48 protein-coding genes (2 of these 48 cut by a window edge) are annotated in these 56,175 nt (G+C 69.3%); 15 read left to right on the top strand and 33 right to left on the bottom strand.

What is annotated here, in order from left to right:
• The 4 genes in view from ACAM57_RS16370 to ACAM57_RS16355 are tightly spaced (at most 15 nt apart) and all read right to left on the bottom strand, a layout consistent with a single transcriptional unit that may run on beyond the window.
• Positions 1-716: the 5' portion of a substrate-binding periplasmic protein gene (locus ACAM57_RS16370; RefSeq protein WP_369658181.1), read on the bottom strand. It extends 160 nt beyond the left edge of the window; 716 of the gene's 876 nt are visible here — the first part of the coding sequence; the start codon lies at positions 714-716; its stop codon lies off the left edge, out of view.
• The gene (locus ACAM57_RS16365; RefSeq protein ID WP_369658180.1) at positions 709-1,536 is read right to left on the bottom strand and encodes an ABC transporter permease; all 828 of its coding nucleotides are present in this window, start codon (positions 1,534-1,536) and stop codon (positions 709-711) included. The genes ACAM57_RS16370 and ACAM57_RS16365 overlap by 8 nt, the downstream gene beginning before the upstream one ends.
• Entirely contained in the window at positions 1,533-2,342 is an 810-nt protein-coding gene (locus ACAM57_RS16360) for an ABC transporter ATP-binding protein (RefSeq protein WP_369658179.1), read from the bottom strand. The genes ACAM57_RS16365 and ACAM57_RS16360 overlap by 4 nt, the downstream gene beginning before the upstream one ends.
• A 15-nt stretch (positions 2,343-2,357) precedes the next feature.
• Positions 2,358-3,413: an ABC transporter substrate-binding protein gene (locus tag ACAM57_RS16355; protein WP_369658178.1), complete on the bottom strand. Its 1,056-nt coding sequence runs from the start codon at positions 3,411-3,413 to the stop codon at positions 2,358-2,360.
• Positions 3,414-3,648: 235 nt separating this feature from the next.
• Here ACAM57_RS16355 and mgrA point away from each other — a divergent pair, with 235 nt between their 5' ends.
• The 10 genes from mgrA (at position 3,649) to ACAM57_RS16305 (ending at position 13,371) form a co-directional block, all read left to right on the top strand.
• On the top strand, positions 3,649-4,689 hold the full coding sequence (mgrA, locus tag ACAM57_RS16350; protein WP_369658177.1) for an L-glyceraldehyde 3-phosphate reductase: 1,041 nt from the start codon (positions 3,649-3,651) through the stop codon (positions 4,687-4,689).
• Positions 4,690-4,807: 118 nt separating this feature from the next.
• Positions 4,808-5,005 (top strand): hypothetical protein, encoded by a 198-nt coding sequence (locus ACAM57_RS16345; RefSeq protein ID WP_019652737.1) that lies wholly within the window; start codon positions 4,808-4,810, stop codon positions 5,003-5,005.
• Positions 5,006-5,043: 38 nt separating this feature from the next.
• Positions 5,044-5,556, top strand: a complete 513-nt coding sequence (locus tag ACAM57_RS16340) for an AAA family ATPase (protein ID WP_369658176.1) — start codon at positions 5,044-5,046, stop codon at positions 5,554-5,556.
• A 104-nt stretch (positions 5,557-5,660) separates the two neighbouring features.
• The gene (locus ACAM57_RS16335; protein WP_369658175.1) at positions 5,661-6,674 is read left to right on the top strand and encodes an LLM class flavin-dependent oxidoreductase; all 1,014 of its coding nucleotides are present in this window, start codon (positions 5,661-5,663) and stop codon (positions 6,672-6,674) included.
• 49 nt (positions 6,675-6,723) lie between these two features.
• Positions 6,724-8,079 carry an LLM class flavin-dependent oxidoreductase gene (locus ACAM57_RS16330; protein ID WP_369658174.1) on the top strand — a complete coding sequence of 452 codons (1,356 nt, stop codon included), beginning with the start codon at positions 6,724-6,726 and terminating at the stop codon, positions 8,077-8,079.
• Positions 8,079-8,621 (top strand): GNAT family N-acetyltransferase, encoded by a 543-nt coding sequence (locus ACAM57_RS16325; protein ID WP_369658173.1) that lies wholly within the window; start codon positions 8,079-8,081, stop codon positions 8,619-8,621. The genes ACAM57_RS16330 and ACAM57_RS16325 overlap by 1 nt, the downstream gene beginning before the upstream one ends.
• Positions 8,618-10,441: an amino acid ABC transporter permease/ATP-binding protein gene (locus ACAM57_RS16320; protein ID WP_369658172.1), complete on the top strand. Its 1,824-nt coding sequence runs from the start codon at positions 8,618-8,620 to the stop codon at positions 10,439-10,441. The genes ACAM57_RS16325 and ACAM57_RS16320 overlap by 4 nt, the downstream gene beginning before the upstream one ends.
• A 35-nt stretch (positions 10,442-10,476) precedes the next feature.
• Positions 10,477-11,397, top strand: coding sequence for an ABC transporter substrate-binding protein (locus tag ACAM57_RS16315; RefSeq protein WP_369662387.1), 921 nt, complete (start codon positions 10,477-10,479; stop codon positions 11,395-11,397).
• A gap of 4 nt (positions 11,398-11,401) precedes the next feature.
• Positions 11,402-12,364 carry an ABC transporter substrate-binding protein gene (locus ACAM57_RS16310; protein ID WP_369662386.1) on the top strand — a complete coding sequence of 321 codons (963 nt, stop codon included), beginning with the start codon at positions 11,402-11,404 and terminating at the stop codon, positions 12,362-12,364.
• Positions 12,361-13,371 (top strand): LLM class flavin-dependent oxidoreductase, encoded by a 1,011-nt coding sequence (locus ACAM57_RS16305; protein ID WP_369662385.1) that lies wholly within the window; start codon positions 12,361-12,363, stop codon positions 13,369-13,371. Before ACAM57_RS16310 ends, ACAM57_RS16305 begins: the two co-directional genes overlap by 4 nt.
• 126 nt (positions 13,372-13,497) lie before the next feature.
• Here the strand turns inward: ACAM57_RS16305 and ACAM57_RS16300 are convergent, their stop codons facing one another.
• Positions 13,498-15,150, bottom strand: coding sequence for an ankyrin repeat domain-containing protein (locus tag ACAM57_RS16300; protein ID WP_369662384.1), 1,653 nt, complete (start codon positions 15,148-15,150; stop codon positions 13,498-13,500).
• A 247-nt stretch (positions 15,151-15,397) separates the two neighbouring features.
• Here ACAM57_RS16300 and ACAM57_RS16295 point away from each other — a divergent pair, with 247 nt between their 5' ends.
• Complete coding sequence (locus ACAM57_RS16295; protein ID WP_369662383.1) at positions 15,398-16,207, top strand: tetratricopeptide repeat protein; 810 nt, start codon at positions 15,398-15,400, stop codon at positions 16,205-16,207.
• Positions 16,208-16,226: 19 nt separating this feature from the next.
• On the opposite strand, the gene ACAM57_RS16290 is transcribed toward ACAM57_RS16295, so the two are convergent.
• The 3 genes from ACAM57_RS16290 to ACAM57_RS16280 are packed head-to-tail and all read right to left on the bottom strand — an operon-like array spanning position 16,227 to position 21,965.
• The gene (locus ACAM57_RS16290; protein ID WP_369662382.1) at positions 16,227-18,176 is read right to left on the bottom strand and encodes an esterase/lipase family protein; all 1,950 of its coding nucleotides are present in this window, start codon (positions 18,174-18,176) and stop codon (positions 16,227-16,229) included.
• Positions 18,173-19,204 (bottom strand): DUF4105 domain-containing protein, encoded by a 1,032-nt coding sequence (locus ACAM57_RS16285; RefSeq protein WP_369662381.1) that lies wholly within the window; start codon positions 19,202-19,204, stop codon positions 18,173-18,175. Before ACAM57_RS16285 ends, ACAM57_RS16290 begins: the two co-directional genes overlap by 4 nt.
• A 52-nt stretch (positions 19,205-19,256) precedes the next feature.
• Positions 19,257-21,965, bottom strand: a complete 2,709-nt coding sequence (locus ACAM57_RS16280) for a GNAT family N-acetyltransferase (protein WP_369662380.1) — start codon at positions 21,963-21,965, stop codon at positions 19,257-19,259.
• Between the two features lie 102 nt (positions 21,966-22,067).
• On the opposite strand from ACAM57_RS16280, the gene ACAM57_RS16275 reads away from it, so the two are divergent.
• Positions 22,068-22,562 carry a low molecular weight phosphatase family protein gene (locus ACAM57_RS16275; RefSeq protein ID WP_369662379.1) on the top strand — a complete coding sequence of 165 codons (495 nt, stop codon included), beginning with the start codon at positions 22,068-22,070 and terminating at the stop codon, positions 22,560-22,562.
• A gap of 24 nt (positions 22,563-22,586) precedes the next feature.
• Here ACAM57_RS16275 and ACAM57_RS16270 read toward each other — a convergent pair whose 3' ends face one another.
• The 5 genes from ACAM57_RS16270 to ACAM57_RS16250 form a co-directional block, all read right to left on the bottom strand.
• Complete coding sequence (locus ACAM57_RS16270; protein ID WP_126019649.1) at positions 22,587-22,793, bottom strand: dodecin; 207 nt, start codon at positions 22,791-22,793, stop codon at positions 22,587-22,589.
• 95 nt (positions 22,794-22,888) lie between these two features.
• Entirely contained in the window at positions 22,889-24,064 is a 1,176-nt protein-coding gene (locus tag ACAM57_RS16265; protein ID WP_369662378.1) for a cytochrome c, read from the bottom strand.
• A gap of 9 nt (positions 24,065-24,073) precedes the next feature.
• Positions 24,074-24,889 carry an ABC transporter ATP-binding protein gene (locus ACAM57_RS16260; protein WP_369662377.1) on the bottom strand — a complete coding sequence of 272 codons (816 nt, stop codon included), beginning with the start codon at positions 24,887-24,889 and terminating at the stop codon, positions 24,074-24,076.
• On the bottom strand, positions 24,883-25,953 hold the full coding sequence (locus tag ACAM57_RS16255; protein ID WP_369662376.1) for an ABC transporter permease: 1,071 nt from the start codon (positions 25,951-25,953) through the stop codon (positions 24,883-24,885). Before ACAM57_RS16255 ends, ACAM57_RS16260 begins: the two co-directional genes overlap by 7 nt.
• Positions 25,954-26,047: 94 nt before the next feature.
• Entirely contained in the window at positions 26,048-26,977 is a 930-nt protein-coding gene (locus ACAM57_RS16250; RefSeq protein ID WP_369662375.1) for a LysR family transcriptional regulator, read from the bottom strand.
• 72 nt (positions 26,978-27,049) lie between these two features.
• On the opposite strand from ACAM57_RS16250, the gene ACAM57_RS16245 reads away from it, so the two are divergent.
• Both ACAM57_RS16245 and ACAM57_RS16240 read left to right on the top strand, forming a co-directional pair.
• Positions 27,050-27,697 (top strand): HAD family hydrolase, encoded by a 648-nt coding sequence (locus ACAM57_RS16245; RefSeq protein WP_369662374.1) that lies wholly within the window; start codon positions 27,050-27,052, stop codon positions 27,695-27,697.
• Positions 27,694-28,842 (top strand): DSD1 family PLP-dependent enzyme, encoded by a 1,149-nt coding sequence (locus ACAM57_RS16240; RefSeq protein WP_369662373.1) that lies wholly within the window; start codon positions 27,694-27,696, stop codon positions 28,840-28,842. Before ACAM57_RS16245 ends, ACAM57_RS16240 begins: the two co-directional genes overlap by 4 nt.
• Positions 28,843-28,933: 91 nt before the next feature.
• On the opposite strand, the gene ACAM57_RS16235 is transcribed toward ACAM57_RS16240, so the two are convergent.
• Complete coding sequence (locus ACAM57_RS16235; RefSeq protein WP_369662372.1) at positions 28,934-30,268, bottom strand: PLP-dependent aminotransferase family protein; 1,335 nt, start codon at positions 30,266-30,268, stop codon at positions 28,934-28,936.
• Positions 30,269-30,364: 96 nt separating this feature from the next.
• On the opposite strand from ACAM57_RS16235, the gene ACAM57_RS16230 reads away from it, so the two are divergent.
• Entirely contained in the window at positions 30,365-30,967 is a 603-nt protein-coding gene (locus ACAM57_RS16230) for a DJ-1/PfpI family protein (RefSeq protein ID WP_369662371.1), read from the top strand.
• Here ACAM57_RS16230 and ACAM57_RS16225 read toward each other — a convergent pair.
• From ACAM57_RS16225 to ACAM57_RS16135, 19 genes are all read right to left on the bottom strand, one after another.
• The gene (locus ACAM57_RS16225) at positions 30,945-32,405 is read right to left on the bottom strand and encodes a mannose-1-phosphate guanylyltransferase/mannose-6-phosphate isomerase (RefSeq protein ID WP_184637994.1); all 1,461 of its coding nucleotides are present in this window, start codon (positions 32,403-32,405) and stop codon (positions 30,945-30,947) included. The genes ACAM57_RS16230 and ACAM57_RS16225 overlap by 23 nt on opposite strands.
• A 60-nt stretch (positions 32,406-32,465) precedes the next feature.
• Positions 32,466-33,245 carry a response regulator transcription factor gene (locus tag ACAM57_RS16220; RefSeq protein WP_184637992.1) on the bottom strand — a complete coding sequence of 260 codons (780 nt, stop codon included), beginning with the start codon at positions 33,243-33,245 and terminating at the stop codon, positions 32,466-32,468.
• Positions 33,238-34,350, bottom strand: coding sequence for a UDP-glucose 4-epimerase GalE (galE, locus tag ACAM57_RS16215; protein ID WP_126019672.1), 1,113 nt, complete (start codon positions 34,348-34,350; stop codon positions 33,238-33,240). Before galE ends, ACAM57_RS16220 begins: the two co-directional genes overlap by 8 nt.
• 33 nt (positions 34,351-34,383) lie before the next feature.
• A complete protein-coding gene (locus tag ACAM57_RS16210) occupies positions 34,384-35,631 on the bottom strand; it encodes a glycosyltransferase WbuB (RefSeq protein ID WP_369662370.1) in 1,248 nt (415 codons plus the stop codon).
• Positions 35,628-36,887: a polysaccharide biosynthesis protein gene (locus tag ACAM57_RS16205; RefSeq protein ID WP_369662369.1), complete on the bottom strand. Its 1,260-nt coding sequence runs from the start codon at positions 36,885-36,887 to the stop codon at positions 35,628-35,630. Before ACAM57_RS16205 ends, ACAM57_RS16210 begins: the two co-directional genes overlap by 4 nt.
• A gap of 19 nt (positions 36,888-36,906) precedes the next feature.
• Entirely contained in the window at positions 36,907-37,839 is a 933-nt protein-coding gene (locus ACAM57_RS16200; RefSeq protein ID WP_369662368.1) for a hypothetical protein, read from the bottom strand.
• A 45-nt stretch (positions 37,840-37,884) separates the two neighbouring features.
• On the bottom strand, positions 37,885-38,841 hold the full coding sequence (locus tag ACAM57_RS16195; RefSeq protein WP_369662367.1) for a hypothetical protein: 957 nt from the start codon (positions 38,839-38,841) through the stop codon (positions 37,885-37,887).
• A complete protein-coding gene (locus ACAM57_RS16190) occupies positions 38,838-39,914 on the bottom strand; it encodes a glycosyltransferase (protein ID WP_369662366.1) in 1,077 nt (358 codons plus the stop codon). The genes ACAM57_RS16195 and ACAM57_RS16190 overlap by 4 nt, the downstream gene beginning before the upstream one ends.
• Before the next feature lie 30 nt (positions 39,915-39,944).
• Complete coding sequence (locus ACAM57_RS16185) at positions 39,945-41,270, bottom strand: hypothetical protein (RefSeq protein WP_126019686.1); 1,326 nt, start codon at positions 41,268-41,270, stop codon at positions 39,945-39,947.
• Positions 41,271-41,312: 42 nt separating this feature from the next.
• On the bottom strand, positions 41,313-42,437 hold the full coding sequence (gmd, locus tag ACAM57_RS16180) for a GDP-mannose 4,6-dehydratase (RefSeq protein WP_369662365.1): 1,125 nt from the start codon (positions 42,435-42,437) through the stop codon (positions 41,313-41,315).
• A complete protein-coding gene (locus tag ACAM57_RS16175) occupies positions 42,430-43,407 on the bottom strand; it encodes a GDP-L-fucose synthase (RefSeq protein WP_184638770.1) in 978 nt (325 codons plus the stop codon). The genes gmd and ACAM57_RS16175 overlap by 8 nt, the downstream gene beginning before the upstream one ends.
• A 29-nt stretch (positions 43,408-43,436) precedes the next feature.
• Positions 43,437-44,156 (bottom strand): sugar transferase, encoded by a 720-nt coding sequence (locus tag ACAM57_RS16170; protein ID WP_184637977.1) that lies wholly within the window; start codon positions 44,154-44,156, stop codon positions 43,437-43,439.
• A complete protein-coding gene (locus tag ACAM57_RS16165) occupies positions 44,153-46,501 on the bottom strand; it encodes a polysaccharide biosynthesis tyrosine autokinase (RefSeq protein ID WP_184637975.1) in 2,349 nt (782 codons plus the stop codon). Before ACAM57_RS16165 ends, ACAM57_RS16170 begins: the two co-directional genes overlap by 4 nt.
• Positions 46,502-46,551: 50 nt before the next feature.
• Entirely contained in the window at positions 46,552-47,763 is a 1,212-nt protein-coding gene (locus tag ACAM57_RS16160; RefSeq protein WP_369662364.1) for a polysaccharide biosynthesis/export family protein, read from the bottom strand.
• Between the two features lie 71 nt (positions 47,764-47,834).
• Positions 47,835-48,788: a hypothetical protein gene (locus ACAM57_RS16155; RefSeq protein ID WP_369662363.1), complete on the bottom strand. Its 954-nt coding sequence runs from the start codon at positions 48,786-48,788 to the stop codon at positions 47,835-47,837.
• Positions 48,781-49,605: an alpha/beta hydrolase gene (locus tag ACAM57_RS16150; protein WP_369662362.1), complete on the bottom strand. Its 825-nt coding sequence runs from the start codon at positions 49,603-49,605 to the stop codon at positions 48,781-48,783. Before ACAM57_RS16150 ends, ACAM57_RS16155 begins: the two co-directional genes overlap by 8 nt.
• On the bottom strand, positions 49,602-50,327 hold the full coding sequence (locus ACAM57_RS16145; RefSeq protein ID WP_369662361.1) for a 4'-phosphopantetheinyl transferase superfamily protein: 726 nt from the start codon (positions 50,325-50,327) through the stop codon (positions 49,602-49,604). Before ACAM57_RS16145 ends, ACAM57_RS16150 begins: the two co-directional genes overlap by 4 nt.
• Before the next feature lie 5 nt (positions 50,328-50,332).
• Positions 50,333-55,363: an amino acid adenylation domain-containing protein gene (locus ACAM57_RS16140; protein WP_369662360.1), complete on the bottom strand. Its 5,031-nt coding sequence runs from the start codon at positions 55,361-55,363 to the stop codon at positions 50,333-50,335.
• Positions 55,360-56,175 carry the final stretch of an amino acid adenylation domain-containing protein gene (locus ACAM57_RS16135; RefSeq protein WP_369662359.1) on the bottom strand. Its footprint extends 6,450 nt past the window's final position, so 816 of the gene's 7,266 nt are visible here — the last part of the coding sequence; its start codon lies beyond the right edge, outside the window; it ends in the stop codon at positions 55,360-55,362. Before ACAM57_RS16135 ends, ACAM57_RS16140 begins: the two co-directional genes overlap by 4 nt.

Here is a 56,175-nt window from a genome sequence, read left to right as displayed (position 1 = left end):
ATGGCGGCGTCGGAAGGCGGGCGCAGGCCGCTCGCCAGCGGTTTGTAGAAGCGCCATTCCTCGTTCTTCAGCAGCCGCTGCAGCACTTCCTCGTCTTCGGCCAGCGCCGTGCATTCGCCCGCCATGAAGGCCGACACCGCATGCACGGAGGAGGGGTAGCTGCGCGGCTGCGCGCCGTAGCGCAGCGATACCGCGCCGGCATAGCCCGAGCCTTCGCCCACGCAGACCGAAGCGCCGCGCAGCGCCTCGGCGTCCTGCATACGGCCCTTGCGCAGCGCTACCACGAGGCCGCTGCCGGTGTCGTAGCTGCCGGGTGCCGCGTCGATGCCCTTGGGTGCAGCCGTGGCCGGCACGCCGGCGACCAGCAGGTCGACGCGGCCTTCGCGCAAGGCCGCCTCCTGGGTGGCGGTGTCCAGCCCGACCAGTTCGAGTTTCACGTCGAGCGAGCGTGCGAGCTCGCGCGCCAGCGTCGCGTCGAATCCGTCGGGCTCGGGCGGCGTGGGTGCTTCGGGAGGGGCCGGGCGGGGATAGCGCCGCACGCCCACGACGAGCGTGCCGCGCTCGATGGCCTTGGCGAGCACCGGTCCCTTGGGCAGTTCGTTCAGCCGACTGCCCGAGGCCCATGAAGCGCCCAGGCCCGCCAGCGCGGCAGCCGCGGCGAGCGAGGCGCCGGCCAATGCGAACCTGCGAGGGCGCGAAGAAGCGGATTCACTCATCGAGGCTCAGCCCCCGCCGCCAGCGCAGCAGACGCCGCTCCAACAGCGCAAGAAGGTAGTTGAGCAGCAGCCCCAGCGTCGCCAGCAGCAGTATGCCCGCGTACATGGTCGGTATCTGGAAGGTCTCCTGCGAGTTCAGCGTGAGAAAGCCCAGCCCGGAGTGCGCACCGATCATCTCGGCCGCCACCAGCGCCGTGATGCTGTAGGCACCTGCCAGCCGCACGCCGGTGAAGATCGAAGGCAGCGAGGCCGGCAGCACGACCTTGAAGAAGACGAAGCGGCGCGAGGCCCCCATCGACAGCGCCGAGTTCACCAGCAGCCGGTCGACCTGCTTCACGCCGCCCACCGTGCTCAGCAGCACCGGCCAGAACGAAGCCCAGAAGATGATCGCCACCTTCGACAGCTCCCCGATGCCCAGGAACAGGATGAACACCGGAAAGAGCGCGAAGGCCGATGTCTGGCGGAACAGCTGCAGCACCGGATCGACGATGGCCGCGAGCCTCCTGAAGCCGCCCACGAGCAGGCCCAGCACCACGCCCGCGACGCTGGCGAGCACCAGTCCCCAGAGCGAGCGCTGCAGGCTGGCCGCGACGTGCTTCCAGAGCTGGCCGTTCTCCAGCAGTTGCACGATGCTCGCGAGCACGGCCGAAGGTGGGCTCAGGTAGGCGTCGCTCACGATGCCCAGGCGTGGCAGCGCCTCCCACAGCGCGAGGAACAGCACGATGCCGATGCCGCGCTCGGCCACCCGGCCGAGGCTGCGTGCGAGCCTGAAGAGCCGGCTGGGCGACCGCACCACCGGCGCGTCGAGCACCGCGCTCACGACACCACTCCTTCGAGCGACCGTGGTCGCAGGCCCAGCTGCACCTCGTCCTTCAGCACCTCCCAGGCGCGCTGGCGCAGCGCGGCGAACTCGCCCGAGTGGCGCAGCTCCGCCGAGCGCGGGCGCGCGAGCGGGATGTCGATGATGTCCTTGATGCGGCCGGGCCGCTGCGTCATCACCGCCACGCGGTCGGAGAGGTACACAGCCTCCTCCAGGCTGTGCGTGATGAACACGATGGTCTTGCGATGCTGCTCCCAGATGCGCAGCAACTCGCCCTGCAGCACCTCGCGCGTCTGCGCATCGAGCGCGGCGAAGGGCTCGTCCATCAGCAGTACGTCGGGCTCGTAGGCCAGCGAGCGCGCGATGGCCACGCGCTGCTTCATGCCGCCGGAGATCTCGTGCGGATAGCGCTCGCCGAAGCCGTGCAGGCCGACGAGCTCCAGGTACTCCTGCGCCGTGCGCCGGCGCGCTGCCTTCGCCACGCCGCGGATGTCCAGGCCCACCGCGATGTTGTCGAGCACCGTGAGCCACGGAAAGAGCGCATAGCCCTGGAACACCACACCCTGGTTGCGGTTGATGCCCGCAAGCGGCTGGCCATCGATGGCGATGCGCCCGCCGGTGCGCTCGGTGAGCCCGGCCAGGATGCCGAGGAAGGTCGACTTGCCGCAGCCCGAGGGGCCGAGCACCGAGAGGAACTCGCCCTCGCGCACGTCGAGGTCGAAGCCTTCGAGCACGCGCACCCGGTCGCTGGCGCCACGTGCGGCGTAGTCCATCTGCACGTCGCGGGCGGAGATCTTGATGCTCATCGCTTGCGTGCCCGCTCAGGTCTTCGTGGCGAAGGGGTTGAAATCGTTCGTGTACACGTCCTTCACCGACACCTTGCCGGCGGCGAGCTTGCCCTCGGACTGCAGGATGTCGATGTAGTACTGGATCGGCGGCTCGGTCACCACCAGGTCGTCGACATAGGCGTAGCGGTCGACGTTCTTCAGCTCCATGTTGATGCGCTTGGCCACCAGCTTGCGGGCTTCCTCGGTGTTGGCGTTGACCCAGTTGCCGGCCTTGGCCAGCGCGGTCACCACGTCGCGCACCGCCTCGGGGTGCTGGCGAATGAACTGGCCGTGGGCGCTGTAGGGCGCCATGCCGCCCAAGCCGCCGTCGAGGTCGAAGTCGCTCCACAGCCGCACCAGCGAGTCGGCGTTGTCGGCGCGGCCCGAGAAGGGCGCGTGGATGATCGCCAGGTCGGTGTTGCCCGTCACCAGCGTCTGCTCGGCCTGCTCGTCGGGGATGACGACGAAGTTGATCTTGTTGACGTCCACGCCGTGCTGGCGCAGGTACTTCTTGGTGACGAACTCGGCGCAGGCGCCGAAGCTGTTGAAGCCGATGGTCTTGCCTTCGAGGTCCTTCGGCGCGCGGATGCCCGAGTCCTTGCGGACGAAGTACTTCATGTGCGGCGCTTCCTGCAGCGTCTTGCCGCCCGCGGCCACCACCTTGAGGTCGGCGCCCGAGGCGATGGCCGAGATCACCAGCGGCACCATGCGGCTGCCGAAGTCGATCTCGCCCGTGCCCACCAGCGGAATGATCTGCGGTGCGGCGATCTTGCCGACGTAGTCGGGGCGGGTGTTGGTGCCCTCGAAGTAGCCGAGCTCGTCGGCCAGGTAGATCAGGTCGAAGGAGGGATTGTTCGGGTACTTGAATGCGACCTTGTCGCCGGTCTTCTTGACCACGGCCGGGGCGCTGCCGGCGGATGCGGTCTTGCCGTCGTCGCGCGAGCAGCCCGCGAGCAGCAATCCGCCCAGGCTGCCGGCGGCGCCGAGCGAGGCGAAGGTCTTGAGCGCGCGGCGGCGCGAGGGGAGGGCGGGTGTGGACGGGTTGGACATGGCGGCGCGCCCCGGGGCCGGGGCCGGTCTGGGAAGTTGGCTAGGCGCCGATGCTAGGAAGTGGCGCGCGCACGTCCAACGAAGAAATCCGCGCATGCATATGCGGCGACGGATAAGTGCGACAGCCGCGTGGAAATGCTTGCCCCGCGCGGCACGCGGCGGCATCCTCGAAAGTTTCCCGCGATCTGCATTCCTTCGATCGCCTTTTCATTTCCACCGCCAGGACCAGACACCCATGACCTACCGCGCCGATCCCAAGCGCTACGACGCCATTCCCTACCGCCGCGTCGGCCGCAGCGGGCTGGTGCTGCCCGCCATCTCTCTCGGGCTGTGGCACAACTTCGGGGATACCACCTCCATCGCCACGCAGCGCCAGCTGCTGCGCACCGCCTTCGACCTGGGCATCAGCCACTTCGACCTGGCCAACAACTACGGCCCGCCCTACGGCAGCGCCGAGACCAATTTCGGCCGCCTGCTGCGAGAAGACTTCAAGCCCTACCGCGACGAGCTCATCATCTCCAGCAAGGCAGGCTGGGACATGTGGCCCGGCCCCTACGGCAAGGGCGGCGGCTCGCGCAAATATGTGCTCGCCAGCCTCGACCAGAGCCTGCAGCGCCTGGGCCTGGACTACGTCGACATCTTCTACTCGCACCGCTTCGACCCCGAGACGCCGCTGGAAGAAACGGCCTCCGCGCTGGCCCAGGCCGTGCAGCAGGGCAAGGCGCTGTACATCGGCATTTCGTCTTACTCCGCCGGCAAGACGCGCGAGATCGCCGCGCTGCTGCGCGAGTGGAAAGTGCCGCTGCTGATCCACCAGCCGGCCTACAACCTGTTCAACCGCTGGATCGAGAAGGATCTGCTGAATGCAACAGACGAGCTCGGCGCGGGCGTCATCGCCTTCACGCCGCTGGCGCAGGGGCTGCTGACCGACAAGTACCTCAACGGCATCCCGGCCGATGCACGCATCAACCGGCCCGGCGGCGGTTCGCTCAAGCAGGAGCACCTGTCCGAGGCCAACGTCGAGCGTGCCCGAGCCCTCAACGAGATCGCGAGGCGCCGCGGCCAGTCGCTGGCCCAGCTCGCGCTCACGTGGACGCTGCGCGACCCGCGCGTGAGCTCGGCGCTGATCGGCGCGAGCCGGCCGGAGCAGATCGTCGACAACGTGGCGGCGCTCGCACATGCGCCGCTGAGCGCGGAGGAACTGGCCGAGATCGACAAGTACGCGGTGGAGGGCGGTGTGAACCTCTGGGAGAAGCCCTCGACGGACTTCGCCTGAGGCGCTTCTCTTCTTTGTCTTCTCAGGGATCGCATCAGGTAACTCGGAATCCGTCTTTGGCAAAGGCGGGTGCGCTTTGCAGAATCGGCGCAAGCATTCGTTCGATTCATTGACTGCCATGCAACTGCGCACCCATTACGTCTCCCCGGCCGCCCAGGCGCGCCATGTCCTGGCCCTCACTGCCAAAGCCTGGCATGTTCCGCCGGCTTCGCCGCACGCGCTGGCACGCCGCGCACCGCATGGCTACGTGCCTGTTCGCGCGCTTCGGCGCCTGCATGCGGCCGCCATGTTGAGCCTGCTGCCCCATTCGTGGTGAACTCGGCGCCAGGACGTCGAACCTGGAGATGACCGAGCATGCTGATCGTTCTGGGTGGACTGCCCGGCAGCGGCAAGACCACCATCGCACGCGAGATCGCCGCGCTGCTGCCTTGCGCGTACCTGCGCATCGACGCCATCGAGCAGGCGCTGCGCTCGGCCGGTGCAACCGGCGGTACATCCACCGGTGACATCGGCCCGGCCGGCTACATCGTGGCCTACGCGCTGGCCGAATCCAATCTTTCCCTGGGCCAGTCGGTGCTGGCCGACTGCGTGAACCCCTTGCCCGTCACTCGCGAGGCCTGGCGGGCCGTCGCGGCGCAGGCCTCTTCACGCATCGTCGAAGTCGAGATCGTGTGTTCCGATGCTGCCGAGCACAGGCGCCGTGTCGAGCAGCGGCGCATCGACATACCCGGCTTGGTGCCGCCCACGTGGGAGTCCGTGCAGCGGCACGACTACGAGCCATGGCGCACGCCGCGCCTCGTCATCGACGCCGCGGCAATGAGCGCGCGAGAGGCTGCACAAGCCATTCTTTCCCGCACGGGCCACTGAGCATCCAGCAGATATCGATATAGGAATTCAGCGCAAGCGGTGCGCGCAATGCCCCAGAGAATTCGCAGCAATTCTTCATCTAGGGGCGTCAGCCACTGCACACCGTGTCCTATTCGCTGTCCCTGCTCGACAAGAGCCTGATCCCGGAAGGCGCCGACGCCGCGCAGGCGTTCCAGCACACCATCGCGCTCGCGCAGGCGGCCGAGCGGCTGGGCTACCGGCGCTACTGGCTCGCCGAACACCACGGCAACAGGAACTACGCTGGCTCCGCGCCCGAGGTGCTGGCAGCGCACCTGCTCGCGAAGACTTCGCGCATCCGCGTGGGCACCGGCGGCGTCATGCTCCAGCACTACAGCCCGTTCAAGGTGGCCGAGGTGTTCCGCGTGCTGGCCTCGCTGGCGCCGGGCCGCGTGGACATCGGCATCGGCAAGGCACCCGGCGGCCTGCCGCTGACGAGCAAGGCACTGCAGTGGCTGCACGATCCCGCCAGGAGCAGGAGCGAGGACTTCGGCGTGCGTCTGTCCGAGCTCGATGCCTTCCTGCAGGAGGGCGTCGCCTCCGGCCATGCGCTCGCCGGCGCAGTGGCCACACCCAACCCACCGCAACTGCCGCAGCGCGTGCTGCTGGGCGGCAGCCCCGAGAGCGCGGTGCTCGCCGCGCGCCTCGGCTGGCAGTTCACCTATGCGGGGCATTTCAACGGCGACCCTGTGAACCTTGCGCGATCGGTCGAGGCCTACCGTGCAGAAACCGGACGCGCGCCGCTGCTCGCGCTCTTCGCCTTCGCCGCGGAGACGGGCGAGAAGGCCGCCGAACTCGTGGGCGCGCTGCGCAGCTTCCGCGTGCACCTGCCCACCGGCCAGAGCGTGAACCTGCCGAGCCTCGAAGCCGCGGCCGAGTTCGCACGGCAGGCCGGCGCGAGCGACTACCGGACCGAGGAACGCCGCCCGCACGTGATCGCCGGCACAGGCGAGGAAGTGCGCGATGCGCTCGACGCCTTGAGCGAGCAGTACGGCATCGAGGAGTTCGTCATCGACATCCCGGTGGCCGGCTTCGCCGAACGCCGTGCGTCGGTCGAGCTGCTCGCCGCGGCGCGAGAGGCCGTGCCCCTCGAGGCCTGAGCCCTTCCTTCCTTCTTCCTTTGCGAACCCCTCGAAGCGAGCCATCGTCATGAGCAACGACAACAGCAACAAGAGCATCCGGTTCGGCGTCATGCTGCAGGGCGCCGGCAGCCACATGAACTCCTGGAAGCATCCGGGCGGGCCGGCAGACGCCAGCGTCAACCTCGGCTTCTACGTGCGTACCGCGCAGAAGGCCGAGGCGGCGGGCATCGCCTTCGCATTCGTGGCCGATGGGCTCTACATCAACGAGAAGTCGATCCCGCACTTCCTCAACCGCTTCGAGCCGATCTCGATCCTGTCGGCGCTCGCCACGGTGACCTCGAAGATCGGCCTTGCCGGCACCGTCTCCAGCTCGTACAGCGACCCGTTCACGGTGGCGCGCCAGTTCGCCTCGCTCGACCTCATCAGCGGCGGGCGCGCGGGCTGGAACGTGGTGACCACGCCGCTGGAAGGCAGTGCCAAGAACTACAGCCGCGCCCACCCCGAGCACGCGCTGCGCTACGAGATCGCCGACGAGTACCTGGCCGTGACGCAGGGCCTGTGGGACAGCTGGGACGACGACGCCTTCGTGCGCGACCGCGAGAGCGGCCGCTTCTTCGAACCCGGCAAGCTGCACACGCTGAACCACAAGGGGCGCTTCTTCGAGGTGTCGGGTCCGCTGAACATCCAGCGCTCGCCGCAGGGCCAGCCGGTGATCTTCCAGGCCGGCTCGTCCGACGCGGGCATCGGGCTGGCCGGCAAGTACGCCGATGCGGTGTTCACGCATTCGCCTTCGCTGGAGGACACGCGCAGCTTCCTGCGGCAGGTGAAGGCCAGCGCCGTCGCGCAGGGCAGGCAGGCGGGCGACGTGAAGATCTTCCCGGGCATCGGCCCCGTGGTCGCCGCCACCGAGGAAGAAGCCGAAGCCAAGTACCGCGCCATCCGCGAACTGCTGACGGTGGAGGAGGCGCTGGCCTACCTGGGACGCTTCTTCGACCACCACGACTTCAGCCAGTACCCGCTGGACGCACCGTTCCCCGAACTGGGCGAACTGGGTCGCAACAGCTTCCGCTCGACCACCGACCGCATCAAGGCCAACGCCAGGGCCAAGGGTCAAACGCTGCGCGAAGTGGCGCTGGAAGTGGCCACGCCCCGCACGCAGTTCGTGGGCACCGGCGAGCGCATCGCCGACGAGATCATCCGCTGGGTGGACGAGGGCGCGGCCGACGGCTTCATCCTCGGCTTCCCGGTGCTGGGGCAGGGGCTGGACGACTTCATCGAGTTCGTGATCCCGGCGCTGGAGGCGCGCGGGCGTTACCAGCGCGAGCTGCCCGGGCAGACGCTGCGCGACCACCTGGGCCTGCCGCGCAAGGCAAGCCGCTATACGGCGCAGGAAGCCGCGCCCGCAGTGCGGAAGGCTGCGTGATGAGCGAACAGTTTGTCTACACCACGCCGCTCGATCCACGCGCGACGCCGCTGATCGAAGGGCTGACCTTCGAGTACGACAGCCGCTACGGCGACGTGATGCGCGAGCCGGGCCAGCCGCGCGAGATGGAGCGCTATCCCGCCGAGGTGTTCACGCCCGCGCAGGGCGGCAACTTCGTGCTGTTGCTGCGCGACGGCGTGGCCATCGGCGGCGGCGCCTTCATGCGCCATGACGAGCGCACCGCGGAACTCAAGCGCGTGTGGACGCATGCCGATCTGCGCCGCCAAGGGCTGGCCAGCAAGGTGCTCGCCGAACTGGAGGCGGAGGTGCTTCGGCAGGGCTACGAGCGCATCTACCTGACGACCGGCTTCCGCCAGCCCGAGGCCGTGGGCCTGTACCTGGGCCATGGCTACACGGCGCTGTTCGATCCGCCCATCGACCCGGAGACGCCGCGCAAGCTGCCTTTCGAGAAATACCTGGACACCGGGAGGCACCGCGCCCGCGCTGCGTCCGGACAATTGGTCGGAGCGGCGCAGCGATGAACACCACCGTTCTCGACGCAGGCGCCGAGCCGATCAACCCCGCACCGGCGCGCGCACCGCAGCCGCAGCGTCCGCCGGTTCCCGCCGCGGCGCCGGCCAACGGCGACTACTCGCACTTCCGAATCGTGCCGGCGCGATATCCGGCGCGCACGGCGGGCACCATCTTCGCGGTACTTGTCATCGGCATCGTGCTGCATTCGACGCTCACCAACCCGCGCTGGGGCTGGGGCGTGTTCGCGCAATGGTTCTTCGCCGAGCCGGTGCTGCAGGGCCTTGGCCGCACGCTGCTGCTGACGGCGCTGGGCGCGCTGCTGGGCTTCTTCTTCGGCACCGCGCTGGCGCTGGCGCGGGTGTCGCGCTCGCCGCTGCTGGCAAGGCTCGCATGGGTGTTCACCTGGCTCTTCCGCTCGGTGCCGGTGATCGTGCTGCTGCTGATCATCAACAACCTGGGCTACCTCTACGAGACGGTGACGCTGGGCATCCCGGGCACCGACGTCACCTTCTTCTCGTACCCGACCACGCAGCTCATCAGCCCCTTCGTGGCGGCGCTGCTGGGCCTGACGCTGAACCAGGCTGCCTTCGCCTCGGAGATCGTGCGAGGCGGCATTCTTTCGGTGGAGCAGGGTCAGCTGGAGGCGGCCGCGGCGCTGGGGCTCTCGCGCGGGCGGCAGTCGTTCCGCATCGTGCTGCCGCAGGCGATGCGCACCATATTGCCCACGGCCTTCAACGACATCATCGGGCTGGCCAAGGGCACCTCGAACCTCTACATCCTGGCGCTGCCCGAGCTGTTCTACACGATCCAGATCATCTACCGGCGCAACCTGGAAGTGATTCCGCTGCTGATGGTTGCGACCGTGTGGTACCTCATCATCCTCACGGTGCTGTCGGTGGTGCAGCACTACGTTGAGCGGCATTTCTCGCGCGGTGCGCTGCGCAACCCGCCGAGTTCGCGGCTCGGCCGGGTGGCCGGCAGGCTGTGGCGCACGAAGTCCGCGCCCGTGGCAGAGCCCGCCGCTGTCGTGCCCGCGCAGGTGCCGCGCTGGACCGACCCGCTCACGCAGGGCGGCGTGGTCAGGATCCACGGCGTGTCGAAGAGCTTCGGCGCGCTCAAGGTGCTCGACGACGTGACGCTGACGGTGGCGCGGGGCAGCGTGACGGTGATCCTCGGCCAGTCGGGCTCGGGCAAGTCGACGCTGCTGCGCGCCATCAACCACCTGGAGCGCGTGGACGACGGCTTCATCTCCATCGACGGCGAACTCATCGGCTACCGGCGCGACGAGGACACGCTCTACGAACTGCGCGAGCGCGACATCCTGAAGCGCCGCGTCGACGTGGGCATGGTGTTCCAGAACTTCAACCTGTTCCCGCATCTCACGGTGCTGGAGAACATCGTCGAGGCGCCGATCTCCGTGCGCGGCCTCTCGCGGCCCGAAGCCGAGGCGCTCGCTTCCGAGCTGCTGGTGCGCGTGGGCCTGGGCGACAAGACGCATGCCTATCCGCGACAGCTCTCCGGCGGCCAGCAGCAGCGCGTGGCCATCGCCCGCGCACTGGCGCTCAAGCCCAAGGTGCTGCTGTTCGACGAGCCCACCTCGGCGCTCGACCCGGAGCTGGTGGGCGAGGTGCTCGCCGTCATCAAGGAGCTGGCGCGCTCGGGCACCACGCTGCTCATCGTCACGCACGAGATCGGCTTCGCACGCGAGGTGGCAGACAACATCGTCTTCATGGAGCGCGGCCGCATCCTGGAGACCGGCTCGCCCGACAAGGTGTTCAACGCGCCGGAGCATCCGCGCACGGCCGAGTTCCTGGCCAAGGTTCTCTGACTTTCTTCCTTTTCGACTTCCTTTCATCGACCTTCATGATCCATCGACGAAACATCCTGTCCGCCTTCCTGGTCGCATTGCTGATGCCGCTTGCCGCATCGGCCCAGCCCGCCCCGGACCTGAGCCCCGAGCAGCCCGGCCGCCCGCGCGCGCAGAAGATCGACGAGGCCGTCCGGCTCGCGAAGGATTTCAAGTTCCAGAAGGAGGGCGTGCTCGTCGTCGGCACCACCACCGGCCGCCTGCCGTTCGCCGCCTACGCCACCGACACCAAGACGCCCGTGGGCAACGCGCCCGACATCGCACAGCTGGTGGCCGACAGCCTCGGGCGCAAGCTGGAGTTGGTCTCTACCGCTTGGGCCGACTGGCCGCTGGGTCTGCAGTCGGGCAAGTTCGACCTGATCGTCTCGAACGTGACCGTGACCGAGGAGCGCAAGGAGAAGTTCGACTTCTCGACCTACCGCAACGACCAGCTCGGCATCTACGTGAAGTCCGACAGCAAGCTCGGCGCCATCAAGGAGCCGAAGGACATCGCGGGGCTGAAGGTGATCGTGTCCGCGAGCACCAACCAGGAGCAGATCCTGCTGCGCTGGAACAAGCAGAACGTGGCCGCCGGCCTGAAGCCGGTCGAGATCCAGTACTACGACGACGATGTGGTGCAGCGCCTGGCGCTGCAGTCGGGTCGTGCCGACGCCTACCTGGGGCCGAACGCCATCGCCGCCTACGAGGCGCGCGACGGCAAGACCAGGCTCGCGGGCCTGTTCTCGGGCGGCTGGCCGCTGAACGCCGAGATCGCCGTCACCTCGCGCAAGGGCTCGGGCATCGCTGAAGCCGTGACGCTGGCTCTGAACACGCAGATCAAGAACGGCAACTACGCCAAGGCGCTGTCGCGCTGGAACCTGGAGTCGGAGGCCATCGCGGTCTCGCGCACCAATCCGCCGGGCCTGCCGAAGAACTGAGGAGATGGGCATGAATCTCTTCAAGAACACATGGATCGCCCGCGGCCTCGTCGCGCTCACGCTCGTGGCTGCTGCAGCCGGTGCGGCCTGCGTCGCCCATGCCGCCGACAAGTTCGACTTCAGCCCCGAGCAGAAGGGCCGCCTGCGCGGCCAGAAGGACGCAGAGGCGGTCAACGCGATTCCGCCGAGCTTCAAGTTCGTGAAGGAGGGCGTGCTGACCATCGGCATCGCGCCCTTCGCGCCGCCGATCTCGACCTACGCATCGGATGCGAAGACGGTCGTCGGCTTCGACCCCGACTTCGCGCTGCTCGTCGCCGATGCGCTGGGCCTCAAGCTCGAGCTGCAGCCCATCGCCTGGGCCGACTGGCCGCTGGGCCTGAGCTCGGGCAAATACGACGCCGTGATCTCCAACGTGGGCGTGACCGAGCAGCGCAAGGAGAAGTTCGACTTCTCGACCTACCGCCTCGGCCTGCACGGCTTCTACGTGAAGACCGACAGCGCCATCAAGTCGATCAGGGAGCCGAAGGACGTCGCGGGCCTCAAGCTGACGACCGGCGCCGGCACCAACCAGGAGCGCATCCTGCTGGAGTGGAACCGGCAGAACGTGGCGGCGGGCCTGAAGCCGGTCGAGATCCAGTATTACGACGACGATGTGACGCGCACGCTGGCGGTGGTCACCAAGCGGGTGGACGCCAATTTCAACCCCAACGCGCCGCAGGCCTACGAGGCCGCGAAGAACGGGCAGATCAGGCTAGTGGGCACCGTCAACGCGGGCTGGCCGCTGAAGTCGGACGTGGCCATCGCCACGCGCAAGGGCAGCGGGCTCGCGGTGGCACTGACCACCGCGACCAGCAACCTGATCCGCAACGGCACCTACGGCAAGGCGCTCGCGCGCTGGAGCCTGGCCGAAGAAGCCTTGCCGAAGTCGGAAACCAATCCGCCCGGCCTGCCGAAGTTCGCGCCGTGAGCAGCATTCGCCATCTTGCTTTCCTGACGCCGGGCAACTACGCCGAGGCCGATCCGCTCGCCGGCCTCGAAGCCGCGCTGAAGCTCTTCGAGTTCGGCGAGAAGCACGGCTTCGACAGTGCCTGGGTGCGCCAGCGCCACCTGGAGCGCGGCGTGTCGTCGGCCGCGACCTTCCTGGCCGCCGCCACGCAGCGCACCCGCCGCATCGAACTGGGCGCGGCGGTGATCCAGATGGGCTACGAGAACCCGTTCCGCCTCGCCGAAGACCTGGCCACGGTCGACGTGCTCTCGCGCGGCAGGCTGCAGGTGGGCCTGAGTGCCGGCGCGCCGCTGCACGGAGCCTTGCTGGGCAATCGCTTTCACGACGCGGCGCCGAACACGGTCGACTACAGCCACAAGCGCGTGGGGAGGCTCAAGGCCAACCTCGAAGACACGCTGCTGGGCGACGAGGAAACCTTCGTGGAGTCGGCCGGCGGACGCGTGCGCCCGCGCGTGCAGCCCTATGCGCCGGGCCTGACGGGACGCCTCTGGTACGGCGGCGGCTCGCTGCGATCGGTCGAATGGGCGGGGCGCAACGGCTTCAACCTGCTGCTGGGCAACGTGCTCACGGGCGAGAACACCGACGACTTCCTGCAGGCGCAGCTCGGCCTCGTCGAACGCTACAAGACCAGCGAAGCGGATGCCGGCAAGGGCCGGGTGGCGCTGGGCCGCGTGATCGTGCCGCTGGACGGCGCCGATGCCGCAACCCGCATGCGCTACCGCGAGTTCGCGGCAGGACGCGCCGAGCGCACGCTGGCCCCGCAGGGCGAGCGGCGCACGCTGTTCGCGAGCGATCTTGTCGGGACTTCCGACGAGATCCTGGAGCGCCTGCGCCGCGACCCGGTGCTGCCGCTGGTGAGCGAGCTGCGGGTGGAGCTGCCCTACAACTTCGGCAGCGAGGACTACGAGCAGATATTGACCGACCTGTCCCGCCGCATCGCGCCGGAACTCGGTTGGCGCGCGCTCTGAGTTCGAGGAGGAAAACGGGGAAGCAAGAGTAGGTAGGAGTTGAGTTCGAGGTGAGTCGGAGTCGGGTTGCGTTCCGCGCGATTCGACGGACGGCTTTGGGCGGGCCTTCGGGCCCGCTTTTTTTCGTCAGCTTCTGGTCGCGGATGCACTGAGCAGGAAATCGGTGACCTCATCCGAGAACACATAGCGCCGCCCGCCGATGAGCACGCTGTCCGGGCTCTCGGGGTCCGGCTGTGCGGTTGGCATGCCGTGCGCGACCAGGGCTTCGGCGCAGCCGAGCCAGTCGCCTTCGCCTTCCGGCCCGTTGCACGAGGCCCATGAAAGGCCGCCGCAGGCGTTGTCGCCGAAACCGTGCCGCTCTTCCCAGCTGGCGCCGTGCTCCAGCAGGAAGCGCACGAGGCCGGCGTCGCCTCGGAACACGGCTTTGTTCAGCGCGGAGGCGTCCCAGTCGCCGCCACGGGTGGCGATAGGCCAGCCTAGCTTGACCATCAGCTTCACCGCGTCGGCGCAGCCCTGTGCAGCAAGTTCGGGCAGCAGGCGCAGCTGTGCTTCGGAGAGCGAGCCGACGATGCTGGGGTGTGCCGACTGGATACCTCGGGCCGTGGCTTCGTCGCCCTGTGCGCAGGCGGCGATGAAGGCTTCGTCCACCGGAATCGGGGTGCCGCCGCCGGCCTTCTGCAGGAGGCTGGCGACCTCGGGCAATCCGAAGCGCAGGGCGGCTGTGTAGGCACTCGTGCCGTCGGATGTGGTGGCCGAGGGATCGGCGCCTGCCGCCAGCAGTGCCTCGATGTGCGCGGGTGACCTGCGCCGGCGGATGGCCCACAGCAGCAGCGAGCCCCAGTCGCTGGTGGGCGGGCCCATGGGTGGCTCGTTCGCATCGCCGCCGTGCGCGAGCAGCAGGCGCAGGGTCTGCACGTCGTCGAGGTCGAGCACGCGGTAGAGCGCGTTCGTGCCCGCGACGCGTGCTCCGGCTTCGAGGAGCAGCTTTGTGCAGGCCGGGGTTTCGAGCGAGTGGTAAAGCGATTCGCCGTCGTTGGGATCGGCGCCCGCGTCCAGCAGCAGCCTGGTGAGCACGGCATCGCGGTTCTGGCCGGCTGCGCCGTAGAGCGCGGACAGGCGCTCGGATTCGTCGGGCGCGGCAAGCGATGCCGGCGGCCAGCGGTTGCCTGCCGACTGATTCGGGTCTGCGCCTGCGTCGAGCAGCCGCTTCGCGCAATTGCGCAGGCGCTCCTGGTAGTCGGGCAGCTGGAGCAGCCCGGAATGGGCGACCGCGACGAGGGGAGGAAGCGAGAGCGAGCCTCCGGCACGATTCACCCAGCCTGCGTCGCGCTCGATGGCCTGGCGGATCGTTGCCTCGTTGCCTATCGCACAGGCGAGGATGGGGTCGTCGCCCAACAGGCCGGGGCTTTCCTCGAGCAGACGCAGGGCCAGGGCAGGCCGTGCGCGATTCACGCCTCCGGCGATGTCGCCCGCGTAGACGAGGCGCAGCCATTGCAGCACGGCCTTCGCCGGATCGTCCGCCTGCGAGCGGCGCGCAAGAACGAAGCCTTGCAGGTCAGTCCACGAAACGAATCCGTACTCGCGCGCGATGCACGACTGCGCGTCGTGCAGCCGCAGGCCGAGGGCCGCAATGGCGGCATCGCTCTTGCCCGCTGCGGCCGGAAGGGCTTCGCGGAAACGCGTGGTGGCAGTGGGATCGTTGCTTCGGTAGAGAGCAAGCAGCTCCTTGGCTTGCTTCTTCAGATGGCCCAGGTCGGGCCGGGCGGGCATGCGCTTCATTCGAACCTCCGTGCATCAGACGCCGTCGGCCCGCAAATCCGGCTGCACAAAAGGCGTGTGGATCGGCAAATGAAGGCAAGTGGGTTCAACCCTTCCCGCGGGCCCGGGCGCGGCTTGCACCGCGGCGGCGATGTTAGGGCACGGGGTGTGCGAAGGTCAACGAGCGGAACGGCCAAAGCACTGCGGCTAAAGTGGCACGCTGTTGCCTGCCATCGCACATCCAATCTCCGCACGGACACCCGACACCATGCTGCCCAGATTCCTCCAGCGTCTCGCCGCACGCCTCACGGGCTCGGCGCCTCCACCCGAACCGCCGGCGAAGGGCGCCGCAGCGACATCGACATCGACATTGAAGAAGGGCGACGTACTCGCCTACAGGAACGCAAACGCCTGGCGGGCCGTCTGGGTTCTCGAAGTCGATCCGTGGCCCGACGGAACATCGGTGGCCCACTGCCTGAGCTACCAGCAGCTGGACGAGAAGCCCACCCTGGAATCGCTGAAGCACGCCGAGGTGCTGATATGGCATTCGCCCATCGACGCCGACGGCGTGAGCCAGGGCAGCGAGCTCATCGGCAACCGGCAGCCCGCCGAGGACGATCTGGTCGGCTTCGCCGAGTACCTGAAGCTCACCGACTTCCCGAGGTATCTGGAGCTGATGGGCCAGGACGGCCAGGAGATCGTGCGCCAGGCCAACGCGCACTACCTGCGCGGGAACGAGCTCTGCGAGCGGGGTCGCAAGGAGGAGGGCATTGCAGAGTACGACGCGGCCGTGGAACTCTTTCCGCTCTTCTTCGAGGCCATCGACAACCGGGCCTTCACGCGCATGGAGCTCGGCAATTTCCAGGAGGCGCTCGACGACTTCGAGCAGTCGCTGCAGGTGAACCCCGATGGAGAGGCCGCCTTCTTCTCGAAGGGCGAATGCCTCATGCGGCTTGGCGAGCTGGCGGCGGCGGAGGCCATCTTCGCCGAGGGCATGGAGCGCTTTCCGGGTAAGAAGGCGCTCTTCGGCGAGTTCCTCGGGCGCGTGCGGGCGCAGCAGCGCTCGGGAAACAAGTAGCTGGCAAGAAGGCAGTCGCCTAGCGCGCAGCCTCGGGCCGCAGCTGCTCCCTGAGGATGCGCCGTATCTCCAGGATCGCCAGCGGGTTCTCCTGCACGCTGTGCGCCGACGGAATCACCAGCTCGGAGGCCGCGCCGTCGAGGTGCGCGCTGGCGTAGGGCACGATGCCGTCGCTGGAGAGCGCCTGCGCCACGCCGGGCGTGTCGTTGCCGATGATCGAGTGGAAGCGCACGCGCGGGTTCATCGGCAGGCCCGACGACAGCCGCACGAAGGGATCGCGATCGCTGAGGTTGTCGATGCTGTTGGGTATGCGCAGCGTGCCCTGGTCCTGCCGCGCGGGCGCGATGCGGATCAGCTCGCGCGAGATGTCGCCCAGCTGCCCGAGCATGGCCACCGGCAGGGTGATGAGGTTGGCCACCCAACGCGAGATGCGGTTGTTGGCGAAGTCGGTGCCGCGGTGCGGCGAGGCGATGAAGATCGCGTCGCTCACCTGCGGCAGCGGCTCGAAGCGCAGGTAGGGCGCGAGCTTTTCCTCCATGCGTTGCTGCTGCGCGCCCTGCATCGGATAGCTCGCGAGCAGCGCCTCCCAGAGCTTGTCTTCCGACGACGACACCATGAGGCGCGACAGCACGCCGCCCATGCTGTGGCCGATCAGCGTGATGTTGTTGGAGGCCACGGCCTTGCCCGTCGGGTCGAAGTGCGCGAGCGTCTGCGTGACGGCTTCGCGGATCGCGAAGTTGTTGATCGGCAGCGGCGCGTTGGTGGGGTAGTAGACCTGCCAGATCTGGTAGCGGCGGCGCAATGTCTCGTCGCCCAGCACCTCGTTGGCCACGTTGATCCACGCCTCGGGGCTGCTGGCCAGCCCGTGCAGCATGATGACCGTACGGCGGTTCGGGTCGTAGGGTTGCATCAGGTAGATGCGCGGCTGCGTGAGGCCTTCGCGGCCGCCGAAGAGGCTGCGCAGCGCCTGCAGCGCGAAGTCGGAGCGCGCGAGCCACAGGCCGTAGCCCGAGGTGAAGTTGGCGGCCAGCGGCACTTCCTGGCCGGCGAGCTGCACGTTGGCGGTGCGGTATGGGTCGTAGGCGGCGATGCGCAGCGTGCGCGTGCCCAGAACCTCGCCGAGGCTGGCGCCGTCGAAGAGCAGCAGCGCGGTGACGGCGGGGAAGGGCATCTCGCGGTAGGGCGGACGCGGCTTCTGCTTCTCCGCGGGATCGATCTGAACTTGTCGCGGTCTTTCGTCGTCCGTGCGCTTGTTGGTCGCGGCTACCAGCTCCGCCCCGAAGCCGTCGCGCCGGTAGGTATTGCGCAGGCCCGAGAAGGTCAGCGAGGCGGCGGGAATCAGCTCGTCGGGCAGTGGCGGGTCGGAGGGCAGGCGCAGGCCCGAGACGTCTGTCTCGATGCGCCAGTCGCCCACCTTCGGCATCTCGGGCTCCGCGCCGCTGCGCGAGCCCGTGCGCTGGATGTCCCGGTACAGGCCGGTGATGGCCTGCTGCACCGCGTAGTTGTAGTAGTCGCGCACCTGCGTCTGCCGGTCCTCGAAGGCGCGGTCGCGCGGCTTGCGGGGGGTGAAGAACAGGTAGGCGTAGGCGTGGCGCGCGGTTTCGAACCAGGCCTCGATGGCAGTGGCATCGGCGGCGCCGCCGCCTTTCTCCGCCGCGAGCGCTACCTGCAGCCAGACTTCGGACAGCGCGGAAAGGCGCTGTTCATCGCTCAGCCCCGAGGAGTCGGCCAGTGCATTGCGGCATGCCTGGCCGTCCTTGCGGCAGATGTCGGCGTCGGAGCCGATCACCCGAAGCACTTCCTGCGCGGAGGTGCTGAGCCTGCCGGTGGTGAGCACGTCGCCCCTGCGCTGGGCGAGGTATTCGGCCGGGGAGATCGAGCCGACCGTCACGCCCGCGCAGCCGGCCAGCAGCGCGGCGGCGCACGCGAGCGCGGGCAGGGAGGCGACAAGGCGGAATGCGCCTTTCATTGCGCCGCTCCCGCATTGGCCGTCGTGCCCGGCAGGCCTTGCCGGATCGCCTGCGAGAAATTCGCGGCCGGCGTCTTGTCCGCGGCGAGGGCGCGGTCGGTGATGCGGCCCGCCGCGCGCAGCGCTTCCATGCTGTAGCCGGGCGCGAGGCCGCCCACGTCGAAGAGGTAGTCGGGTAGGTGGCCCGAGGCCAGCAGCCGCCAGTCCATCGGCAGGCCGGGCACGATGCGCCTGGCCAGCGCGTAAACGATGGTCGTGCAGTTCGCGGTGAGCGTGTTGTAGAAGCTGGGCTCGCGCGCCAGCGCGGCGCCTTCGCCGAGGTAGGCGAGGAAGAGCGAGCGCATCTCGGCCCGGGGCAGGCTCACGCGGTACATGTAGACGTCCTCGCCGCGCACGTTGGTGCGCACGCGCAGGATGTCGTGCTCGTCGGCCGCGATCAGGCTGTTCTCGAACTGCCTGAAGAAGCCGCCGACGGACGAGAAGGCCTCGCCGCGCTCCTTGCGTATCTCGATGGAGAAGGTGAGGAACCGGCCATCGTCGAAGCCGAAGGACACCAGCGTGTGCGCGATGGCGGGGCCGGTCCAATAGGAGAGCGACACGTCGACCGTGCGCAGCCGGTCGAGGTCGTACTCGCGCGTTTCCCAGCGCTGGGTGTAGTCGGTGTCGCTGCGCCATTCGAAGTTGCGCACGTTGTCCAGCGTGACCACGCTGCCGTCGATGTGCGAGTGCAGCTGGCGCGAAACATCGTCGGCCCACACACGGTTCTGCGACGGCAGGATGGTGCTCCACCAGCCCAGCAGCAGCGCGAAGCCGATCACATAGGAGAGCAGGGCGCGCGCAGCCCGCCTGCGCCACGTCAGCGCGATGGCCGCGAGGCCGAAGGCGGCCCAGAGCACGCCCGCGCCGATCTTCACCGCGGCCGGCCCGGGGAACTGGTACCAGAGCGCGAGGCAGGCCCAGAGGCAGGTCGAAAGCACGATGAGCGACAGCAGAATGCGGCCGACGTGACGCAGGAGCGTTCGGATCATGAAAGGCAAAACCAGGAATGCGACCCGCCGAGCTTACGACGGGCGTCCATGGCTACAGCATGTAGGTCACGAGCTTGAAGTCCGGGTCTTCCGGAAAGGGCTTCACCGTGAAGCCCAGCCGGCGCACCAGCTTCAGCATGTCGGGGTTGTTGGCCAGCACCAGCCCGTCCATCTCGGCGAGGCCCTTGTCGCGGGCCACGTCGATGATGCTTTCCATCAGCCGCGAGCCGATGCCCTTGCCGCTGAACTCGTCGGCCACCACCAGCGAGAACTCGCAGCTGGTCTGGTCGGGGTTGGTCACGTAGCGCGACACGCCCACGATGCGCTCGCTCTCGAGCACCGTGCCTTCGGGCGACACGCTGCGTTCCATGATCACCGCCACCAGCGCCATCTCGCGGTCGTAGTCGATCAGCGTGAAGCGAGAGAGCATGGTCGGCGGCAACTCGTGGAAGCGCGAGACGAAGCGGAACCAGCGGCTCTCGGGCGACAGGCCCTGCACCAGCGCCTGCAGCATCTGCGCGTCGTTGGGATGCACCGGCCGCACGATGTAGGTGCCGCCGCCCGTGCCCGCCAGCGGCCATTCGCGCCGGTAGCGCGCGGGGTACGGCATGATGGCCAGGTGCTGGTAGCCGTTGACCGCGTTGCCCACGTGGGCAGCCACCGCCTGCGAGCTGCTGCCCACCACGATGCGCGCGTCGACCGAGATGGCGCCGTTCTCGTCCACGATGATCGGGTTGATGTCCATCTCGCGCAGCTCGGGCAGCTCGCACACCATTTCCGACACGCGCAGCAGCAGGTCTTCGAGCGCTTCCATGTCCACCGAATGGGCGCCGCGCCATTCGCCCAGCGTCTCGGCCACGCGCGAGCGCTCGATGAGGCGGCGCGCTAGAAACTGGTTGAGCGGCGGCAGCTCCATCGCGCGGTCGTTCAGCAGCTCGATCATGGTGCCGCCCGCGCCGAACACGATGACGGGGCCGAAGGGCTCGTCGGTGACCATGCCCACGTAGATCTCGCGCCCGCGCCGCGCGCGCACCATCTTCTGCACCGTCACGCCGTTGATGCGCGCCTCGGGCGCGAGGCGGGCCACGCGCTCCATCATCTCGACGTAGGTGTCGCGCGCGCCGGTGCCGTTGAGCACGTTGAGCGCCACGCCTTCCACGTCGGACTTGTGCGGGATGTCGGGCGAATCGATCTTCAGCGCCACCGGAAAGCCCAGTTGCGTCGCGATCATCATCGCCTCGCTGGGGCTGCGCGCGAGCAGCGTGCGCGTGATCGGAATGTGGAAGGACGACAGCAGCGACTTCGACTCCATCTCCGTGAGCACATGGCGCCGCTCGGCCAGCACGCTCTCGATGAGCAGCCGCGCGCCCTCGATGTCGGGCTTGGCCAGTGCCGACAGCGGCGGCGGCGTCTGCTGCAGCAGCTGCTGGTTCTGGTAGAAGGCCGCGATGTTGCCGAAGGCGCCCACGGCAGCCTCGGGCGTGCGAAAGCTCGGGATGGTCGCCTCGGCCAGCACCGAGCGCGCCTTGCCCACGGAGGAGTCGCCCATCCAGCAGGCCAGCAGCGGCTTGTTCATCGGCCGCGGAATGTCGGCCAGCGCCTTTGCCGTTGCAGCCGCGTCGATGCCGGCCTTGGGCGAGAAGATGGCGAGCACGCCGTCGACCTGGCTGTCGGACGAGGCCGCGTCGATGGCGGCGCGATAGTGCGCCGGCTGAGCTTCTTCCGAGAGGTCGATCAGGTCGGCCAGCGAGGCGAGCGGGGGCAGGGTTGGCTGCAGCACCTTCTGCGCGTGGGCGGAGAGCTTGCCGAGGTCGAGCCCGATCTCGTTGATCCAGTCGGCCGCCAGCACGCCGGGGCCTCCGCCATTGGTGACCACGGCCAGCCGCTTGCCGACGGGCCGGTAGCGCGAGGCCAGGCACTTGGCGGCGGAGAACAGTTCGACGAAGGAGCGCACGCGCACCGCGCCGGCGCGGCGCAGTGCGGCGTCGAACACGTCGTCGCTGCCCACGATGGCGGCGCTGTGCGTCTGCGCGGCCTCGTTGCCGGCAGGCTTGCGCCCGGCCTTGAGCACCACCACCGGCTTGGCGTGCGAGGCCGAGCGCAGCGCGCTCATGAAGCGGCGCGCGTCGGCGATGCCTTCGAGGTAGATGATGATGCTGTGCGTGGCCTGGTCGTTGGCCAGGAAGTCGAGCACCTGCGGAATGTCGACCGAGGTGTGCGGACCCAGCGACACCACGCTGGAGAAACCCACGCCGTTCTGCCGAGCCCAGTCGAGCATCGAGGCCGTGAGCGCCCCCGACTGCGCCACCAGCGCGAGCGGCCCGCTGCCGGCCAGCGGACCGGCCACGCTGGCATTCAGGTGCAGCAGCGGACGCTGGAAGCCCAGCGAGTTGGGCCCCAGCAGGTGCACGCCCTCGCGGCGCGCGATCTTGCGCCACTGCGACGCCTGCTCGGCGCCGATGCCGCTCGAGAGAACCACCGCCGCCTTGCAGCCGATGCGCCCCGCGATCTCGAGCGCGGCCGCCACGTCGCCAGGTGCCAGGGCGATGAGCGCGAGGTCGGCATGGGTCTGCGCCAGTTCTTCGAGCGTGCCCTTGGTGCGCACGTCCAGGAAGCGCAGCGTTCCGTCGAAGCGCTGCGCGCGGAAGGCCTCGCGCAGCGTGTGGCCTGCCGGCGTCTGTCCGCCGGGACCGTCGGCATTGCCGACGAAGGCGACGATGGAAGCGGGCGCGAAAAGCGGTGTCAGGAAATGCTTGTCCATGCCCCCGAGTCTGCACCGTTCGGACGCTGCTGTGCAGCATGGCGGCACTGCTCGGCGAATGGTCAGGACGGGTTAAGAACGCAGGGCTATAGTCAGGGTTCCATGCAAAAACGTATCGGCGTGATCTTCGTCTCGCGACGAAATTCATTGCGCAGCATCCTGGCAGAAGCGTGCCTCACGCACCTGGACCCGAAGCGGTTCTCGGTATCTTCCTGCGGTCAGCCCGGGCAGGTCGCCCGCGAATTCCATCCCGCCGCCATCGCCGCGCTCAAGAGCGCGAGCATTCCCTTGCCGAACCGGCAACCGCGCGGCTGGGACGAGCTCGCGCGCGCCAATGCCCACGCCGCGGACTTCGTCATCACGCTCGACGAATCCACCGAGCCGCGCCAGCCCTCATGGCCCGGCCAGCCCGATGCGGCGCTGTGGGCCTACCCCGACGTGCTCGACGGCCGCGACCCCGACAGGGTCGCGCACGACGCGGTGCAGATGCTGTTCTCGCTGCGCCGCAGGCTCGAACTGCTGGTGAGCCTGCCGATGCAGGGGGCGGACCGGTCGGCCGTGCGGTCCGACGTGCGCGACCTGGGGTACATGCGCTAGCCGCTCCCGCCGGCCGGAGCGGGCTCACTCCAGCGTAAACCCGATCTTCAACGTCACCTGCCAGTGCGCCACCTTTCCGTCGACCACATGACCGCGCGTCTCGGTGACGTTGAACCACTGGATGTTGCGCACCGTCTCGTGCGCCTTCGCGATGGCGGTCCGCACCGCATCTTCGATGCCGGTGGGCGAGGAACCGGTGAGTTCTAGCGTTTTGTAGACGTGGCTGGACATGGGCTGTCTCCTTCGGGGTTGAGGGGATGGACTGATCGATCGATTGATAGCAAGGGGCCCGGAAGAACATCGTAGTCCCGTTGCGGACACAGGTGTCAGTGGACGTACCCGCCCTTGACGAAGCGCACGGGCTCGGCGTCCATGCGCGCGATGAGGGCACCGAGGCCGTCGGGCGGCAGCGGGCGTTCGCCGGGTGTCGCGTAAGGCTGCTGCTCGGTGCGGCAAAGAAGATCGTCGTCGCTCCACGCGCTCTTGCCGGGTTCGCCGCGTGCGCGCAGCCAGCCGTCGCGGTCCACGATGAACTGCGTGCCCGCCAGTTGCGTTGTCGCGGCGACGAGCGAGAAGGCCGCCCACGCGGCGGGCGAGGTGGCGATGCAGTTGGCCGACTGCGGCGCCACCTCCGTGGACTGAGGCGCGAGCAGCACGGTCACGAGGCGCGGATCGTCGGGTAGCGGCGATGCCTCGCGGCCAGGCTCCGACGCGATGATGCGCAGGCGCTGGCCGCGCCAGCTCGAAAGGCTGCGCGGTGGCTTGTCGCCGCATTGCACCGTCACATCCGGCGGCGCTATGGGCTGGGCCCAGAGACCGGCCGCGCGCAGGCTCTCGCCGGCGCCCTGGGCTTTCATGAAATCGATCAGCGCCCATGCGTCCGCGTCGCTCAGCGCGGTGCCGAAGCCGGGCATGGTCTGCGCACCACGGCGGTCGCGCATGCCGTTCATCACATGCCACAGCACGTCGCCATCGGCGCGCCGCCACAGCAGCGGACCGCCCAGGTCCGGAGGCCACACAGCCTGCGCCGAGGCCAGCGGCCCGTGGCCCCGGCCATTGGTTCCGTGGCAGGCGGCGCACTGTGCCGCGTACAGCGTTCGGCCGCGCTCGATGCTGTCGGCGGTGAAGCCGGAGGGCGATGCGTGGAAGCTGGTTGGGTACGCAGGTACAAGCACCACGCTGGCCTCCGGCCATGGTGCCAATGCCGCCAGCAGCGCGGCTCCGGTGGCAAGCCATATGCGGCGCCGGCGCCAGAGCAGCGCGACCAGCAGGACAAGCAGCGCCACGGCAAGCACCACCAGCGTGAGGCCGAGCCGCCGGGCCTGTCCGAGGTCGATCAGCAGGTTTTCGCCGGATAGCCGTTGCGCCCACGGCCATGCCGGCTGCCCGTGCGATTGCCCGGACAGCCCCAGTGCGTCGAGCAGGCGAAGAAGCCAGAGCTGCGCGCCCTGCAGCAGGCCGATCAGCAGGTTGAGCCAGCCGGCCTCGGGCGGACCGCTCATCTCTTCAGTTCACCACGTCGCATCGAGCCCCAGGTGCCTGAGCGCCTCGTGCCGCAACTCGGCCAGCTTCGGATCGCCGCGATGGCGCGGGTAGGGCAGCTCGACCACCAGCTCCGCCGCGATGCGCGCGGGCCGGTCGCTCAGCACGATCACGCGGTTGGCGAGGAACAGCGCCTCTTCCACGTCGTGCGTCACCAGCAGCGCCGAGAAGCCGGCCCGCTGCCAGAGATTGACCAGCTCGCTCTGCATCGCGATGCGCGTGAGCGAGTCGAGCTTGCCCAGCGGTTCGTCGAGCACAAGCAGCTGCGGATCGTTGACGAGCGCTCGCGCCAGCGCCACGCGCTGCGCCATGCCGCCGGAAAGATGGTGCGGAAAGGCTTTCGCGAACTCGGTCAGGCCCACGAGCTTGAGCGCTTCGTCGACGCGGGCGCGCCGCTCCTTCAGCACGCCGCGTGCCTGCAGGCCCAGTGCTACGTTGTCCCACACGCTGCGCCAGGGGTAGAGCGTCGGGTCCTGGAAGACGACGATGCGCGACGGATCGGGCCGCGAGATCGGCTCGCCGTTCTGCGTGATGGCGCCGGTGGTCGCGGGCTCCAGCCCGGCCACCAGCCGCAGAAGCGTCGACTTGCCGCAGCCGCTGGGCCCCAGCAGCGCGACGAACTCGCCGGGGCGCACCTGCAGGTCGATGCCGTCGAGCACCTGCAGCACGCCGCCGGACACTTCGAACCAGTGGCTGACGCCGCGTATGCCGATATGGGCCCCGGCGCCCGTGGTTGGTGCAGGGGCGGGCGGAAGCACCGCGTTCGGGGGCGTCTCGGTCACCATTTCACGGTTCCCTTCTGCCACGACAGCACGCGGTCGCGAACCTTGAACAGCAGCGTGATGAGGCCCGAGCACAGTGCCGCCATCACCAGCAGCGCCGCGTACATGTTGGCGTAGGCGGCCCAGCCCTGGGCCCATTGCAGATACCAGCCAAGCCCGGCCTTCACGCCCATCATCTCGGCGGTGATGAGCACGGAGAACGACGCTCCCAGACCCATGAAGAGGCCCACGAACACCTGCGGCAGCGCCGCCGGGATCGCCACGCGCAGCACCAGGAAACGTTCAGAAGCACCCAGCGTGCGCGCCACGTCGTAATAGCTCTTGTGCACCGAGGCCACGCCCGACCAGGTGAGCACCGCCACCGGGAAGAAGGTGGCCAGGCCCACGAGGAACACCGCCGCCGAATAGCTCGAAGGCGCGAAGAAGAAGGCCAGCGGCAGCAGCGCCGACGCGGGCACCGGCCCGAGGAAGCGCAGCAGCGGATGCACCCAGTACCCCGCGATGCGCGACCAGCCCACGGCCACGCCGGTGCCGAAGCCCACCAGCGCGCCCAGCACGAAACCGTTGGCCAGCAACCGCAGCGAATGCACGGTCGACAGGCCCAGGCGCTGCCAGTCCTCGTGCACCACGTCGATCAGGCTCTGCGGCGGCGCGAAGAAAGGCGAGGGCAGCACGCCGAGCTTGGCGGTGGACACCTCCCACAGCGCGAGGCCCACGGCCAGCGCGACAAGCCATTGCCCGGCGGGCCGCAGCGTGCGGATCAGCCGCCCGGTGCGGCCGCCCAGCAGCGCGATCGCCAGCAAAAGCACGGCGACCACCAGCGTCGCGATGCCGAACTCCTGCGTGAAGGCCCAGTTGCTGAAGCCGGCTTCCTTGTTCGGCCAAAGCAGCGTGAGCAGGCCCAGCGCGACCCATGCGGCAGAGGCGAGCAGGCCTGTGCTCCAGATGCCTGCGGGGGCGGCCGGACGCCGCGGCTGTGCCTGCGATTGCTCTTTGGCGGGCGGTGCGGCGCCTCCTTGCAGCACGCTGTGGCGCGAGGGCGGCAAATGATCGAGAGCAAGGGTCATCGCAGGCTTCTTATCCGGAAATACGAAGCTGCGAGTGTTGGCGGACCATGGCGGCGCGGCCAACGAAGGAATGCGGCTATGGATATGCGCGCAGCTACTTTCCCTTGGCGGCGCTGCTGCCGAAGCTCTCGGCGAGGAACTCGACGACGGCCTGCACCCGGGCCGTGCGCCCCTTGCGCGTCGGCACCAGCAGCGTGACCGGCGCGCTGTCGAACTGCCAATCGTCCAGCACGCGCACCAACGTGCCGCGCGCCACGGCATCGGCCGCGTCCCATTCGGAGCGCAGCACCAGGCCCAGCCCCTGTTCGGCCCACTGGCGCGCCACGCCGCCGTCGTTGGTGAGGTAGGCGGGGGAAATGCGCAGGGTCTCGCGCCTGCCCTTGGCGGCCGCCGCCCGGCCCGCGGGGCGCAGGTGCCACAGTGTCACGTCCTCGTCGTTCTCGCGGATGCAGATGCAGTCATGTGCAGGAATGTCGCGCGGCACGCGGGGCACGCCGCGCTGGCGCAGGTAGGCGGGGCTGGCGCACAGCCAGCGCTCGTTGGCGCTCAGCGTGCGCGCTACCCACGACGAATCGCGCACCGTGCCGATGTGGATCACCGCGTCGGCGTCGTGCCGGTCGGGCCACGGGGTCTCGCGCAGGTCGAGCTGCACGCCCAGCCCCGGGTGCAGCCTGGCGAAGCGCGCGAGCATGGGCGCGATGTATTGGCGGCCGTAGCCGAAGGGCGCGGCGATGCGCAGCGTGCCGGTGAGGCGTCGGTCGTCGCGCTGCATCGATTCGCGCAGCCCCTCGATCTGCCCGAGCAGCGCGGCCGCCTCGCGCGCGAAGCGCTCGCCCTCGGGCGTGAGGCTCAGCTTGCGCGCGGTGCGGGTCGCCAGCGACAGTCCCAGCGCGGCCTCCAGCTTGCGCAGCCGCATCGACAGCGCCGGCGGCGTAACGTCCAGCGCCCGCGCCGCCGCGCTCAGAGACGGCTCGCGCAGCAGGGCGGCAGCGAGCTGCAGGTCCTCGATCTGGATCGTCGTCATTAACTTGTGCTTAACGATTGATGACTCCGCATTGAAGCACAGGCATGGCCTCGAAACGTACAGTCGCAGGCCATGCAATCTCCCAACGCCTATCCGCGCGCAGTGCTCTTCGACCTGCTCACCGCGCTGCTCGACTCCTGGACCGTCTGGAACGCCGCCGCCGGCTCCGAGGAGAAAGGCCGCACCTGGCGCGCCGAGTACCTGCGGCTCACCTACGGCTGCGGCGCCTACGTGCCCTACGAACGGCTCGTGAAGGAGGCTGCCCGCAACACCGGCATGCCCGGCTCCGCCACCGACGCGCTCGAAGCGCAATGGGACACGCTGCCCGTGTGGAGCGGCGCGCGCGAGTTGCTGCTGGCGCTCAAGCCGCACTGCCGCCTCGCCGTGGTCACCAACTGCTCCAGGCGCCTGGGCCACCGCGCGGCGGCGCGGCTGGGCATCGATTGGGACGCGGTCGTCACCTCGGAGGAAGCCGGGTTCTACAAGCCCGATCCGCGCCCGTACCGCGTGGCGCTCGAACGGCTTGGGGTGGAGGCGCATGACGCGGCCTTCGTCGCCGGCTCGGGCTACGACATGTTCGGCACTTCGGTAGTGGGCCTGCGCACTTACTGGCACAACCGGGTCGGCCTTGCACTGCCGCAAGGAGCGCCGTCGCCCGAGCTTCAGGCGCCGACGCTCGCACCGGCGCTGCCCTGGCTGCAATCCTTCGAAAAGAAATGACGAGTTCCAGAATGAACACCCTCGCCACCATCGACACGCCCGCGGCCCTCATCGAACGCACGCGCATGCGGCGCAACATCGAACGCATGCAAGGGCACATGAACGAACTTGGCGTGCGCTTCCGACCGCATGTGAAGACCAGCAAGTGCATCGAGGTCGCCAAAGCCCAGCGCGAGGCGGGAGCGCAGGGCATCACCGTCTCCACGCTGAAGGAGGCCGAACAGTTCTTCGCCGCAGGCTTCACCGACATCCTTTATGCCGTCGGCATGGCGCCGCACCGGCTGCCGCATGCGCTGGAACTGCGCCGGCGCGGCTGCGCGCTGGGCATCCTCACCGACAGCGTGGCCTCGGCCAGGGCTATTGCCGAGTTCGGCCGCGCGAACGGCGAGGCCTTCGATGTGCTGGTCGAAATTGATACCGACGGCCACCGAAGCGGCATCAAGCCGGAGGAAGACGCGCTGCTCGAAGTCGGCCGCGTGCTGCACGAAGGTGGCATGCGCCTCGGCGGTGTGCTGACCCACGCGGGCTCCAGCTACGAGTTGGATACGCCCGAGGCCCTGAAGGCGATGGCCGAGCAGGAACGCTCAGGCTGCGTGCGCGCCGCGCAGCGGCTGCGCGCCGCGGGCCTGCCGTGCCCGGTGGTCAGCGTGGGTTCCACGCCTACCGCCCTGGCTGCGGATGCGCTGGACGGCGTGACCGAAGTACGGGCCGGCGTGTACGTTTTCTTCGACCTAGTGATGCGCAACATCGGCGTGTGCACCGAGGACGACATCGCCCTGAGCGTGCTCACCACCGTGATCGGCCACCAGGCCGACAAGGGCTGGGCCATCGTCGACGCAGGCTGGATGGCGATGAGCCGCGACCGGGGGACACAGAAGCAGAAGCGGGACTTCGGGTACGGGCAGGTGTGCGATGCGCAGGGACGGGTGCTCGATGGCTATGTGCTCATTGGTGCGAACCAGGAGCACGGCATTCTTTCGCGGGAGGGCGAGGCGGATGCGGACATTGCGGTGCGCTTTCCCGTGGGCACGCGGCTGCGCATCCTGCCGAACCATGCCTGTGCGACGGGGGCGCAGTTTCCGGAATATCAGGCGTTGTCGGAAGACGGATCGCTGCGGGCATGGGGGCGCTTTCACGGCTGGTGAGGCGCGCAAAGCCGACCGCCTGGCCCGCACGCCTCCGTGCGCTGCAGTGAGCGAAGGCGCGTGAGCACGCCGGGAGCCTTCATTCAGATTCTCAGAAAGACTGCTCCCCCACCACCCGCCGCACCGTTCCCAGCGCACTGCGCAAACCGTCCAATCCAACCGATCCCAACGCCAGCCGCAGTGCATGCGGCACATGCTTCGACGTAGCGAATGGCTCGGCCGTGGACACCGAAACGCCTTCACGCATCAGCGCCGCGGCAACGAGGTCGGCCCGCGTCTCCTCCGGCAGCGGCAGCCACGCGAAGTACGACGACGGATGCCGCATGCATCCCATCCCGGCAAGCACTTCGCCGACGATGGCTTGCCGCGCAGACGCGTCCTGCCGCTTCTGCGATTCGAGCCGCTCGACCGTGCCGTCTTCCAGCCATGAGCACGCGATGGCGGTGGTCACGCCCGGTGTACACCACGTCGTGGCCCGGATCGCACGTTCGAGCTTCGGCACCCACGCATCGGGCGCGGCGACGAAACCCACGCGCAGCCCGGTCGCGACGTTCTTGGAGAGACCCGAGACATACACCGTCGTCTCGGGCGCCAGCGCAGCCAGTGGCGCAGGCGGGTCGTCGGCCAGGAAGGCATAGGCCGCGTCCTCGATGACGAGCAGCCCGTGCCGCCGCGCGATGGCAACGAGGCGCTTGCGGCGGCTCGTGCCCATCACCCAGCCCAGCGGGTTGTGCATGGTCGGCATGGCGTAGATGGCCCGCACACGCCGCCGCGCGCACAGGCGCTCCAGCACGTCGAGGTCGGGCCCCTGGCCGGCAGCGGGCAGGGGCGCCAGTTCCAGTTTGTGCGCCTCGGCCAATACCTTGAAGCCGGGGTAGGTGAGGGCGTCCACCGCGACCACGTCGCCGGGTTGCAGCAGGGCCATTGCGGTCACGGCCAGGCCATGCTGCGCGCCGTCGACGATCAGCACGTTAGATGGCTCCACTGTCAGCCCTCGCGAGGCGAGGTGCCGGGCGAAGCAGGCGCGCTCGTGCATCCGTCCGCCGTGGGGTGCGTAGCGCAACATGGCGTCGAGTTCGCCGCCGGCCGCGAGCTGGCGCAGTGCGCCGCGCAGCAGCTCGGCCTGTCCGGGCAAGGCAGGGTAGTTGAAGTTCAGGTCGACCAGGTCCGCCGGCAGGGCGCGCTGCTCGGCGCCGGGGCCCACGCGCAGCGATGCTTCGCGCACGAAGGTGCCTCGGCCGACCTCGCCGCTGACCAGGCCCATGGCCTCCAGCTCGGCGTAGACGCGCGACGCGGTGACCAGCGCCAGCCCGTGGCGTTCGGCCAGCTTGCGGTGCGTGGGCAGGCGGGTGCCGGGTGGCAGGCGGCCGTCGCGGATTTCGGCGGCAAGTTCGTCAACCAGTTGCTTGTAGCGCGCTTCGGCCATCGTGAGCTCGATGTATCCATGACAATTCTTTGATTGTATTGATCGCCTCTCCTACGATGGCTCCATCCGCCCACGATCACACCAAGACAGGACGCCATGCACATCGCCATCCTCACCTTCGACGGCTTCAACGAACTCGACTCGCTCATCGCACTGGGCGTGCTCAACCGCATCAAGAAACCGGACTGGCGCGTGAGCATCTGCTGCCCGACGCCGGAGGTCACGTCGATGAACGGCGTGACCGTCCGCGCGCAGTCGCTGCTGGAAGATGCGCGCTCCGCCGACGCGGTGGTCGTCGGCAGCGGTGTGAAGACGCGCGAGGTGGTCGCCAGCCCGGAGCTGATGGGGCGCCTGTCGCTCGATCCGCAGCGGCAACTGATCGCGGCGCAATGCTCGGGCACGCTCGTCCTGGCCAAGCTCGGCCTTGTCGAAGGCGTTCCGGCCTGCACCGACCTGACGACCAAGCCCTGGGTGCAGGAAGCCGGCGTGGAAGTGCTGAACCAGCCCTTCTTCGCGCGCGGCAACGTCGCCACCGCGGGCGGCTGCTTCGCTTCGCCTTACCTGGCCGGCTGGGTCATCGCGCGCACCGAGGGCATCGAGGCCGCCGAGGCGGCGCTGCACTACGTGGCGCCAGTGGGCGAGAAGGAGGCCTACGTGGCCAACGCTCTGAGGAACATCACGCCGTATCTGCCGCGATGAGGTCCGTTGTCGCCGTGGTCGCCTGCGCCGCGCAGCGCCCGTAGGTGTCGTCGAAACGCACGATGTCGTCTTCGCCCAGGTAGCCGCCGGTCTGCACCTCGATCACTTCGAGCACCGTCTTGCCGGGGTTCTCCAGCCGGTGGACCGCCCCGGAGGGCAGGTAGATCGACTCGTTCTCGTGCACCAGGCTGACCTTGCCGTCGCAGGTGGCGCGCGCCGTGCCCTTCACCACCACCCAGTGCTCGGAGCGGTGGTGGTGCATCTGCAGCGAGAGCCTGGCGCCGGGCTTGACAGTGAGGCGCTTGACCTGGAAGCGCTCGCCCAGGTCGATGCTGTCGTAGGCGCCCCATGGCCGCACCACGCGGCGGTGCTCGGTGGCTTCGGCGCAGCCTTCCAGCGAGAGCTTGCGCACCACCTCCGCCACCTGCTCGGCGCAGCCCGCGCCGGCCACGAGCACGGCGTCGGGCGTGTCCACGATGATCAGGTCCTGCGTGCCCAGCGCCACCACCGGCCGGTGCGGCGCATGCACGAAGGTGTTGCGCGAGTTCAGCGCGCTGGCCTTGCCGCTGAGCCGGTTGCCGGCATCGTCGGCCGGGTGCAGGCTGGCGACCGCGTTCCAGCTGCCCACGTCGCTCCACAGCCCCTCGAACTTCACGACCGCGATCTGGCGATGCTTCTCGAGCACCGCGTAGTCGATGCTGTCGGCGCGGCATTGCTCGAAGGCCGCGCGGTCCAGCCGCACGAAGCTGCCGTCGCGGGTCGCGTTGGCCGCGGCGCTCTCGCAGGCCTGCAGGATGTCCCCTGCGTGCTCGCGCAGCGCGGCGATCAGCGTGCGCGCCTGCACGAGGAAGATGCCCGCGTTCCAGCTGTAGCCGCCGTTCAGGATCAGCATTTCGGCCACCGCTGCCGTCGGTTTCTCGACGAAGCGCGCCACCGCCTGGCTGTGCCCGCCGGCCAGCGCCTCGCCGGCCTCGATGTAGCCGTAGGCGGTGCTCGGGAAACTGGGCACCACGCCGAAGGTGACGATCCGGCCCGCCAGTGCCGCATCGACGCCGGCATGCACGGTGCGGGCGAAGAGGGCGGCGTCGGGGATATGGTGGTCCGAAGGCGCGAACAGCAGCAGGTCGTCAGGCTCGGCCATCAGCGCGGCCGATGCCATCGCTGCAGCGGTGTTGCGCGCAACCGGCTCCAGGATCTGCCGGCCCGTGACACCGGCGTTCTCCACCGTTTCCTTCACCAGGAAGCGGTGGTCTTCCGAGGTCACGCAGGTGATGTCGGCGTTCAGCAGAGCCAGCCGCTCCAGCGTGAGCTGCAGCAGGCTCTTGCCGCCGACCAGCGGCGCGAACTGCTTGGGCAGGGCCTTGCGCGACAGCGGCCACAGCCGCGTGCCGCTGCCGCCGCACAGGACCACGGGATGGATGGAGGGAGCGGTTTTCATGATCGGTCGCCAGCGTTGGGGTTGCGTGCAGGTTGATGAAGAAGAGAGGAAAGGGCCGTTTCAGATCAGCCCGGAATACGCGGCATAGCTCACGGCCTGCGCGCGCGAATGGACGTGCAATTTCTTGTAGATGTTCTTGATGTGGGCGTTGACGGTCTGCCCCGAGATGCCCAGTCTGTTTCCGATCTCCTCCGTGACGTGCCCGCGCGCGACGAAGCGCAAAACCTCGCACTCGCGCGCCGTCAGCGTCGTCTCGCGCGGCAGGGGTTGCGCAGCCGGTGGCAGCGCGCCCATCGGCCGGTGGCTCAGCCGCGAGAGCAACCGGCGTGCCAGCCGCGGCGTGATGGCCGCGCCGCCGTTGACCACCTGCAGCACCGCCTGGGCGAAGCTCTGCAGCCAGGCGTCCTTCAAGAGGTAGCCGGTGGCGCCCAGTTCCAGTGCGTGCAGCACGTGCGCCTCGTCCTCCAGCACGGTGATGACGATGATCTCGGCCGAGCGGCGGTGCTCGCGCGCTTCCTGGATCAGGTCGAAGCCGGAGCCGTCACCCAGACGCAGGTCGACCATCAGCACGTCGAACTCGTGCGTGGCCACCAGCCGCCGGCCGTCGCGCAGGCTGCCGGCCTGGCCTTCGAGCTGTATGCGCAGGTCCGACAGCAGCTCCTGCGCGATCACGCGGCGCATGAACTCGTCGTCGTCCACGAGCAGCACGCGCACCGGCGCGTCTTCCTGCCCGGTCAGGAAACCGGGCCACAGCGGCGTGGCCGGCGCGCAGACCCCTGGCGGATAGCCCGATTGGCCGGCGCCCAGCTCGACGGCTGGGGGTGTAGCTTGTTCAGACATGGGTGTGCCCCCGGTTGGAGTGGATGTTGATGGCTCTGTCTTTGTTCTGGAACAGCACGGCGCCGGGCACCAGGGTGGGCACCGGGTCGTCGAATCCGTGCGGGCTGGCGCACTGCCAGCGCCAGCTGTCGGCGCACATCTGGTCGAGGTCGCGGCGCGCCCGCCAGCCGAGCGTGCGCCACGCGCTGCGCACATCGGCCCAGTAGGCGGGTGCGTCGCCCGGGCGGCGCGGCCCGATGCGCAGCGCGATGCGCCGGCCGCTCGCGCGCTCGAAGGCCGAGACCACCTCCAGCACCGATGCGCCGTGGCCGGTGCCCAGGTTGGCCATGAGGATGCCGGGCCGTCGCGCCGCACGGTGCAGCGCCGCCACGTGGCCCTCGGCCACGTCCATCACGTGCACGTAGTCGCGCACGCCGGTGCCGTCGGCGGTGTCGTAGTCGGCGCCGTGCACCACCAGGCACTCGCGCTCGCCGGCCGCGACCTGCGAGATGTAGGGCATCAGGTTGTTGGGCGGGCCGTTGGGCAGTTCGCCGAGCAGGCCGCTCTCGTGCGCGCCCACCGGGTTGAAATAGCGCAGGCAGGCGATGCCCCAGCGCGCATCGGCGTGCGAGAGGTCGGCCAGCATGCTCTCCACCATCGACTTGGTGCGGCCGTAGGGGTTGACCGGCCCATGCGGCGCGGCCTCGGCGATGGGCGAGGGCTGCGAGTCGCCATACACCGTGGCCGACGACGAGAACACCAGCGTGCGCACGCCCGCACGATCCATGGCCCGCGCCAGCACCAGGCTGCCGGCCAGGTTGACGTCGTAGTAGCCCAGCGGATCGGCCACCGATTCGCCGACCGCCTTCAGTCCCGCAAGGTGCACCACCGCCTGCACGCCGTGCGCGGCGAAGGTGCGGTCGAGCGCGGCACCGTCGCGCACGTCGGCGCGCACCAGCACGGGCTCGACGCCGGTGATGCACGCCACCCGCTTCAGCGAGCGCGCGTCGCTGTTGACCAGCGTGTCGAGCACCACCGGCTGGTAGCCCGCCGCGATCAGCGCCACGCAGGTGTGGCTGCCGATGAAGCCTGCGCCGCCTGTCACGAGGATCCTGGGTGCGGGCATGGCGGTGTTCCTTGGGGCGGGCCGGTCGTCGCGTCAGGCGGTGACGCAGCGCTGCAGCTGCTCTTCGAGGCGCTGCAGGATCACGTTGCGGTCGAGCTCGGCCTCGGCGAAGCGCCGGCCGATCGATCCCATCAGCTCGCGCGTGGCGGGCGACATGGAAAGCTGCTCGATAGCGTCGGCCAGCGCGGCGGCGTCGCCGGGCTCGACCACCACGCCGCGGCCCCACACCGCCTCGCTGAGCGCGGTGCCGGCATGCGCGGTCACGATCACCGCGCGGCCGCTCGCCAGCATGCCGCCCAGCTTCGAAGGCATGACCAGGTCGGCGGCATCGGCGCGCTGGGGCAGCACATGGATGTCGGCCATGCCCAGCAGCTCGTTGAAGCGCTCGGTGGGCTGCAGGTCGAGGAAGTGCACGTTGACCAGCCGCACGCAGGCGTTCATCAGCGACGGGCGGCTCGGCCCGTTGCCGCAGAACACGAAGTGGATGTTGTGCGAGCACACCAGCAGCCGCGCCGCCTCGGCCAGCAGCTCGATGCCCTGCTTGCTGCCGAGGCTGCCGGCATAGAGCACCACCACCGCGTCGGCCGGAATGCCCAGTTCGGCCCGGTAGCCCTGCGCGGAAGCACCCGAGACCAGCGCCGGCCGCTCGAGCGGCCGGATGGCCTCCACGTCGACCCAGTTCGGGAACAGCACCAGCCGCGATTCGTCCACGCCCTTTTCCAGCGCCTTGGCGCGCATCGTGGTCGAAATGGTCGAGACCCGGTCGAACCTGCGCATAAGCCAGCGCTCGGCGGCGAGTGCAAAGCGCCGCACCCGTTCGCCGCGCAGCCAGCCCAGGCCGAAGGCGGCGTCCACCTCGTAGTCCTGGATGTGCAGCCACGACCTCACGCGCAGCAGCTTGGCCAGGCACAGGGCAGCCGGCGCGCAGGACACGGGCGGCTCGACCACGAACACCACGTCAGGACGCCAGAACAGCTGCGCCAGCAGCAGCGGAACGCTCGACAGCGTGAACGACAGCAGGTGCCCGATGCGCCCCAGCGCGCGCGGCTGCGAGGGCACCCAGGTGGGCGCGCGCCATACCTTCACGCCGTTCCAGTCGGACCTGCGGTACATCCAGGCCGAGTACCCCTCGAACACCGACCACTGCGGAAAGAAGGGCGGCGAGGCGATCACCCGCACCTCGTGCCCGCGCGCCTGCAGCCACTCGGCCATCTCGCCCGAGTACTTGCCGATGCCGGCCAACTCGGGCGCGAAGTTCATCGAGTAGAGGAGGACCTTCACGATGCCTGCCTCCGCGCCAGCAGGCGCGCGATGGGAAAGAAGCCGAAGTGCAGGCGCATGCGCGTCTCGTACAGCGCGAAGTCGCTCAGGCAGGCGATGAAGAAAACGTAGTGCGGCTTGCCGGGAAAGAGCGAGGCCACCACCACGTATGACGCCAGCCGCAGCGCCACCTCCAGCAGCGCCCACTGGCCGAGCGAGCCCATCGAGGTTTTCAGCGACAGCACCATCTCGTGGTGGATCGTGTAGGTGCGCAGAAGGAAGTAGGGCGCGATGCAGAGGAAGATGGTGCGCGCCTCGTTGCCCAGCTTGAGCAGCGGCGCGGCCACCGAGATGAGCGCGGCCAGCCCGACGAAGAGCCCGCAGCCCAGCAGGAAGGAGTGCCGCGCGAGCCGCAGCTTCGCGGCCGTGAAGTTGCCGGCCTCGGTCTCCAGCATCGCGGGCGTTTTTGTGACCAGGAAGGCCTGCACGAACTGCGAGGGCGCCTCGGCCAGCAGGAAGGCGAGCTTGAAGGCCCCCACGTAGCTCAGCGGCATGAAAGAGGCCACGATCAGCAGGTCCGACTTGCGCAGAAGGAACATGAGCAGCGAATACACCGTCGCCCCGGCCTGCGAGGCCAGCCCGAGCGCCGCGCGCCCCACCGGCGGCGCCTCGCCGTTGGCCGGCAGGCCCACGGCCAGGCACACCACGACCACCGCGATCAGGTTGATGAGCAGCAGGTGCGCCACGCCCAGGTCGAAATGCACCGCAGCGCAGACGCCCACCCCCGCGACCAGGACGGTCGAGCGGATTCCGGCCTCCAGGTTCAGCAGCCCCGAGTGCCCGAGGCCGCGGCTGAAGGAAAGCCGCAGGCTGTTGAATGCGAACACCGCCAGCGTGACCACCAGGATGGCGAAGGGCGCGTCGCCCACCGGCAGGCGCTGCACCGTGAGGATCACCGTCGCGAGCACGGTAGCCAGCGGCAGGCCGATGGACAGCGTGCGCACCACGTCGCCGCGCGTCACGCCCGGCGGCGCCGAGGCCGCGTTGCGCGAGAACAGCAGCGAGCTGCCCAGCGTGGCCACCACCAGCGCCACCTCCAGCACCGATTGGTAGACCGAGTACTCGCCGAAGCGCGCGGGCGGAACGCTCGCCGCCATCAGGAAGATGGCCAGGAAGCCCGACAGGTACACGTAGAGCCGCGAAGCGAGCGCGCCCAGGCCCGACAGCCATGCCATGCGCGCCCCGGGCAGCGGTAGTGGCAGGCTGAAGTGCTTCATGGCGTCGGCTCGCTGGTGCTCATTTGCCGGCCGGCACGCGGTGCACGCGGCGCGTGTCGAACAGCCGGCGCGCGAAGGCGCCCGCGCGAAAGGCGTTGTTCTTCGCGCGACGGGCGATCTGCAGCCCATAGGTCACGGCCGCCACGGTGAGCATGTGGCCGCGCAGGGCGTAGGGCATGGCCATCTTGGCGCTGCCCTGGAAGTGCAGCGCCACCACGCGCGTGAGCTCGCCCGAGGCGCTGGTCAGCCAGGCCTTGCCCTCGCGGTAGGCGATGCGCTTGGCGCCGCCCAGCACCTTGAACTCCCCGCGATGCAGGTTGTGCATGCCGTTGATGTTGTGGTCGACCACCGTGCCCTCGAGCACCCGGTTGATGGGCTCGTCGTTGCCGGTGGCGTGCGCCCAGAGGTAGAGCAGCGTCATGTCCGACACGCCGCCGCGCACGCCCCGCGCGGCGAAGCGCGCCGAGATCTCGCGCAGCTTCCGGCGCCCCGAGGGCGTGGCATAGGTGTCGAGCACGCAGGCCACGAAGCGGCGCAGTCCGCTCGATGTCCAGTAGCTCACGTGCGGCGAGATCTGGCAGGGGTTCCAGCCGTCGGCCGACTGCATGCTGGAACCCGAGAAATCGGCCCTGCCCACCAGCCGCCTGATGTGCTGCCCCGCGCCCTGGAAAAGCAGCACGTCGCTGTCGATCAGCACGAAATCGCGCACTTCGGGGTTGGATTCCAGAAAGCGCGCAAGCAGGAAGTAGCGCCGGAAGCAGATCTTCTCGAACTCCGGCGTGTTGCTCGACAGGTGCACGTAGGAGCGGCAGAAGCGCTCGTAGGCCGGACCCGCGTCGGTGTCCGAGAGCACGAGCAGCGGCTCGCCGGCCAGCTCCGCCGATTCGCGGCACAGCGCGAGGGTCTTGTTCTGGCGGTCTTCCACGACGATGAAGGGCAGGGGCGGGTTCATGGTGATCGGGTTGGGTTGAGGCAGGTGTGACAGCGTTTCTCTGATTCAGGGCTTGCTCGCCGCCATGACGCTCTTGATGAGCGCGACGTGCGCGGGAACGAAGCGGCCGGCTGCGTCGATGGGCATGTCCAGCGTGAAGAGGCCGCGCGCGGCTGATGCGTCGGCGATCCAGGCACGAAGCTGCGCGGCCGTGAATCGCGCCGGCGCGTCGCGGCCCCACGAGGCGGTCAGCGGCGTCAGCACGTGCAGGACCAGTTCCGAGGGCGGGCCGGTCAGGTGCGGCGGCGGCTGCATGTATTCGCCGGCCATCAGGTTCTGGCAGGGGGCTGACTTCGCGCTGAAGCGCTCCGCGCCTTCGCCCGCGTTGAAGGCCAGCCAGCGGTTGGTGGCGCCCGCGCGCACGGCGCTGCACAGCATGTCCCAGCCGGCGGGCGTGATGCCCTTGGTGTTGTAGGTGCCGTCGAACCACCAGCCGCTGGCCAGTGCGCCATAGCGCTGCGACCAGTCGCGGATCACGCTGGACCACGCCGCGATGAAACGGGCCGGCGGCGGCTCCTGCTCCGACACGTCGCCCAGGCAATCCATGAGCGCGCGGTCGGCCTGCGGCGCACGGAACGGCAGGTACAGGATCAGCGCGATGCCCCGGCTGCGCAGGGCCCGGCCGATCTCCAGCGGCAGGTCGCGCGGCGGGCGGTTTGCGGCGCTGGCCGGGCAGAGCACCTCCAGCGCCGCATTGGGCGCGATGTACTGGCCGCTGTTCTGCCCCAGCGTCAGGATCAGGTGCGAGACGCGCATCTCCGCCAGCGTGGCCGCGAAGGCTTCCACGTCGAAGCGCCTGATCTCGCCGATCGATTGCTTGTCGGGCAGGTAATGAACCATCACGCCGAAGCCCGGCATCGGCGCCGATGCGGGCTGGGCATGGGCCGCCAGCGGCAGCGCCACCGCCACCGCCAGCAGCAGCTTCGCGATCAATCGCACGACGGGCGGCAGGCATGCGGTCATGGCACGGCTCCCGCGAGCGACAGCGTGCCGCGCTTGAGCATCAGGTAGCGCCTCGCGACGTTGGCGGGTGCGCAGGTGCCGGCGTGCACCCACTCCGGGCGGGCGTGCTCGTGGTGAGCCAGGTACTGCGCGATCTGCTCCGGATCGTCGCCGTCGCTGCCCGCGAAGAAGGCGTAGTCCGCGAACAGCTCGCGGTGCACCGGAATGTCCGACAGCAGCAGCGGCACACCCAGCGTCGCCGCCTCCGCCGCCGAGAGGTTGAAACCCTCGAAGGTCGAGAGCGAGATGAAGGCGGTGGCGCCCTGGTACAGCCGCAGCAGCTCGTCGCGCGGCACCAGGCCGCGGTGCCGAACGCACTCGCGCACCTCGGGCGGCATCGCCGACACCATGCGCTGCACTTCCGCCGCACCGTTGCCGGTGATGTCGAGGTAGTCGACCAGCCCGGCCGCCTTCATGCGCTCGAAGAGCGCGAGGATGCCGGCGAAGTTCTTGTGCGGGTAGTAGTGGTAGGCCGCGATCAGATAGCGCGCGCCGGGCGCCGCGACGGCGGCCGGGGCGACTCGCGGCGCGTCCACCGGGTTGAAGATGACGCTGGAACGCGCGCCGCGGCCGAAGTGGCGCTCGAAGTCGCGCTGGCTGCTGCGGCTGATGAAGACCACGTCGGCCGCGCTGCGCGCCGCGCGCCAGAGATTCCAGTCGAGGAAGAGCCGCTTGACGCGCCCGAAATACTGCGGATAGGCCTTGTACTGCAGGTCGTGCACGATCACCACCGAGTCGCGATGCCGTCCCAGCAGCGTGAGCGGCAGGTAGTAGTTGGGGAACATCGAGAACAGCTGCTCGCCGGTGATCAGCGCGCGCAGCCGGTGGCAGTTGTAGAGCAGTGTGTCGAGCACGAAGCGGCTGATCTTCAGACGCTGCGCCAGAGCGAAGAGGCGCGGATGCCGTTCGCTCACCGGCACAACGCGGTCCTCGGGCGAAAGCCGCATGTGGCGCAGCAGCACCTGCGACACGTTGAGCACGCCGCCGGCCGCCTTGTTGAGGCGCACGGTGTCGTAGTAGAGGTAGGCGGCCATGGGTGCTTCTTTCTTTTCTTTCTTCTTCCTTCATGCGCTCGGCAGGCGGCGCCGCACCACGCGCGTCATCGCGCGGCGGGTGCGGGAGCTCAGAGAGCCCGCGATGAATGCGGCGATCACTCCCGAGGCCGCGAACGGCCCCCAGCCGAGGATCGGGCCGCGCATGAACGGCACGTAGGCGGCCAGCAGCACCAGCGCCGCCAGGTAGGAGCCCGACACCGGCCGCCCGGCCTGGACGGCGCGGTCCACCGCCCGGAAGGCGGCCGATACCGCGAAGCCGAATAGCGCCGGCCCTGCCAGGCCGAAGTCGAAATACGCCGTCGTGAAGGGCGGCAGCGAGAGATTGGCCTGCGAGAAGTTGCCGAGGATGGCCGACCAGCCCAGCGGGTCGAAGTCGGGAAACATCTTCAGGCTGCGCGGCAGGAAGAACGAGAAGGCCGACAGCAGGTAGCGGCCCCAGCCCAGGTCCGGAATGGGCGCGCGCTCCAGGATGCCCGCGACGACGAACATCGCGTCGAAGTCCTGGCTGAAGGGAAAGGTCCGCAGCTCCTCGCCCCAGATGCTGCCGCGCGAGATCAGGTTCAGCACCGGTCCCAGCCCCGCGATGGAGCCGAAGATCAGGCCCGCGAGCAGCCAGCGCCGGCTGCGCGCCAGCGCATGGACGAGCAGCGGCAGCAGCCCGATCAGCAGGACTTGCCGGGCCGTGTTCACCGGGTTGGCCGCGATCGCCGCCAGCCCGAAGGCGATGCCCGCCACGCCCCACGACCACAGCGTGCGGCGGCGCAACGCCTGGATGGCCAGCGCCACGAAGCACATCAGCACCACCAGCTTGGGCAGCGTGGAATAGAAGATGAAGTCGATGGCGAGGTTGTTGTCCTCGCTGCCCAGGCCCGCGACCCCACGCGCCACGAAGTTGAGCTCCGGCTTCACCAGCAGCGCGGCGAAGGCGAACACCGCGCAGCCCAGCAGCAGCAACTGGGCGTTGGCGAGCTCGGCCATGCGGCCGTCGCGCCGCGCCATCGCGTCGGCGGGCGCATCGCGTTCCCCCAGCCGCGCGGCCTCCACGCCCGCCATGTAGAGCAGCAAGAGCATCAGCGCCTGCGTGTGCGAATCGGCGCGCATCACGCCCGCGTCCCAGAAGTCGATGTCGTGCGATATCTGCATCGCCGGCGCGATAGAGAAGTAGGTCAGGATGGCCGCGTAGTGGATCAGCAGGAACACGCTGCCGCCGGCCGATCCCAGCATCGCGATCTGCACCAGCGACAGCACGAACACCGCCGCGTAGCCCCAGACCGGATCGACCAGGCCGCACAGCGCGGCGCAGACGATGCCGGACCAGAAGGCGAGGGGGCGCATGGCGGGCCTGCTGTGTGGGGATGGAAGCCGCTCGTGCCGCTTTCAGGCCTCGATGCTCTGCGGCGTGTGATAGCCGTGACGCTGCAGCAGCGCCTGGCGCTTGGCCAGTTCGAGATCGCTGGCCACCATCTCGGCGATCATCTGATCGAGGGATATCTCCGGTACCCAGCCGAGTTCATCCGCTGCCTTCGAGGGATTGCCGCACAGTGTCTCGACTTCCGAGGGGCGGAAGTAGCGCGGATCGACGCGGACCAGCACATCGCCCGGGCAGACCGCAGGTGCGTCTTCGCCGGTGACATCGGCGGCGATCGCCACCTCGTCGATGCCTTCGCCCTCGAAGACCAGGGAGATGCCGAGTTGCCGCGCGGCGCGGGTCACGAAGTCGCGGATGCTGTATTGCGCTCCGGTCGCGATCACGTAGTCGACGGCCGTGGGCTGCTGCAGCATCAGCCACTGCATCCGTACGTAGTCCTTGGCGTGGCCCCAGTCGCGCAATGCGTTCATGTTGCCGAGGAAGAGGCACTGTTCGAGGCCCTGCGCCACGTTCGCCAGGCCCCGCGTGACCTTGCGGGTCACGAAAGTCTCTCCTCGGCGGGGACTCTCGTGGTTGAACAGGATTCCGTTGCAGGCGTAGAAGCCGTAGGCCTCGCGGTAGTTCTTGGTGATCCAGTAGGCGAAGAGCTTCGCCGCACCGTAGGGGCTGCGCGGGTAGAAGGGAGTCGCTTCGCTCTGGCGGGACTCCTGCACCTGTCCGTAGAGTTCGCTCGTGCTGGCCTGGTAGAAACGTGTCTTCGATTGAAGGCCCAGGAGCCGGATGGCCTCGAGCAGGCGCAACGCGCCCAGGCCATTGATGTCGGCCGTGTACTCGGGACTTTCGAAGCTGACGGCCACATGGCTCTGCGCCCCCAGGTTGTAGACCTCGTCGGGCTGCACCTCCTGCATGATCCGGGTGAGGTTGCTGCCGTCGGACAGGTCGCCGTGGTGCAGGTGCAGATGTCGCTGCGCCTTCGAATGGACGTCCGAGTAGAGATGGTCGATGCGTCCCGTGTTGAACTGGGAGGACCGCCGCTTGATGCCGTGCACCTCGTAGCCTTTTTCGATCAGCAACTCGGCAAGATAGGAGCCGTCCTGGCCGGTGATGCCGGTGATCAGAGCGCGCTTAGACATGTTCGATCTCCTCGGTGAGGCGGGTGGATGCCTGATAGGCGGAATAGGTACGGCGCAAACCCTCGGCGAGCGGCACGCGGGCCTTCCAGCCGATGGCTGCCGCGCGGGACACGTCCAGCAACTTGCGCGGCGTGCCCTCGGGCTTCGCCGGGTCGTAGCGGATGTCTCCGCGGTAGCCGACGACGTCGCGGATCAGTTCCGCAAGCTCCGAGATCGACACGTCCTCGCCGGTGCCGAGGTTGATGTGGCTGCGCATCGGGTCCGTCTGCAGCTCGTAGGCCGCGCGGGGCAGGTTCATCACGGCGATGCACCCTTGCGCCATGTCGTCGACGTAGAGGAACTCGCGGCGTACCCGGCCGCTGCCCCAGATCTGCACGCTCGGCGCATCGTCCAGCTTCGCCTGATGAAAGCGGCGGATCAGCGCCGGCACGACGTGGCTGTTCTCGGGGTGATAGTTGTCGCCCGGCCCGTACAGGTTGGTCGGCATCACGCTGCGGTAGTCGACGCCGTGGCTTTCCCCGTACTGCCGGTTGTAGCTCTCGCACAGCTTGAGCCCGGCGATCTTGGCGATCGCGTAGGGCTCGTTGGTCGGCTCCAGCCTGCCGTCGAGCAGGTATTCCTCGTGTATGGGTTGTCCGGCCAGGCGCGGGTAGATGCAGCTCGAACCGAGAAAGAGAATCCGCCTGATGCCTGCAAGAAACGCCTGATGCGTCACGTTCGCCGCGATCATGAGGTTCTCGTAGATGAATTGCGCCGGATAGCTCGTGTTGGCATGGATGCCGCCAACCTTGGCAGCCGCCAGGTAGACCTGGTCGATCTGCTCGTCCGAGAAGAAGCGGCCTACGGCTCGCTGGTCCAGAAGATCGAGCTCGGAGCGCTGGCGGCAAACCACCTCGTGGCCGAGCCCGCGCAGCTGGCCCGCCAGGGCCTGGCCGACCATTCCACGGTGTCCCGCAACAAATATCCGCATATGTTCTTTCGGTAGGGAATCGAAGCCGGTCAGCGCGACCCGCGCGCCCCCGTCACCACCCCGAAGGTCTTCAGCAGGATCACGAAGTCCCGCCACAGCGACAGGTGCGCGACGTACTCCGCGTCCATCGCGGCGCGGCGGCGGTAGCTGATCTCGTTGCGCCCGCTGATCTGCCACAGGCCGGTGATGCCAGGGCGCACGGCGCAGTAGTGGTCCCAGTAGTCGCCGTACAGGTCCTTCTGCGCGAACATGCAGGGGCGGGGGCCGACCATGCTCATGTCGCCCTTGAGCACGTTCCAGAACTGCGGGAACTCGTCGATGCTGTACTTGCGCAGGAAGGCGCCGAAGCGGGTGATGCGCGGGTCGTTCTGCAGCTTCTGGTAGACGGCCCATTCGCGCCGCGCGGCCTCGTTCTGGCGCAGGTGGCGCGCCAGCACCGCGTCGGCGTCGGCCACCATCGAGCGGAACTTGTAGAACTTGAAGACGCGCCCTCCCTTGCCGTAGCGCGGCTGCATGTAGATGGCCGGGCCTCCGGAGGTGTAGAGCACGCCGAGCCAGACGAGCGCATAGGCCCAGCCGAAGAAGAGGAAGAAGGAGCCGGCCATCAGGACGTCGGCCATGCGCTTGGCGCGGCGCAGCCAGGGCGCGCCGCCCAGCGGCATGTAGGGCGCCGTGTTGGCGGCCGCGGTGCCGACGCCCGGATTGCCGGGCCCGTGCCCGGTGGAGGAGGTGGATCTGAGCGTGTTCATGATTCGGCGTGCTCCGGTTCGATGCGCCTGGGCATCACGGTGTCGGCCGTGTCCAGCTGGTAGGCGGGATCGCGCCGGGGCGCGGGAGCGGCGGCGGTGGTCGTCGGGGCATAGCCGTAGTAGCCGTAGCTGTAGCTGCGGTTGCGGCGCTGCGTGGTGTCGACCGCGTTGAACACCACCCCGTGGAAGGCCGCGCCAACGTGGGCCAGCCGCTTGCTGCTTTCGAGCAGCTCGCCCATCTCGCTGTTGTCCGCGCGCGCCACCAGCAGCACGGTGCCCATGCTCGGCGCCATGGCGGCGGTCTCGGAGGCCAGCAGGGCCGGGGGCGCGTCGATCACCACCACGTCGTAGCGTGCCGACAGCAGCGCCAGCGCATGCGCGAAGGTGTCGCTGGTCATCAGGCCGGCCGGGTCCGGGTGCGGCGTGCCGGCGGACATCACATCCAGGTAGGGCAGCACCTGGTGGTGGATGGCCTGCTCCAGAGGCACCTCGCCGTTGATGACGTCGGCCAGGCCGTCGCGGCGCTGCAGGCCGAAGTCTTCGGTCAGGGTGCCGCGGCGCAGGTCGCCGTCGATCAGCAGCACCCGCTTGCCCGACACCGCCAGCAGCGTGGCGAAGTTCGACGACACGAAGGTCTTGCCCGCGCCGGCCGTGGCGCTGGAAATCAGGATGCGGTTGTTGGGCGCGCCCACCATCACGAACTTGAGCGCCGTGCGCAGCCTGCGCAGGCCTTCGAGCGCCGGGTCTTCCACGTGCAGCGCCGCCAGCACCTTGACGCCGGGCTTGCCCTTGCGCACCGCGCGGTCGAGCACGCGCTGCTGCGTGCTCAGCGGGATGCTGCTGTACACGTTCAACCCGGTGATCGCCTCGATGTGGTCCGGACTCTCGATGGAGCGCTTCAGGTTCTTGCGCGCCAGCGCCGCCGCGCCACCGGCGAAGAGGCCAGCGGCCAGCGCCAGCGCGACCACGATGACCGGCTTGGGCCGCACCGGCTTCTCGGCCACCAGCGCCTGGTCGAGCACGCGCACGTTGGCCACCTTGCCTTCCTTGGCCAGCCGCATCTGCAGCGAGCTGTTGAGCAGCGTCGCGTAGAGCTCGGTGTTGACCTTGATGTCGCGCTGCATGCGCACCGCGTTCTGCTGCAGCATGGGCATGCGGCGGATGCGGCCGTCCACCGAACCCAGCTCCTTCTTGAGCGAGGCGATCTGCGCGTCGAGCGTCTGCACCATCGGGTGCTGGGCGGTGAAGCGGCCCACCAGGTCCAGGCGCTTCTGCTTGGCGTCGAAGAGCTTGGCCTGCAGGTCGACGTTCTGCGTCAGCGCGTTGCGGGCCTCGTCGTCCAGGCTGATGGTGCCGTTCTGGTTGCGGTACTGGTTGTAGGCGTCCTCGGACTGCTCCAGCTGCTGCTTGAACTTGGGCAGCTCGGTGCCCAGGAAGGCCAGGGCGCGCTCGGCCTGCACCGTCTTCTGCTCGATGTTCTGGCGCACGTACAGGCCCGCGATCTCGTTGAGCACGCCGGCGAGCTGGTTGCGGTTCTCGGCCTGCAGGCTGATGTCCATCACGCCCGACTGCTTGCCTTTCTCGACCACGCGCAGGTCGCGCTGCAGGCCCAGGAGCGTGAGCTGCTTCGAGTAGCGCACCAGCTCGAAGGCCCCGCCGGGGCGGGCCTCGAAGGAGCCCACCAGCAGGTGCAGGTTGCCGCCGGGCACGGTGGCGTCCAGCGGCGTGCCGGCGGTGCCGTGCAGCGGCGACTCGAGCTCGGGGCTGGTCAGGGTGTAGTTGCCCTCGGTGCCCGCGACCAGCGTGAACTTCTTGCCCTCCAGGGCGGGCGGCACGTCCATCTGCGCGACGGCGATCTGCTCGGTGCCCGAGACATAGTTGCCCCAGCCGAACACGCCCGGCGTGGAAAGCCGGCTCGAATGCCGCGCCAGGAACTCACCCACCACGGGTATGTAGAGCGGCTTCGCGCCGATGTAGAGGCGGGTGTTCTCCATCGCCTGGCCCAGCACCATGCGCGAGCGCAGGATCTCGGTCTCGCCCGCGGTCGGCGTCTTCACGCTGATGCCGCCGCCTCCGTTGGCATCGCCCGGAAAGTTGCCGCCCGAGCGGTCGGGGTCTTCCACCTGGATCAGGATGTTGGCCTCGTACACGCGGGTGCCGAAGAGCGCGTAGCCCACGCCCGCCAGCAGCGCCAGCGCCGTGATGCCGGCGATCAGCCAGCGGTTGTCCACGAGGATGTCGAAGTACTCGTGGAAGCGGGACTCGCGGGGCCAGGCCGTGGTTTCGAGCACCGTCACTGGGGTGCCCGCGGGCGCGGGAAGCGACGGTTGCCAGTGCGCGTTCATGGGGTTCACCTTTTGCGTTGGCGTTGTTGCTGTCCGGACGGGCGAGGCGCCTAGCGGCGGGCCGTGTCGCGGGCGAGGTTGACGACCTGGGCGGCCGGCAGGATCAGGCTGAACACGCGGCTCCAGCTCACCAGCGGCACGCGGTCGACGTACACCACGTCGCGCGGCTGCAGCTCGAAGCGGTCGGCCAGCGCGAGCGCCACCGGGTTCTTCGCGTTGAGGTTGAAGACCTGCTGCACGTCCAGGTTGTCGGGCGAGTTGCGCACCACGTAGATCTGGCCGGGGTCGGAGGTCGCGAGGTCGGGCCCGCCTGCATCGCCGAGCGCCTCGTTCAGGCTCAGCCGGCCGTTGTTGCGCATCTGCAGCGCCGACGGCGCGCGCACCTCGCCCATCACGTAGACGCGGCTGTCCTCGCGGGTGCCGACGTTCACGATGTCGCCGTTGCGCAGCGGAATGCTGTTGGGGTCGGCGCCCATCGCCTGGAGCATCGGCAGGTTGATGACCGTCGAGACTCCGCCGCGCGTGAGCGTGACGTTCGCGCGATCGCCGGCCTGGGTGAAGCTGCCGGCGCGGCTGATGGCCTCCGACAGCGTCATCGGCACGTCGGTGAAGATCTGCAGCCCTGGCGTGCGCACCTCGCCCTGCACGTAGGCGCGCTGGCTGCGGAAGGACTGGATGCGCACCGTCACCTGCGGGTCCTTGATGAAGGACTTGATGCGCTGCGCGATCAGCTCCGACGCGCCGCTCTCGGTCAGGCCCTGCACCTTGGTGCGCCCGATGTACGGAAAGAAGATCTCGCCCTTGGCGTCGACGATGAAGCCGGGCGCCACGGTCACGCCCGTCGGGTCCGACTGCTGCGCGATCACCGCGCCGGCGTTCGGCAGCAGCTCGGGGTGGTCGTACACGATGATGCCCACCACGTCGCCCGGCCCGATGGTGTAGACCGGTGCCGCGGTGAACAGGCGCTTGATGTTCTCGGGCACGCCCTTGGGCCGCTGCGCGATCTGCGTGCGGATCAGGTCGGGCGTGATCGGGATGATCTGTCCGGTGCTGCCCGAGGCCGTGCTGTCGCCGTTGGCGCGGGTGAAGCCCAGCGGTGCCACCGAGCCGAATCCCGGAGCGCAGCCTGCGAGCATCACCAGCCAGATCGAGGCCAGCATGGCCAGCCCGAACCATCGCAGCCGTGCCTGCGCTGGCGTCCGGGCCAGGACCGCGGACGGTTGCGTTCCGCGTGCTTGTGTCGCTGGATCGTGGCGTTGCATGGTGATCTCCTTGACGGCTGGTTGTGGCGGGTGGTGCAAGGCGTGAATGAATGGTTCGGCGTGGAGCTCTGTCAGAGCGCGGCCCAGGTGGTCATGGCCGGTTCGGGGCTGGCGGGTGCCCGGCTGCTGCCCTGGCTGCGGCGCTCGGTGCCGCCGGCCAGGCAGCGCTCGGCGACCCAGTCGCCCACGCTGCGCAGGAAGAGCTGCTGGCCTCTCGCGGTGCACACGGTGTGATCGACCTCGCCGAGGAACTCGTATTGCAGCCCCTGCGCGAAGGGCTTGCGGGCGAAGGCGCCGAGCTGGTCGCGGCCGCGGTCGCACACGTGCAGCGAGCCCGAATACAGCAGCTGCATCGCCACGTTGCGCTCGGCAAGGCGCTGCAGCGCAGCGCCGAACCAGATCGCGTTGGCCTCGGGCGCGCGCCTTTCAGCGAAGAAGCCCGGCAGGGGCGTGGTCGAGTGGCTGCGCAGAAAGTGCCGCTGCAGCCAGCGCCTGGCCTTGCCCGGAAAGGACGGGTGCGCGGGCGCGGCCAGCGCGCGGCGCAGGTTGCGCTCCAGCCGCGCGCGCAGCTCGGGAAAGGCGAATCCGTCGAACAGCGACAGCCCCACCACGCGCCGGTCGGCCAGAGCGGCCGACATGGCGTGCTCCACGCCCGAGCACATGCCCACGATCACGAACTGGTTCACGCCCAGCGTGCGCTGCGCGGCGTCCATGGCCGCCTTCAGGCTGTGCACCGCGCGCGCATGCAGGTCGGGCGAGGTGGCCAGCGCGTCGCTGTCGCCGATGCCGCCCAGGTCGAAGCGCAGGCTGCCCACGCCGCGCGCGGCCAGCAGGTGCGCCAGCTTCACGTTGATGCGGCGCGGCCCCACCCGGTGGTTGGCGCCCATGTTGAACATGAGGCAGGCGGTGCCGCCGCGCGCCGGCCGCGCAGGCAGCGTGAGCATGCCCATCAGCGCGTCGCCGGGCCCGAACTGCAGCGGGGCCTGGGCGATGGCGCCCGGAAGCGTCGTGGTCGGGTCATTCATGAAGAGCACCCTGCAGGCGGTTGAGCGCATCGGCCGGGACCATCGCGCTGTTGGGATAGGGGTCGGAGGTCCAGTCGAGCTGGTGGCTGAAGTACGCGAGGCGCACCGGCATGTGGCGCGACTGCTGGTCGGCCGCCCACTGGGCGGTGCGCTCGTCGTCGGGGCCGGCGAGCACCAGCGTGTCGTGCAGCGCGGTGAGCGGCAGCGACTCGGGCACCAGCGCCGCCAGCTGCGCGCGCAGCGCGGGCGAGAGCAGGGTGCCCAGCGCCTCCTCGGGCATCGCCTCGGGCTCCTGCAGCAGGCTTCGGCGCCACGCCAGGTCGGGAATGCAGAAGGTGGTGTCGATGGCGGCCACGTGTTGCTCGCGCAGCAGCCGCGCATAGCTGCGCCCGTCGATCACCGGCTCCCACAGCACCAGCCGCACGGGGTCGCAGCGCCCGCCGCGCGCCGCCAGCACCGCCACGGTGGCACCGAGCCGCGCGCCGATCCACACGATGGAAGCGCCGGGCGCGCGCCGCCGCAGCTCTTCGTGCGCCGAGCAGAGGTCGCGGCGCCAGCCGTCGAGCTCACCCTCGACTTCCTCGCCCGGAGAATCGCCAGAGCCGTAGAAGTCGAAGCGCAGCGTGGCAATGCCCGAGCGCGAGAGCCGCTCGGCCAGCACCTTGAAGAAGCGGTGGGTGCGCAGGCCCTCCTGCCCGAAGGGCGGGCACAGCAGCACGGCGGTGTTGCCGCCGGCGCTGTCTTCCTCGGCGGGATGGAACACGCCGAAGAGCTGCCGCGAGGCCGGCCCGAACATGATCGGCTTCAGGTGGCTCATGCGTGCGCCTCCAGCAGGCGGCCCGAGTGGCTGGCGTTGCCGGCGCGCGCCTCCGTCTGCCGCCATTCGGCGATGGAACCCACGCAGTCCATCCGCTCGGGCGCCGGGCCCAGCAGCAGCCAGAGGATGCGGCCCGCCACCGCAAGCTCCACGCTGCGGCAGTCGGGCTCCAGGCCCACTTCGAAACTCTGCGACGACACCAGCAGCCCCACGCCGATGGCCTTCAGGCAGGCCTCCTTGCGGGTCCAGCAGGTCAGGAAGGCGCGGTCGCGTTCCTGCGCGGGCAGGGCGGCCAGCGCTTCCTGCTCGCGGCGGGTGAAATGCTCGGCCGCGAGCACCGCCGCGTCGGGCACCGGGCGCAGCAGCTCGATGTCGGCGCCCAGCGGGCCGCGCCCGCCGATGGCGATCAGCGCCAGCCCCTGGCTGTGGCTCAGCGAGAACTGCGTGCGCGCATGGCCGGTGAGCGACGGCTTGCCGAAGGAGCCCTTCGACAGATGCAGCTCGGCGTGCTGCAGGCCGGTGTACTCGCTCAGCGCCTGGCGCAGCGCGAGGTGCGAGGCCACGTAGCGCTGGCGGTCCACCGGCGAGCGGAAGCTCTCGGCGCGCTCGCGTTCCTCGTCGGAGAGAACCTGCTGCGACGGAAGGCCCGCGAACCTGTCCAGGTCGACGTACAGGCACAGCGGCACGTCGATGGAAAGCGGCTGGGGGGAATGGCCGGCCATGCTCATCACCCCTTGCGCAGCCAGCCGCCGAGGGCGCCGAGCAGTCCGCCGCGCTGCTGCTGATGCTGCTGGGCGTGCGCGGCCGTGCCGGCGGCGAGCTCGGCGAGGTCCGAGGGCACGCCCCCGGCCGCGACGCGCGGCGACGAGGCGATCTGCCCGAGGTTCTCGAACAGGTAGCGGCGCGGCTCCACGCGGTGGCCCAGCGTCAGGGCCGCCTGCTGCACGGCGCGCAGCACCAGAAGCGAGTCGCCGCCGAGGTCGAAGAAGTTGTCGCCGGCGCGGATGTCGGCCACGTCGATGCCGATCACCTCGGCCCAGATGCGGGCGAGCTGCGCCTGCTCGGGCTCGAGCTGGCTCTGCTTCGCCCTGGCCGCGCCGCCGTTGCCGTCGACGGCGCCGTCGACGGTACCGTTAGCGGCGGCGGCCTTGCCCGGATCGGCGGCCGCCATCTTGCGCAGGTAGGCGGCGCTGGTCGACATCTCGGGGTCGGTGATCCGCTCCAGCGTGGCGCCCGGCTCCTCGGCCACGCGGCGCAGCACTTCGAGGTAGCGCTCGCGCAGCTGGGCGCCGGTCTCGCGCAGGTAGACGTCGGCGTTGTAGATCAGCGCGCCTTCCAGGCCGTGCGGCTTGTCCATCAGCCACACGCCGATGTCGTCGGTGGCGCCGTGCTGCATCACGTGCACCTGGCGGGTCTGCAGGCTGCCGACCGAGCGGGCGCGCTCGCGGGCGTCCTGGAACGAGAACATCGACTGGTAGGGCCCGGAGGTCTTGATCTGCCCCGCGTAGCCCGGCTCGGCCATCAGGCGCTCGAAGGGCACCTGCTGGTTGTTCATCATCGACAGCAGCTCCTGCTTCACGTAGCGCATGAAGGCCGGCAGCGCGAGCGAGCGGTCGATGGTGAGCGACACCGGCAGCACGTTGTTGAAGAAGCCCATCACGTCTTCGGTCTCGGCCTGCTGGCGCCCACGCACCGGGTTGGCGATGACGATGGCGTCGTTGCCGGTCACCTGGGCCATGGTCAGCGCGTACACGCCGAAGGTCAGCATGCTCAGCGTCACGTCCATGTCGCGCGCGATCTCGCGCAGGCGCTGCGTGCTCTGCAGGTCGATGTGGATCCAGTGCGCGCCGCCCTGGCCGCTCTTGCCGGCGCGCCGGGGCATGTCGGTCACCGGCGGGCGCACGGCCTTCGCGCCTTCGAGGCGGCCGCGCCAGAAGGCGAGCTGCTCCTCGCAGGCAGGCCCGGCCAGCCACTTCTCCAGCCACTGGGCGTAGTCCCCCTGGGTGGTGGAGAGCGCGGGCAGGTTGTGCGGTCGGCCGCGCTCGGCCGCGTCGTACAGGGCCGAAAGCTCGCGCTGCATCAGGTCGAAGGACCAACCGTCCCAGATCAGATGGTGCGGAACGAAAAGGAAGACGTGCTCGTTGTCGTCGAGCTGGAACAGCGTCGCATGCATCATCGGCGCGCTGTGGATGTCGATGGGCCGGTCCGCCAGCTCCTGCATGCGCTCGGCCAGTTCGGCCTCGCGCTGGTCGGCGGGCAGGCCGCGCAGGTCCACCAGCGGCAGCGTGAATTCCGCTGACTCCGAAATCACCTGCACCGGCCTGCCGCTTCCCGCGTCGATGCCGATGTGGGTGCGCAGCGAGGGCTGGCGGCGGATGATCTCGCGCCACACGTTCTCGAATCGTGCCGCGTCGAGCTGCCCGGTGAGCCGCTGCGCAGAGGGCGCGTTGTAGACCGAACGGCCGGGGTGCAGCTGCTCCATGAAGCGGATGCGCTCCTGCGCCATGGTCAGCGGCGCGGTGGTGCGCCCGATGCTGCGGCCGATGGGCGCCTGCAGCCCCACGCCCGCGCCCTGCAGCGCCTGGATGGACGCCGCCAGCTTCCCGGCCGTGGGGGACTCGAACAGGGTGCGCAACGGCACCGTCACCTGGAACTCGCGGCTCAGCAGCGTGGTGAGCCGCGCGGCCAGCAGCGAATGGCCGCCCATGGTGAAGAAGTCGTCGTGCATGTCCAGCCCGGGCAGGCTCAGCACCTTCTCCATCAGCGCGAGCACCTTGCGCTCATGCTCGTTGCAGGGGCCGGCGCCGCGGCGCACCTCGTCTCGTGGCACCGCCTGCGGAGCCGGCAGCGAGACGCGGTCGATCTTCCCGTTGGCCAGCTTGGGCAGTACATCCATCGTCACCACGTGCTGCGGCAGCATGAAGGCCGGCAGGTGCTTGCGCAGGTGCACCATCAGCGTCTCGAGGTCGAAGCCCGCGCCCTGCTTTAGCGCGAGGTAGGCCACCAGGCGCACGTCACCGGGGTTGTCCTCGCGGGCGATCACCACCGCGCGCGAGACGCCCTCGACCTCGCAGCAGCGCACCTCGATCTCGCCGGGCTCGATGCGGTAGCCGCGCACCTTCACCTGGAAGTCGAGCCGGCCGAGGTGGTCGAGCAGGCCGTCGTTGCGCCAGCGGCCGCGGTCGCCGGAGCGGTACACCTTCTTGGGCGTGCCGAAGATGCGCACCGTGACGAAGCGCTCGGCGGTCAGCTCGGGGCGGTCGAGGTAGCCCAGCGACACGCCTTCGCCCGCGATGCAGATCTCGCCCGGCACGCCGATGGGGCAGGGCTGCAGGTCGGCGTCAAGGATCCAGATCTCGGTGTTGTCCACCGGCCTGCCGATGGAGACGCCGCGCGAGGCGATCTCCTCGGGGCGCACATGCCAGGCGGTGGAATACACGGTGGTCTCGGTCGGCCCGTAGCCGTTCCACAGTCCTTCCATGCGTTCGCACAGCGCCAGCGCCATGCTCGGGCGCAGTGCCTCGCCGCCAGTCCAGCCACGAAAGCCCGGCGCACCGCCGGCCCACTGGGCATCGAGCAGCAGCTGCCACATGCCGGGCGTGGCCTGCAGCAGGGTGATCTGCTCCTCGTCGAGCGTGCGCGACAGGCGCGTGCCGTCCATCGCGACCTCGCGCTTGACCATCACCAGCTCGGCGCCCGCCGCCAGCGGCAGCAGCAGATCGGGCACGGCCATGTCGAAGGACAGGGTGGTGACCGCCGCGATGCGGTCGTGCGGCCCGACGCTGGATTCGCGCTGCATCCACTGCAGCAGGTGCGCCACGCCGCGGTGATGGGCGATGACGCCCTTGGGCAGCCCGGTCGAGCCCGAGGTGTAGATGATGTACGAGGCGTCTTCGGGGCCGGGGTCGTCCGCGCTCGGCGGCAGCGGCTCGCCGGAGAGCTGGCGCCAGTTGTCGCGGTCGATCTCGAAGATGCGCGCGCCCGCGTCGGCACGCCAGTCGCGCGGCGCGACCGCGATGTCCGACGAGGTCAGCATCAGGCTGAGGCTGGCGTCGGTGGCGTAGTGGTCGAGCCGGGCCTGGGGGAAGGCGGTGTCCAGCGGCACGTAGGAGGCGCCCGCCTTGAGCACGCCCAGCATCGCGACCACCATTTCCAGGCTGCGCTCCAGGCACAGGCCCACGCGCTGGCCGCGGCCCACGCCACGTGCGCGCAGGGCGCGTGCGAGGCGGTTGGACAGCGCGTCGAGCTCGCCGTAGCTGCAGCTCCTGGCGCCGTCGCGCACCGCGGGGCTGTCGGGCTGCATCGGCACGCGTGCGAGGAAGCCCGCATGCGCCAGCGGCGCGCCGACCAGCGGAACGCGCGCCGGCTGCAGCGCGATGAGCTCGCGCGCGGCTTCGGCCGACAGCACCTCCAGCCGGCCGACGGTCTCGTCGGGCCTGTGTGAGGCCGACTGCAGCACGCACTCGAACATGTCGAGCCAGCGCTGCACGCTCACCTCGTCGAAGAGGTCGGTGTTGTATTGGGCCTCGACCATCAGGCCACCTTCGTGCGGGCGCAGGTTGGCGAAGAGCTCGAAGTTCTCGTAGCGGCGGGCGATGGTGTCCTGCACCACGTCCAGCGTGGTGAAGGCCTGGGCGCTGCTGGCCACGTCGGGGTCGACGTTGAAGGCCACGCTCACCAGCGGCAGCCGGCTCGGATCGCGCTCCAGCGAGAGCTGTCCCAGCAGCGCGCCATAGGTGAGCGCCTGGTGGTCGAAGGCGTCGAGCACGGCGGTGCTGCACTCGTCCATCAGCGCGTCGAAGCGCATGCCGGCGTGCGCGGCGATGCGCAGCGGCAGCAGGTTCACGCAATGGCCAACCAGGCCCGGCATGTCGTGCGCGAGCTGGCCCGAAGCCGGGATGCCCACCACGATGTCGTCCTGCCCCGTGAGGCGGTGCAGCGTCGCCACGAAGCCGCTGAGCAGGCCGGTGAAGAGGCTGATGCCGGCCTTGGTGCTGGCCGAGCGCACGGCGGCGACCAGCCGCCTGTCGAGCAGCCGCTCGGCGCGGCGCGAGTTGAAGGTGCGCGCGGCCGGACGCGGGCGGTCCATCGGAAGGTCGAGCACCGGCAGCGGGCTGCCGGGGAAGCGGCCGAGCCAGTAGTCGATGTGCGCCTGCATGTCGGGGTGCGCGGCGGCGGCGGCTTCCTCGGCGGCGAAGTCGGAGAAGAGCGGCGCGGCCTTCAGCTTCAGCCCGGTACCGGTTTCCTCGGCGTAGAGATGGCCCAACTGCTCGGTGATGACGGCCCACGACCAGCCGTCGCACACCACGTGGTGCGCCGACATCACCAGCTCGTGATCGGTCTCGCCGAGCCGGTAGAGCGCGGCGCGGAAGAGCGGACCGTGCTCCAGCGAGAAGGGCGTGCACACGGCCTCGTCGTGCGCATCGCTCAATGCCAGCGCGCGGGCCTCGGGCTCCAGTCCGGCCAGGTCGTGCTCGGCCATCGGGCTACCGCCCGCGTGGCTCACCAGCATGCAGGTGCCGTCGGGCGAGACCGTGGAGCGCAGGGCCTGGTGGCGTTCCAGCAGCCGGGCCATGGAGCGCGAGAGCGCCGGGCGGTCGAGCTCGCCGCGCAGGCGCAGCACCACCGATTCGTTGTAGGCCATGGAGGCCTCGGAACCCAGCGTCGCGCCGAGCCAGACTTCGCGCTGCGATTCCGTGGTCGGAATGATGCACTCGACGGCACCACCGCTCGCGGCGGGCTTGAGGACGGCGTTCATGCTGCGACCTTTCCGTTGACGTGTTGCTGGCTGGCAGCGGCCGCGTCGGGCACGTACCAGAACGGCTGGCCGTCGATGTCGCGGGCCAGCACGGAGCCTTCCTCGGCCGGCTTGTGCCGGTCGAAGGCGGCGACGGGGACGGCGCGGCGCGGCAGGAAGCCGGATTCCTGCATCTCGGCGACCGATTCCTTGAAGGCGCGCTGGATGAAGGCGATGTCCTCGGCGCTGTGCGCGCTGGTGAGGAAGCACGGGAAGTTGTCCAGGATGTGGACCCCGCGGCTGCGCATCATGGCGAACAGCAGGTCCTGCAGCGGATGGTCTTCGAGCCAGCTCACGCGCCACAGCGACGCGAAGTGCCGAATCTCCACCGGCGCGCCCACCTCCTTGCACCAGCCGGTGAGCTCCGCGGCCATGGCGGCGGTGCTCGTGTTGAGCCCCGACTGCAGCGCAGGCCCCGCTTCCTTCAGGTGCACGAGCGAGGCCTTGGCGGCCGCGAGCGCGAGCGGATGGCGCACGAAAGTGCCCGCGAAGTAGGTCACGCCCACGCCGGGAATGGAGTCGTCGCCGTACTGCCAGGCGCCTCCGTCGAGCGCGTCCATGAACTCGCGCTTGCCGGCGATCACGCCGACCGGGAAGCCGCCGCCGATCACCTTGCCGTAGGTGGCCAGGTCGGCGCGCACGCCGAAGAACTCCTGCGCGCCGCCCAGCGCGGTGCGGAAACCCGTGATGACCTCGTCGAAGATCAGGCAGCAGCCGTTCTTCGCGGTGATCTCGCGCAACTCGTGCAGGAACTCGCGCGGCTGGAAGTCGGG

Source organism: Variovorax sp. V15 (genome assembly GCF_041154425.1).
GTDB lineage: Bacteria > Pseudomonadota > Gammaproteobacteria > Burkholderiales > Burkholderiaceae_C > Variovorax > Variovorax guangxiensis.
This window is presented reverse-complemented; position numbering and strand designations above follow the sequence as displayed.

Bases quoted from the DNA above. Each gene is read 5' to 3' on its own strand.
- ACAM57_RS16360 (WP_369658179.1), bottom strand. From the start codon at position 2,342: ATGAGCATCAAGATCTCCGCCCGCGACGTGCAGATGGACTACGCCGCA.
- ACAM57_RS16355 (WP_369658178.1), bottom strand. From the start codon at position 3,413: ATGTCCAACCCGTCCACACCCGCCCTCCCCTCGCGCCGCCGCGCGCTC.
- mgrA (WP_369658177.1), top strand. From the start codon at position 3,649: ATGACCTACCGCGCCGATCCCAAGCGCTACGACGCCATTCCCTACCGC.
- ACAM57_RS16345 (WP_019652737.1), top strand. From the start codon at position 4,808: ATGCAACTGCGCACCCATTACGTCTCCCCGGCCGCCCAGGCGCGCCAT.
- ACAM57_RS16340 (WP_369658176.1), top strand. From the start codon at position 5,044: ATGCTGATCGTTCTGGGTGGACTGCCCGGCAGCGGCAAGACCACCATC.
- ACAM57_RS16330 (WP_369658174.1), top strand. From the start codon at position 6,724: ATGAGCAACGACAACAGCAACAAGAGCATCCGGTTCGGCGTCATGCTG.
- ACAM57_RS16325 (WP_369658173.1), top strand. From the start codon at position 8,079: ATGAGCGAACAGTTTGTCTACACCACGCCGCTCGATCCACGCGCGACG.
- ACAM57_RS16320 (WP_369658172.1), top strand. From the start codon at position 8,618: ATGAACACCACCGTTCTCGACGCAGGCGCCGAGCCGATCAACCCCGCA.
- ACAM57_RS16315 (WP_369662387.1), top strand. From the start codon at position 10,477: ATGATCCATCGACGAAACATCCTGTCCGCCTTCCTGGTCGCATTGCTG.
- ACAM57_RS16310 (WP_369662386.1), top strand. From the start codon at position 11,402: ATGGGCATGAATCTCTTCAAGAACACATGGATCGCCCGCGGCCTCGTC.
- ACAM57_RS16300 (WP_369662384.1), bottom strand. From the start codon at position 15,150: ATGAAGCGCATGCCCGCCCGGCCCGACCTGGGCCATCTGAAGAAGCAA.
- ACAM57_RS16295 (WP_369662383.1), top strand. From the start codon at position 15,398: ATGCTGCCCAGATTCCTCCAGCGTCTCGCCGCACGCCTCACGGGCTCG.
- ACAM57_RS16290 (WP_369662382.1), bottom strand. From the start codon at position 18,176: ATGAAAGGCGCATTCCGCCTTGTCGCCTCCCTGCCCGCGCTCGCGTGC.
- ACAM57_RS16285 (WP_369662381.1), bottom strand. From the start codon at position 19,204: ATGATCCGAACGCTCCTGCGTCACGTCGGCCGCATTCTGCTGTCGCTC.
- ACAM57_RS16280 (WP_369662380.1), bottom strand. From the start codon at position 21,965: ATGGACAAGCATTTCCTGACACCGCTTTTCGCGCCCGCTTCCATCGTC.
- ACAM57_RS16275 (WP_369662379.1), top strand. From the start codon at position 22,068: ATGCAAAAACGTATCGGCGTGATCTTCGTCTCGCGACGAAATTCATTG.
- ACAM57_RS16270 (WP_126019649.1), bottom strand. From the start codon at position 22,793: ATGTCCAGCCACGTCTACAAAACGCTAGAACTCACCGGTTCCTCGCCC.
- ACAM57_RS16265 (WP_369662378.1), bottom strand. From the start codon at position 24,064: ATGAGCGGTCCGCCCGAGGCCGGCTGGCTCAACCTGCTGATCGGCCTG.
- ACAM57_RS16260 (WP_369662377.1), bottom strand. From the start codon at position 24,889: ATGGTGACCGAGACGCCCCCGAACGCGGTGCTTCCGCCCGCCCCTGCA.
- ACAM57_RS16255 (WP_369662376.1), bottom strand. From the start codon at position 25,953: ATGACCCTTGCTCTCGATCATTTGCCGCCCTCGCGCCACAGCGTGCTG.
- ACAM57_RS16250 (WP_369662375.1), bottom strand. From the start codon at position 26,977: ATGACGACGATCCAGATCGAGGACCTGCAGCTCGCTGCCGCCCTGCTG.
- ACAM57_RS16245 (WP_369662374.1), top strand. From the start codon at position 27,050: ATGCAATCTCCCAACGCCTATCCGCGCGCAGTGCTCTTCGACCTGCTC.
- ACAM57_RS16240 (WP_369662373.1), top strand. From the start codon at position 27,694: ATGACGAGTTCCAGAATGAACACCCTCGCCACCATCGACACGCCCGCG.
- ACAM57_RS16235 (WP_369662372.1), bottom strand. From the start codon at position 30,268: ATGGCCGAAGCGCGCTACAAGCAACTGGTTGACGAACTTGCCGCCGAA.
- ACAM57_RS16230 (WP_369662371.1), top strand. From the start codon at position 30,365: ATGCACATCGCCATCCTCACCTTCGACGGCTTCAACGAACTCGACTCG.
- ACAM57_RS16225 (WP_184637994.1), bottom strand. From the start codon at position 32,405: ATGAAAACCGCTCCCTCCATCCATCCCGTGGTCCTGTGCGGCGGCAGC.
- ACAM57_RS16220 (WP_184637992.1), bottom strand. From the start codon at position 33,245: ATGTCTGAACAAGCTACACCCCCAGCCGTCGAGCTGGGCGCCGGCCAA.
- galE (WP_126019672.1), bottom strand. From the start codon at position 34,350: ATGCCCGCACCCAGGATCCTCGTGACAGGCGGCGCAGGCTTCATCGGC.
- ACAM57_RS16205 (WP_369662369.1), bottom strand. From the start codon at position 36,887: ATGAAGCACTTCAGCCTGCCACTACCGCTGCCCGGGGCGCGCATGGCA.
- ACAM57_RS16200 (WP_369662368.1), bottom strand. From the start codon at position 37,839: ATGAACCCGCCCCTGCCCTTCATCGTCGTGGAAGACCGCCAGAACAAG.
- ACAM57_RS16195 (WP_369662367.1), bottom strand. From the start codon at position 38,841: ATGACCGCATGCCTGCCGCCCGTCGTGCGATTGATCGCGAAGCTGCTG.
- ACAM57_RS16190 (WP_369662366.1), bottom strand. From the start codon at position 39,914: ATGGCCGCCTACCTCTACTACGACACCGTGCGCCTCAACAAGGCGGCC.
- ACAM57_RS16185 (WP_126019686.1), bottom strand. From the start codon at position 41,270: ATGCGCCCCCTCGCCTTCTGGTCCGGCATCGTCTGCGCCGCGCTGTGC.
- gmd (WP_369662365.1), bottom strand. From the start codon at position 42,437: ATGTCTAAGCGCGCTCTGATCACCGGCATCACCGGCCAGGACGGCTCC.
- ACAM57_RS16175 (WP_184638770.1), bottom strand. From the start codon at position 43,407: ATGCGGATATTTGTTGCGGGACACCGTGGAATGGTCGGCCAGGCCCTG.
- ACAM57_RS16170 (WP_184637977.1), bottom strand. From the start codon at position 44,156: ATGAACACGCTCAGATCCACCTCCTCCACCGGGCACGGGCCCGGCAAT.
- ACAM57_RS16165 (WP_184637975.1), bottom strand. From the start codon at position 46,501: ATGAACGCGCACTGGCAACCGTCGCTTCCCGCGCCCGCGGGCACCCCA.
- ACAM57_RS16160 (WP_369662364.1), bottom strand. From the start codon at position 47,763: ATGCAACGCCACGATCCAGCGACACAAGCACGCGGAACGCAACCGTCC.
- ACAM57_RS16155 (WP_369662363.1), bottom strand. From the start codon at position 48,788: ATGAATGACCCGACCACGACGCTTCCGGGCGCCATCGCCCAGGCCCCG.
- ACAM57_RS16150 (WP_369662362.1), bottom strand. From the start codon at position 49,605: ATGAGCCACCTGAAGCCGATCATGTTCGGGCCGGCCTCGCGGCAGCTC.
- ACAM57_RS16145 (WP_369662361.1), bottom strand. From the start codon at position 50,327: ATGGCCGGCCATTCCCCCCAGCCGCTTTCCATCGACGTGCCGCTGTGC.
- ACAM57_RS16140 (WP_369662360.1), bottom strand. From the start codon at position 55,363: ATGAACGCCGTCCTCAAGCCCGCCGCGAGCGGTGGTGCCGTCGAGTGC.